The organism is Alteromonas sp. NFXS44 (assembly GCF_040148705.1).
GTDB lineage: Bacteria > Pseudomonadota > Gammaproteobacteria > Enterobacterales > Alteromonadaceae > Alteromonas.
Window position 1 is genome coordinate 173,015 of the sequence record NZ_JAGDEA010000011.1, and the last position, 57,671, is coordinate 230,685.

Sequence of the window (57,671 nt, forward strand, 5' to 3'; positions counted from 1 at the left end):
AACTCGGCCTGTTAAAGCTGTCTGTGGGTGACAGTGACGGCGAAGATTTACTGGAAACATCATCGCAACAAATCGTGAAAGATGCAGCGGAAGGTAACAGTACACAATCTAAGTTGTTCCTGGTCGCCATGAAAGCCACTAACGGGGATGAAGAAGAGGCCCGTTCAATTATTAATGAATGGATTGAAGCGGAACCGGACAATGCCGAAAACTATCTGATTTCTGCCCAATTTGAATCATATACCGGTAACACAGATGCACTTGAGGTCTTGTATACTAAAGTACGTACCCTTGAGCCTGCTAACATTGAAGCGGCAAAATATTTTGCAGAAAAAGCATTCAGAAATGGTGATGCAGAAGAAGCCCTGAAAGCCTACAGCCGGGTACTGAAAGAACAGCCGAATGATCAGATTGCTTTAACCGGCGCCTATGTGTCTGCTCAGGCACTCCCTGATAAAAAAGCGACCTTCAAAACGATTGACAATATTTTATCGCAAAATAGCAAAACCAGTGCTTTCAGCACATTGTTTGCGGCTTTCCTCAAACAGGACTACAAGGAAGTGGTATCACTGTCCCGCAGTTCTATTTTTGGTTTCGGTGAACAACCCAAGGTGGATTTTCTACTTTCCCAGTCTTATATGTCGATGGGTCAGCCCCTGGCTGCTCTGGATGTACTGCGAAACTCTATAAAATCGGGTTTTGCAACTATTCAGGTTTTTGAAGCCTATGCTGAAGCCATGATGCAGGCTGAAGGTGGCAAGGCCGCATTACGGGCAATTAAAAATATGCCTGAAGGTGTGGCTGAGGCGCCTCAGTTACAGTTACTGAAAAGCCATATTCTGGTGAATGAAAAGCGTTATGACGAAGCCATGGCTATTATTGCAGGTTTACCGCCGGAGTTTGCTAACAGCGCCAGAGCGATGGAGATAACAGGTAGGGCACAAGCGGGCAACGAAGACTTTTCAGCAGCTATTCCAGCCCTGCAGGAAGCGTTCGATAAACTCAAAACACCTAAGTCAGCGCAGCTACTTTATAAAGCATTAAAAAATAACGGTCAGGATGAAGAGGCACTCGCTGTCCTGAAAAAGGCTGCTGACATATCACAGGGCTATGATGAAGCCGATTTGTTCTATGTCAGTGAGCTGGCTAAAACAGATAAGCAGGCAGCAATCAGCTTCTATGAGCAACTTGTCAGTACCCAACCTAAGAACTGGCAGGCCATGAACAATATCGCCTGGTTACTCTATGAAGAGAAGCGATACAGTGATGCCTATCAATGGATAATGAAGGCACTGAACTTACGGCCCAGTAATAAATCACTTCTGGATACAAAAAAACGTATCGAAGAAGCGATCAAATCTAAGTAAATCATTGTATTAAATGCGCCGGCGGGTAAGCTTCGTGCCGGCGAACGTTATTTCTGTTGTTACAGTAAAGGTTTTAAAGTTAGTGTTTGAGAAAGTAAAAAGTGATCTGCGATATAAACAGGCAGTGTTTGCTGATGACGGTGCGCATTTATCTTTGCCCCGGTTACTGTTAACCGACGGTACCAGTGCAACTCTCCTGTTCAGAATGTCTCACCGCTGTCGCCACGGTATTTTAAGTCCTGCAGGTCTGTTGCTTCAAATGCTGAATAAGTGGATTAACGGCTGTGTCATTGGCGTGAAAGCTGAGTTTGGCCGTGGCCTTGTCATCATGCACCCCGTGGGTGTAGTCATTAACAGTAAAGTCAAAACCGGTGACCGTGTTGTTATCGAAAGTGGCGTAGTGATTGGCGATGAAAAAGGTCAGTCACCGGTTATCGGCAACGACGTATTCATCGGCACCGGAGCAAAAATTATCGGTGGGGTAACCATCGGCGATAATGTGAAAATTGGCGCTAATGCTGTAGTGGTTAAAGACATCCCTTCCGGCTGCACTGCGCTGGGCATTCCTGCGAAGCCCCGTTGATGAGTACAACTATGGAATTCATTTTCTGGCTAAGTATAGTCGCCATTCTTTACACCTACCTGATTTATCCTGTGATATTACTTGCTGTCAGCAGTTTTCATCAGGCAATTAAAGACACCCGTTTTGTGCTGAGTAAACAGGGCCGCAGAAAGCGCGAAGCCGATTTACCTGATGTCACTATCGTCATCGCTGCATTTAACGAAGAGAAGTGCATAAAGGCGCGTATTGAGAACCTTCTGGAACTGGATTACCCGACGGACAAGCTACAGATCCTCATAGGTTCAGACGGCAGCACAGACGGCACCAATGATATTTTGACATCATTCTCTGCTCCCTGTCTGGAAACCGTAGTATTTGAGCAGAACCGTGGAAAAATCAATGTTCTGAACGATTTGATGACACGGGTATCGACACCTGTCACAGTTTTCTCTGATGCGAATACGTTTTTTCAGTCCGATGCTGTCAGAAAGCTGGTCGCGGACTTCCGTGAGGAGCAAGTTGGCGGTGTATGCGGAGAACTGGAACTTGTAGATGCCTTTTCCGGAAAAAATAAAGACAGTTTGTACTGGCAATACGAGCAGGTACTCAAGTTTCACGAGTCCCGTATCAATGCCATGCTGGGAGCGAATGGCGCTATATATGCTATCCGTACAGCACTGTATGAGCCGTTACCGGAAAATACTATCATTGATGATTTCTGCGTGTTTATGGGTATTGCCAGACAGGGCTATAAACTGACCTATAACCCTGAAGCGCGGGCCACGGAAGAGATTGCGCCTAACCTTGAAGAAGAGGCCGGACGTCGCATCAGAATTGGCGCAGGCAATTACCAGGCGATGATGCGCCTGACCTGGGCACTGAACCCGTTAGCTGGCACCCGGTGCTTCAGTTATATCAGTCACAAAATCTTACGCTGGTTTGTGCCGCATTTTATGCTTGTCGCATTGGTAAGCGGTGCGCTGCTGGCATTCACAAGTCCTCTGTACGGTGTGCTGTTTGCCAGCCAGGTACTTTTTTATTTTACATATTATTATGGCCTGACATTAAATGATGATAAGAAAGGCAAGTTAGCCAGCATAATTAAACTGGTCACCTTTTTTGTTTCTATGAATATTTCCCTCGGCCAGGGCTTCATCCGATTTTTAACTTCTAAACAGTCTGCAACCTGGAAAAGTACGGCACGCTAATGATCACCTATATTGTTCTCGCTCTCATTGTTCTGATATTAATTGCTGCCGGTTTGGGTACCGCGCTGATTTATCAAAAAGATATGCAGACCTGGATCCTGGGATACTGGAAAAATGCATTCTTCTCTTCTAAGCCGGAAGTCAAAGGTACAACCCACGTGATGTTTTGTTTCGTAGACCACTACGAACCCCAATGGCTGAATAAGGATAACATTGAACTGGAGCGTGCCCGGGTTGACCGCTGGATGCAGGACTACCCTGTTATGGCGTCCAAATTTACCGATGCCGATGGTTATCACCCTAAACATTCTTTCTTCTTTCCGGAAGAAGAGTACCGGGAAGAGCATCTGGACAAGCTTTCTGACTTATGTGCCCGCGGGTTTGGTGAAATCGAAATTCACCTCCACCATGAAGATGATACCAGTGACAACCTGCGCACCGTGTTATCAAACTTCGCGCAAACGCTGCATGAGAAACATGGTGCACTGGCAACCGATCCGGTAACCGGCAAACCTGTCTATGCATTTATTCATGGAAACTGGGCGCTGGATAACTCTCATCCCCATGGTCACTGGTGTGGTGTGAATGATGAACTCATTGTACTGAAAGAAACCGGCTGTTATGTGGATATGACTTTCCCGTCGCCGGACGCTACACAGCCCGCATTAACCAACTGCTTCCACTACGCGAAAGACGATCCGGCTAAACCTAAGTCTTATAATTCCGGAAAGCTGATGAAGACCGGTGGTGAGGCCTGGGGCGATCTGCTTATAATGCAAGGCCCGATGGGCTTTAACAAAGAAGCCTTCAAGTTCGGTATTTTACCTAAAATTGAACGTGCGGATATCAGGGACAACTGTCGTCCGACTCTTGGCAGAGTAGATAACTGGGTAGATAAGCATATCCACGTTGAAGGCCGTCCTGAATGGATTTTCATTAAGATCCATACCCACGGAGCCCAGGACACAGACATGGGCGCCCTGCTGGGCGAACCGGTTGAAATAATGCACCGTCACCTGAATGAAAAGTATAATGACGGTGAAAAATATAAGCTGCACTATGTCAGCGCCCGTGAAATGTATAATATTGCTAAAGCGGCGGAAGCCGGGAAGCAAGGCGACCCGAACGACTACCGTGACTTTATATTGAAGAAGCCTGCATTTAAAAGGATTTAACGTGCTCGCGAAACGGATACAATCCAAGCTTGAGTCTATGATAGGTGTTTCAGCTTTTCGCTGGAAACACCTGCCGGACGGTGTATATGTACTTAACTTACACCGTATCGGCGATATGACGACCAGCAAACTCGATCCGAATGTATACTCCTGCTCCGCTGAGAACCTGCATAAACACCTGAGTTTTTTGCAGGAGTGTTTCACAATCATCAGCCTGGCGGAATTAAACCAGTTAATATCAACCAGTCCAAAACCGGACAAACGTTACTTACTGGTTACATTCGACGACGGCTACAAAGATAATTTTGAGCTGGCTTACCCTATTCTGAAGTCGCTGAATATTCCTGCCGTATTCTTTATTGCCACCGGACTCATTGAAAATAACGAACTCCCCTGGTGGGATAAAGTCGCGTATCTTATTCAGCGCTCACATATTCAGAAAATCAAACTACCCGGCTGGGAAGAGACGGTTGAGTTCAAAACTAACCCGCAAATCTTTATCCGGTTAATTCTGAATCAGATTAAGCGCTGCGCTGCCCCTATTGGCGAACAAATTAAAGAGCTGGAAGATTTTGTCGGTATGCCCTCCCCTTATCCGGATGCAGAGTTTATGTCCTGGGATGATGTCATTAAGTTAAGTAATAATGGTATGGATATCGGCGCCCATTCTCACAGTCATGACATACTCGCCAAACTCAGTGACGATCAGATGCTGTTTGAGCTCAGTCACTCCAAAGCAATTCTGGAAGAAAAACTAGGAAAACCGGTAAAAGCATTCAGTTATCCCGTTGGCAGCAAGAACACCTACAACGATTGCGTAATTGAGGCGCTTAAAGATAACGGATATGAAATCGCCTTCAACTTTCATCCCGGCGTCAATGTAAATCTGGCAAAGAACCGCTATGACCTCTGTCGTTTCCCCATTGAATATATGATGGATGACGAAGCACTTAAGAAAATGCTGACCTACGCAAAGCGGATATAGCCATGACAAACCCCAGAATCCTTCATTGCGTGAGCAGCCTTCAGGTCGGCGGCGCAGAAAAGTGCGCGGTTAATTTATTAACGTGTCAGCACGCTCTCGGTTATAAAGTGGCTGCACTGAGCTTTGGCAAACCGGCAGAGCCTTTTCAGTCAGTGCTGGAAAGCCGTGGGATCCGCGTAATTAATAATAATGAGAGCATTATCCGCCGGCTGGTCAGAACGGTCCGGATCCTGAAAGGATTCGATGTGATACATATTCACTCTCCGGCTGTGATCCGCGCCTTTATGCCTGTTTTCCCTTTTCTTATGGGTAAAAAAGTCTTGTACACCCATCACGGTGAAGACTCCCCGGATCAAAAGGGTATGCGCCTCAGTCACTGGCTTGCAGCGCTTTATATAAATAAAGACTTCGCTGTATCAGAGAAAGTTAAACTAAGCGTAAAACAGCGCTATAACTGGGAACCCGCCAGAACAGACGTTATTCCTAATGGTGTATTATTAAGCAAGGGCGACATTACCGCACCTGCTACACCGTTTAAGTTTGCTTGTGTTGCCCGGATGGTTCCCCTGAAGCAGATTGATAAAGTGGTCACCGCATTTGCACAGGCTGATATACCGCAATCTGAATTACATTTATTTGGTGACGGACCGGAAAGGCCGGCGGTGGAAGCTGCTGTGGCAAAACACAATTTACAACATCGTGTTGTTCTGCATGGAAATGTTCTGGATGAAGATGAGATATACCGGCATGTGGATTGTCTGGTGATCAATTCAACCACTGAAGGGCTTCCAATGGCCCTTATTGAAGCGCTGGCAAGAGGAAAGCCAGCCATTTCAACATCGGTAGGTGAAATACCGAATCTCGATAAACGCTATCATTTTTGCCTTTTCAGTAAAGACGACACAGCCGCTCTCAGCGAAGTCATGAAAACCATGGCCTCCAGTCCTGAACAATGGCAAATGCTCGCCAGAAACGGTAAACAACTCGTGGAAGAGTCCTATTCTATAGAACAGGTATCCCGAACTTATTTGAACACAGTCAGTTAATCCATGCAGAAAGAACACATTGTTTATTTTACCAATCTGTACCCACTCCCCTGGGAGCCGGCGCGGGCCGCTTACAATAAGCAAATCGTATCAGCGTTAAGAATGCACTGCGATGTGGATGTACTGACACCGGTGCCGGCTCCTGTGTGGTTCCGGCAGCTTTTGAAAGGTAAACTGAAAAACTCAGAAGCCACTCTGTTTCCTTTTTTCTTTCTGCCCGGCTTTGGACGGCGTACCTACGCATTGACCCTGTTCCTGTCCATGCTCTTATGTGTATATCCCCTTGTCAGACTGATAAGGGCAAAACATATCGTTGCCAGTTGGGCATATCCTGAAGGCGTCATCGCCAGCCTGTTCAAAAAATGGGGAAATCGTAAAGTCGCCATTCATTGCGTGGGCACAGATATCAATTATCACTTCCGGCACTCTGCCAGACAAAAACAGATGCTGCGTGCATTTGACCGTGCAGATGAAGTGATAACGGTCAGTCGCGATCTTGCCGGGAAAATCGTTCCTCTGGCTACGGCGTCTACCCGCTGCAACGTGGTTTACAACGGCGTCAGCTTCGATAAATTCACCTTGAGTGATGCCACAACCCACAGTAAGTCGTTCCTGTTTATAGGCAACCTGCTGACGACAAAAGGGGTGTATGAACTGGCCGGTGCCGCAACTCTCCTGAAAGCCAGAGGTCTTGATTTTACCCTTGATATTGTCGGTAAAGGGCCTGAGAGCGATAAGCTTAAAGCACAAATCAGCAGCAATAACCTTGATGATATCGTTACTTTTCATGGTGCTGTTCTGCACGACGATATTCCGGCTCTTCTGGCGAACGCGAGAGCCCTTGTATTGCCAAGTTACCGTGAAGGGGTGCCTAATGTCATCATGGAATCCCTGGCGGCAGGCGTGCCACCTGTTGCCACCGCAGTAGGCGGGATCCCTGAAATTGTCCGTGACGGAGAAAACGGCATCCTGGTGCAGGAGCTCAATGCTTCAACGCTGGCTGATGCTATGCAAAAAGCGCTGGAGAAAGACTGGGATAACGCTGCCTTGCGTCATTCTGTGTCAGAGTACACATGGGAAAATTGCGCGCAGGGCTTCCTCAGCGCGCTTTCAATACGGTGAGTTGGATTGTGTTAACGCAATCCGGCTTTACGGGCAACGCCGGAGGCGAATGCCAAAGCCTTTATTACCAGCTTCTGCCATCCTGATGCATAAGCAGTCATACTGTAAACGGGTTCAGAAAACTCTGTCAGCGACTGTTTATAGCTTTGTTTAACACCGCTGCTAAGAAAGTCATATCCCTTTATCCCCTGCCCTGCGGCATATTCTGCCATTAAATAATGAATAAGGGTGCCGGGCGATATATTCGGGCTGAATCCGCTATCAATACCGCCCTGATAGAAGTAAACAGAATTACCGGACTTCATGCCGTAAAATGCACTCACAGGCTTTCCGCCGACTTCGGCATAAGCCAGCAGTAAAGTACCCTGCTTCAGCAGTTGCACGGCCAGAGACTGATGAAAGCGGTTGAAATATACATCATCAAAAATGGTGTTGTGCTGCTCCCCTTCCCAGCGCAACCGGTGTAAATCTGTGAGCACAGAATAGAACGCATCCAGCGACGCCGGATCGCTGCATATATGCAACTGACCACCTAAGCGGGTAAACAGGTTATAGTAGCGCTTTGCCTTCTTTTTGAGCTTTGTTCCGGCTAAACCGTCATCTTCAAGGTTCATGAAGTAACGTTTCTGTGCCACTGTATTATCAACAAGGGACGGCGGATAAGCTTCGTCGGCTAACCGCAACAACAGAGCATCATGTTTTACGTTATTAAGCACCAGCCCTTTGCCGGTTGATTTTATGGCTTCGATAAGAATAGCCGTGACAGTATCAACATGCTCTCTGCATACCAGCACATCGTGATATTCACTGAAAACTTCGCTTTCCTCAGGCTCACCGGTGCCGGTAAATCGTAAACGGAAGGGCTCGCCTTTACGTTCATACAAGGGCAGAACAGCGATCATTTGACCATCGCTATGGAAAACACAAAGGAACTGTAACCGTGATATCAGGTGCCGGTAAGTGTCGAGCCAGGTGAGATTCCACGCAGGACTGAGGAAAATATGTGCATTCTCTGCCCGCTGATACAAATCCTGCCAGAGTGGCTTTACATTGAAAGCCTCCTCCGGTGTATCAATAACGCGCAGTTGCATAGCTGTCAGTATTTTTGATATTCAAATGCGTCTGCAATCAGCTGCCACTTCCGAGTCAGAGTATTGCAGTTACTGTCACAGACAGTATGGGCCCATAGCAGGCCGGAGCGGCGCTCCCCCCTGAGTGCATTTTCAATACGTAATTTTTTCATTTCACCTTCGGAAGCCACTTTGCCGCCGGGTGCAATAAAACTGTGGGCAAATAAATGCAGATGCCGTCCGTCACTGACCAGTTGAATAGTCCAGCTGCCATCGGTTATCCGGTTTATTTCCTGCCATTCTACAGGTGCTGACTTCACCTGATATTGTGTAGGCTTACCGTCAAGATCTGACCCGTCGAACAAAATACTCAGCGTATCAAATGCGTATCCCTGAGAACGCTGTTCTTTAACACACACTGCTCCTTTATACGGAAGAACCGGAGCAACCTCAGCATCAATAGCAGACAAACCTTTGCAAGTCTGGCCAAGCGGTGCGGGATCAGCATGTAAGGTCAGCTGTAAAGCCGCAGAGCTCAAAATCAGGAAACATACAGAGGTAACAACTACGGGTTTACGTAAAGCAAAACGCCCCGTACCCTGCTCAGGAGAATGCCTTTCTGCGGCGGGCTCCTTTTTCACCAGTTTTTCACCATACCAGAAGAGAAGAATGATAAACGGCGCGTAGATATACCAGCCAAAGTTATTATGGTCCCGCATCAGTTCACTTTGCATATCAGAAAAATGACCAATGAGTATCAGCGCAACGATTCGGATCCAGTTGGTTATCAGTGCACCGACAATAGCCAGCGTCATGAACTTAGCAATTGAAACTTTATTCCTCAGATTGAGAAACACAAATAAAGAACCGATAGCCAGAGACACAATGAAGTAACGCAAACCACTACAGCCACCGGCGATAACAAACGTTCCTTCGGGGATCAATACCGAAGTATTTTCCACATAAGTAGGAATACCGGTGAACCCCATGATTTTCATCACAGCAAACACGGAAAGATGTTGGAGCACGAACTGCAGTGCGCCCCACAACGGGTACATAAATAACAGGAAAGCTACTGTATAAGCCAGCCCTGCAGTGAACGGAACCAGTAACCAGAAACTGTTTGCCAGTAAGGCCAGCGACAATACCCACACCGCAAGGCTCAATTGCGCGGCAATGGAGAAGTAGTAAGCAATAAATAAGACAATAAAAGAAACGACAGCAGGCCAGAAAACGGCCTGGCGGGGTGTAAGCTCACCTTTGTTGGCGAGCACATACAATAAATAAAGAAAAATAAACGGGATCAGATACGCGTGGGAATAAGTACCATCGTCAAAGCCATGCCGCCACAAAGTGATCATGACCGGATAATTGACCACTGCCCACAATACTGTCAGCGCACTTAACGCAAAGAAAACAAATCTTGCCGGGTGTGACTGCAAGAAACCTGACATTCCCGCCTTTTCTTTCATGTTCTACATCCTGATATGAATACAACATCCCTGTTTCTTCACAAAACCGGCGTGTTATCTGCCTTTGCCGAACAACACAATTTCTACAGTTCTGATTAGGATAAGGATATCCAGCAGCAAACTTTGGTGTTTCACATAGTAAAGGTCGAATTTCAGTTTTTCCATAGAATCTTCGACGCTTGCACCATATGGATAGTTTAACTGCGCCCAGCCTGCCAGGCCCGGCTTAACGTTATGACGCTGATTATAATACGGTACTTCACGAACAAGTTTTTCAACAAATTCAGGACGTTCAGGGCGCGGACCGATGAAAGCCATCTCACCTTTAAACACATTGAACAGTTGCGGCAGCTCGTCAACCCGGTACTTACGGATGAAGTGACCAATCCGGGTCACCCGGTCGTCATTTTTACTGGCCCACTTCGCGCCATCTTTCTCGGCGTCAGGCCGCATACTTCTGAACTTAATAATTTTAAACAACTTACCATTCAGCCCTACACGTTCCTGCTTGTAGAACACCGAAGCGCCGGTCCGGCGGCCATCATCCAGCCAGATGATGGTGGCGGTAATTAACATGAATGGCCAGGTAAAGAAGAATACAAAGGAGGCAAGAAACGCGTTAAGCAGGTAATCAATAGCATCACGAAGGTAGTTCTGACTATGAAAGCCATTGGAGTAAATGACCCAGCTCGGATACATCAGGTTGACCACAATCTGGCCGGTCTCGCGCTCCATGAAGTCGAGCAGGTCTGTGACTTCTATACCACGCAAACGGCATTCGAAAAGCACATCAATGGGCAGTGTACCCCGGCGCTGATCGCAGGCGATGACAATCTCTTCTATTTCATTCTCGGCAATGAACTGCTGGAAGTTTTCGTCTACCTTCACATGAATAATTTTTTCTTTCTTAATACCATCTTCACGGTTATCACCGGGTATGGGAATGAATCCCATGAGATCGAATCCGATACGGTCAACATCCCGGCGCATACGCTTTTCAATAATAGAAGCCCGTTCACCGGCTCCTAATACCACAATGCGCACTTTGCCTAGTCCGAGTAAGCCAAGGCGATTTGTAAAATAGCGGAAAATCACCAGCGTAATAATGATGCTGGCAACAGCGGCCGGAAGAAAATAGGAGTGCATGGTGAGTTCGTCGAACAGCGCTCTGCTGACCACCTCTACCAGGAAATAACTTAAGCCGACACTGACAAATATGCGCCGGATGATACCGCGGAAAGTCTCTCTGAGCTTAGCTTCGTAAAGGCCCACAGACAGTGAGCAAACGAGTATGCAAACGGTCAGCATTCCCACATTCACAACCAGCTTTTCAATACTGACTGTTTCACTGACACCGATCTGAACCAAAATGAACTGCGTAATGTATGCCATATACGCCACGAGCAGAGCTTCGGTCACTACAAGTATATTTGATCGTTTACTCTGGTTGTGCTTATTTATCGCCACCCTTGGCCCCCTGATACTGCAACATCTTTGTTCATGATAAAGGTTATTATTGTAATAGACTACATAAGATGTTGGCATTATAGTGGTATTTGCCGTAGGGTAAATTACATTAAGGCAAAAAAATTAATCATATCGAGTGTAGGATGAACTCTCATGTACTGGTCTAAACACGTTTTAAGTTTGACGGTTGTCGGCGCAATGACAGCCCTTTCTGGATGCACAAGTCACTCATCGTTGCCGGAGGCAACGGCCCACCCATCAATGACAACCAATGTGAACGATTATCAGTATCTCATTGGCCCGGGCGATTCGCTCACCATTTTTGTTTGGCGTAACCCTGAAATTTCTGGTCAGTTTATCGTTCGTCCGGACGGTAAAGTGACAACTTCACTGGTTGAAGATGTTGATGTAGCCGGTAAAACGCCTTCTATGCTTGCCCGCGAGCTTGAAGAGCAACTCTCTACCTTTATTAACAACCCCCGTGTAACCGTTAGCGTTAATAACTTTGCCGGTCCGTTAAGCGAACAGGTTCGCGTTATCGGTGAAGCAACTAACCCGCGCGCGATCAGCTACACAGAAAACATGACACTACTGGATCTGATGATTGCAGTGGGTGGACTGACAGAATTTGCTGACGGCAATGATGCCAAGTTGGTTCGTGTTGTAGATGGCCGTCAGACAACGTATGACGTGAACATCGACGCGCTAATCCGTAATGGCGACATCACTAAGAATGTCGACATTCTGCCAGGCGACATCGTAATCATTCCAGAAGCCTGGTTCTAGTTGTAAAAAGTAGTTGGGACATTAAATGCAGGATTTACAGCGCACCCTTGGTCAGCTGAGTGACTATTTAAAGGGAATTTGGGTTAAAAAGCGTCTCATCATTGTGTGTACCTGGATACTCTGTCCAATAGGTTTCGCGTATGTAGCACTATTGCCGGATGTATACCGCTCCCAGGCGGTTGTGTTCGTTGATACCCGTTCAGTACTTCAGCCTTTGCTTAAAGGTCTGGCGATCCAATCCAACCCGGATCAGGAAATCCAGATGATGGCAAAGACACTACTGAGCCGCTCAAACGTTGAAACCATTGCCCGTGAAAGTGATTTAGATCTGACGACGACCACTGACCAGGATTTTGATAACATGGTTAATGGTCTGACTCAACAAATCCAGTTACGTTCAACCGGCAGAGACAATATTTTCACCATTTCTTATGAAAATAAGAATCCGGCCATGGCGCAAACCGTGGTGCAGGAAACACTGAACCTGTTCGTAGAAGGCGCGTTAGGTAACAACCGTCGTGATACCGATACAGCTAACCGTTTCCTCGATGAACAGATTGCAGAGTACGAATCCAGATTGTCAGAAGCCGAACAGCGACTGGCCGGATTTAAACGACAGTACAATAATATTCTTCCTTTACAGGGCACTTTCTACTCAACACTGCAGACATTGAGTAATGAGCTGGAAGCCACCCGCCTTCAGATTAAGCAGACGACACAACAGGTTGAATCCTTACAAAATCAGTTATCAAAGGCCAAAAGTGCCGGTGACAGCTTTGGTGTAACGAATCAAACTGATTCCGTGTTGCGTACCCGTTACGACGAACGGATCAAAGCGCTGGAAGAACGTCTGGATGATTTACAGCTACGCTTTACTGATCAACACCCCGACGTGATTGAATCAAAAGCGCTGCTGGCTAATCTGGAAGAAGCCCGTCAAAAAGAAATTGATGAGTTTCTTAACGCCGGTGACGGCGAAGGTGATGACGTTCCGATGAGCGACCTGAATCAGGAAATCAAACTTGAGATCAGCCGTCATCAAAGTTCTATCGCAGCATTAAATGTGAAAGAACAGGATTTACAACGCCGTATTGCTTCTCTTGAGTCTAAAATCGACCTGGTTCCGCAAATCGAAGCAGAATCAGCGGCACTAAACCGTGATTACGATATTACCAAGGGTAAATATGAAGAACTGCTGGCCCGCCGTGAATCTGCGGACCTGTCCAGACGTGCGGATGTATCTGCCGAGGAATTACAGTTCAGAATTATTGAGCCGCCGTTGAAACCTAACGAGCCTTCCGGCCCGTACCGCATCATCTATTACACGCTGGTTTTATTAGTAAGCTTTGGATTGGGTGTTGCTCTGGCATTCCTGCTCAGTCAGCTGTCACCATTGCTTATCCGTGCATCTCAGCTACAGCAGATTACTGATTACCCGGTATGGGGTACAGTCACGCATCTGAATATTGATAAGATTCGCAAGACTAACCGTATGCGAATGGCAATATTCCTGCTGTCGTCGGGTGTGCTGGTATTAATTTACGGTGTACTGGTTGGCGCAGAATTGCTTAACATCGATCTACTGCAGGGTGTTTTATAATGAGCAGTACTATTGAAAAGGCGCTTCAACGTCAGCGTGAAGCCCAGAAAAAACAAGCAGAACTCGCTGCTCAGCAGGCAACTGCTGAGCCTCAGACCACTGCACAACGTCCCGGCCAGGTTGCTGCCCGTTCGTCTGTCGCAAGTCAGCACGACGGCGCACCCACACAGCTGGAGCCGTTCACACTTGATATCGAAAGGCTTGAACAAAATGGCCACATTTCGATTAATGGTGTTCGTAAACAAATAAACGAAGAGTACCGGGAAATAAAACGTAAGCTGATTAACAATGCTTTCGGCCCGATCTCTTCAACGCTGAATAACAGCAATATCATCATGGTGACCAGTGGTCGTCCGTCAGAAGGTAAAACTTTTACCGCCTGTAACCTTGCGATGAGTATCGCTGCAGAACAGGATAAAACCGTTCTGCTGGTAGATGCCGATGTGCTCAAGCCTAACGTATTAAATACGCTGGGACTCAAACGCCGCAAAGGACTGATGGAATATCTCACCGGTGAAGTAGAAGACATCTCAGATGTACTCTACCCTACCAACCTGGATAAACTTAAAATCATCCCGGCGGGTAAATCTCACCATCTGACTACCGAATTACTGGCCAGCCAGAAAATGGCTGAAACTGTGAATGAATTTGCTAACCGCTATCCTGACCGTATCGTTATTTTTGATACACCTCCCTTAATTGGTATCACTGAAACAGCGGTACTGGCTAATTTTGCCGGACAAGCTGTTGTGGTAGTCGAGGAAGGTAAATCAAAGCTTAATGACGTACGTCATGCGGTAGAACGATTAAACCCGGACATGGCAATCGGCTTTGTGGTTAACAAGTCGGTCCATAACGATCCGGAAGGAACCGGTTACTATGGATACTACTACGCAGAAAGGCAAGATTCTTAGTATGCGCAATGCACAGCGTTCAAACAAAAAATGGTTACCGGCTTTAACGCCGGTAGCTTTGTTGCTTATGACGCATTTGTCGCACGCTCAGGGGCTTAATGCGTCTGCTTCTGTAGAAGGTTCTACCATTCTTCAAAATCGTCACTCTGATGTTCGTAATGAAGAATTAGTGACTTTCACTGTGAAGCCTGAAGGTATTTTAAGATACGATTCCCGCACCTTCTCCGGTACGGTTATTGGCAGTGTCACTCACCTTGAACGTGACTCTGAAGATGTTGCCCGTAAAGATACCTTCTCAGAATTTTCTTATAACGCAAACTGGCAGGCGATAGACCACATTCTGAGCTTCCGCGCGTCAGGAAACCAGAGCTACATTGATGGCTCCGGTGGTGATTTCCTGATTTCTGATTATTTTTTAAATGCGGAATCGCTGGCGAAAGTAGAAACTCAGAATTATGGCGCCTACCTGACCATTCCTGAAGGTGACTGGATAGCCGGCGGTGGTTCGCTGGTCTATGCAAAAACCAATGCTGAAGAATCCGAGTTTCGTCCTAATATCGGGCTGAATAACGACTCTGCAGCAGGTTCCCTTTACCTGATGAATGGTGACAATGCTCAAAATTACTTCTGGAACCTGAACAGCACATACACCAAGCTGGAACGTTCAGAAGAGTCGGGCAACGGTGACTATATCGGCAAATACGCCACCGGTGCACTGGATAGCATGCTTTATAACGATTGGGGTATCCGGGTCACCGCCAGCTACGATGCCAATGAGCTTGTAGCCCGTACCGATGAATTCTCTAATGAACGGGAATTTAAAAGTTACGGTGTGGGTATTACCTACCGTGAAGCTGCCGGCCGTTATATCTCTGTGACTGCGAACAAAGTAGACTCAGACGTAGAACGGGATGACGGCGATGTCTTTGTGGGCGTTGACGCCGCATGGGCACTGACACCGCGCACCAGTGTTCAGGCTTCAATCGGACGCCGGTTCTATGGCCGTTCAGCCAGTGCCGGTATTACCTACAATACCCGCAAGATCCGTGGTGCTGTTAATTATTCTGAGCAAGTCACATCATTCAGTCAGTTGATTGCCACGCCGCAGTCTCTGGGCGTGTTTGTTTGCCCTACCGGAGATTTCACGGCAGATGCCTGTTTCCAACCCTCTTCACTGGATTACACGCTGGGAGACGATGAGCAATTCCTGCAGTTTATTACGACGGGGCTTGAGTTATCTAATGCGATTTTCCTGAGAAAAGCTGCAAACGGTGAATTTGGTATCCAGGGTCGTCGCGGTACCATCGTACTTAATCTGCAATACGCAGATGACGAATACCTCGACTTTGATCAACAACGTAAAACCTACTCTGCTAACCTTAGCAGCAGCTATCAGTTAAGCCGTCACTCGAGCTTACTGGGCAACCTGCGCTACGGTGTCACTGAACAAATGAATAACGGTACCGACCGTGACAGCGAACAGTGGTTCGCGTCTGTTGGCCTACGCCGTACATTCAGCCGTTACTTCAGTGGTGATGTGGAAACTGGTTACGTCACACGTTCAGGCTCTCTGGCTACCAGCGCTTATGGTGCTGACTACAACGAACGCCGCATCAGTGTGACTATCCGCTACGACTTTGAATAAAGTCCATGCCGGTTAAATTCAAATAAAAACGCCGCTTCACAGCGGCGTTTTTTTGTTTGTCTTTCACGTTTGTGTGAAGAAGAAAACGGGGCTCCTCAGGATCCTCAGTCTTCATCTTCCTCTTTAAGCCGGGCATACGTCTGGTATTTTTTCTTCAGCATTTTATCAATGTACTGAGTCAATTTTACCTTGTGCGCGATAGCGTCATCCAGTGCATCTACCAGCTCAGCCAGCATGGCCTTATAATACTCAGCATCCTGCACTTCTTTGCCTTTTGGCGTCACCAGCTTCTGATGAGGACCTTTCTTTTTCAGACTGGCAACCACTTCAGATAAATCCATATCTTCGTCGATATCGTCAGACTCATCGTCCATCACCGGCGCATCCGGCACAAACATTTCATCTTTAACTTCGTCGATGACAGTATTTACCGCTTCTTCGTCAAGCGTTTCCAGTTCCTCAAGGAATCCGAACAACAGTATACGGTCCATCAGGGTGTTAATTTTGCGTGGTACACCGCGGGTAAACTGATGGATACGGGAAAAGGCTTCGTCTGAAAATAAAGACTCACCATTCCAGCCCGCATGGTGCATGCGGTACTCGATGTAACGTTTTGTTTCTTCTTCCATCAACGGTGCCAGGTGGCAGGAGGCCACGATACGTTGACGGAACTGCTCCATATTCGGTGCGCGCAGAATTGGCTGAAGCTCTTCCTGACCAAGCAGGAAGCTTTGCAGTAACGGTTTTCCGAACTGCTGGAAATTCGACAGCATACGCAGCTCTTCGATGGTTTCCAGCGGCAGATTTTGCGCTTCATCCACCAGTAACAGCGCACGACGACCCTGCTTGCTTAAATCAAACAGAAACGTTTCCAGCTCTTTAAGAATATCGGCTTTGGTGAGGCCGGCCACATTGATACCGAACTTAGATGCAACCATCTTCACCAGTTCATCCGGTGTCAGTTTTGGTGTCACAATTTGTGCAGCAACAATATCGTCTTCAATTTCAGCCAGCAGACTGTTTGCGATAGTGGTTTTACCCGTACCGATGTCTCCGGTGATAACGATAAATCCTTCCGCCTGGGACAACCCGTATTGCAGGTATGACATCGCCCGCTTGTGCCATTTACTGGCGAAGAAAAAAGCCGGATCCGGCGTTAGCTGGAACGGCTTGGAATCAAGTCCATAAAAACTTTCGTACATGTATTATACCGCTGATACTGAAAACCACTTCTTGTGTGCATCAAGGGTATCGTAAAGCAGAGTTAACCGCCATGCCTTAACCGGACAAATTGGCGAATAAAAGAGCTTATTGTTGCCCGCTGACGATCTGGCTGATGATTCCGGTGGTAGATACACCTTCTTCAAAGTGCAATACCCGCACCTCGCCGCCGTTTTCCATGACTTCTTTGCCGCCGGCAATCTCTTCCACTTTGTAGTCGCCACCTTTCACCAGGATATCCGGTAGCAGGCCGGCTATCAGGCGCTGCGGCGTATCTTCACTGAACGGCACGACCCAGTCTACCGCTGCGAGCCCGGCAAGCACAGCCATACGCCGGCTTACATTGTTAACAGGGCGTCCGGGCCCTTTAAGACGGCTGACAGAAGCATCATCATTTACTGCCACAATCAGACGATCACCTAATTTTGCAGCGGCTTGCAGATAGCTCACATGACCTGCATGCAGAATATCGAAACAACCGTTCGTCATGACAATTCTCTCACCACGGTGACGGGATTGCTTCATCGCCAGTCGCAATTGCTCTTCAGTCATCACACCACCATCAAGATGGCTGGCCTGCTCTCCCAGCGCCACCGCAAGTTCTGTAGTCGATACGGTTGATGTACCTGATTTACCAACCACAATACTGGCAGCCAGATTCGCCAGCACACAGGCATCAGCCATACTGCTGCCTGCCGCCATTGATACGGCAAGTACAGATACCACCGTGTCGCCGGCACCGGTAACGTCATACACTTCTTTGGCTTTTGCCGGCAGATGAAACGGACTGTCGCCCTTTTTAAACAAGGTCATGCCCTGCTCTGAACGGGTCAGCAACACAGACTCCAGAGACAAGCTGTCTCTTAAGGACTCAACCTGAGCAGCTAAGACTTCTTCACTGTCTGCTTTGCCTTCCACCGCTTCAAGTTCTGCACGGTTAGGTGTAATTAACGTGGCGCCTGCATAGCGGCTGAAATCATTACCTTTAGGGTCGATTATGACCTGCTTACCGGCTTCTTTTGCAGCCTGAATAAATGCCTGAGCATCAGTCAGACAGCCTTTTGCATAGTCTGATAATACGACCAGGTCGTGCTCAGGAAGCGCATCATAAAATGCCTGAGTCAGTGCTGCTTTGTCAGCTTCTGCAAAGCTCTTTTCGAAATCCAGTCTTAACAGCTGCTGATTCCGGCTCATCACCCGTAATTTCGTAATGGTATCGTAACCTTCACAGCGCACCAGCTTATGGGAAATACCATGCAATGACAGACGCTGTTCGAGTATACCGGCATTATCATCATTGCCGCACAAGCCCAGCAGCGTCACCTTTGCCCCCAGTGTTGCAGCATTAATTGCCACATTAGCTGCCCCGCCCGGCCGGTCTTCTGTGCTGTTTACGTTAACCACAGGCACCGGCGCTTCCGGCGAAATACGAGCGGTTCCGCCAGTCCAGTAGCGGTCAAGCATGATATCGCCGGCAATCAAAATACGGGTTGTGCTAAAGTCTGGTAGAATCATGTTTTTTCTGACTATCTTCAAAGTTGCAGCAGAGTATACCAGCCATCAAAGTAAAAGAGCAGACACAGGCATCGTCATGGTATGTGTATATGGTGGAAAACCGCCTGGGACAATTCTATACCGGTGTCACAACAGACCCGGCCAGACGGATCCGTCAGCACAGAGGAGAAATTCAAGGTGGCGCAAAGGCGCTTAAAGGCAAAGCGCCACTGGTGTTCCGGATGGTGGTATCTGCCACAGACAAATCTGCGGCGATGAAAGCGGAATACTGGCTTAAGCAGCTCAGTAAAAGGCAGAAAACCGCCCTGCTTGACGGTAAAAAAGCACTTCCCGGCGACTTCCCGGACCGCACTTCGCAATTCAAAACGTGCTGAGCTTAATCCAGAAACGCCAGCACACCGTTCACAATGAGTGCAATCCCGATACTGAGCGTTAACTCAAGACAGGCCACGCCGATATTATGCTGCTGATCCACTTCCTGGCGGTAGTTCAGGCCAAACAGCAATAACTTCTTACTAATGGTGACCAGCACCAGTAATGCGAGGGACAGTACCACACCGGTGGCCAGCCAGCCGGTGATATTACTGACATAGCCTGACGGGTGATAAGTCAGCAGGTGGCTTGCCGACGACACAATCATGGCGATACCTAACAGGTTGCCCGCATGTTCCACCGCCAGTGCCAGTTGTCCTTTTCGCAGCGCCCCCTGAAATGAGTCGTTCTGATTATCCCGTGCATACCGGATTTCATACACCCTGGTCATCATCAGCAATAAGGCCAGCACCACAGTAAAGCCGGTCACAATGGCGATAATCGCGTTCATATCGCTGCCATCCACCCACAACATCATGCTGCGCAAAATAATGGCGCTGGCTATCAGACTGGCAGCATCTACAAGGGCAACGCTGACACTACGCTCTCCGATTAAGTCCATGGTATCCAGCTTATTCAGCACAATTTTGTCATGGGCATAACGGCCGAATTTAACCAGTAATACCCCGGTTAAACCAAAAATCAGCATCCCTTTTGTTGCTTCCAGATATCCCTGCCCCACATGACGACCCACTACTGAGCCAACAACGATACACAGTGACAACATGCCGCCGGCCATGCTGATCCCGAAAGCGAAGTTATCCTGCACTCCCAGCTCTTCTACTACAGAGCGCTTGCGGAACGCACCGGACAACCATTTCATGACCATTAACAGCAATAAAGCCAGACCAAAATCTATCAGCAGATAAACCCATAAATCGTGGGGCAGCGGGTTCAGCTTTACCAGTGCATCCATGAAATATTAACTCCGTATTCAACGTTAAACAGGACTGGAGACCCTGTGCATCTTGTGCCAGACTCGGTGCACATTCACTCTGACGAAAACATGTATTATGCCTACGAAGGAAGTAAAAAACAGGATTATCACTGAAAAGGGAACAGCTTGCTGGCAGGCTCTGAATGAACGGCATTCTCTGGGTGAGCAAATTCAGTTACATCAGGCAGAGGTCATAGCGGCAACGGGCTGCAGTGAGTTTATCTTTCGTCAGTGTATGCAGGATGTGGAAAACCTTGAATTTTGCCTGTCAGACGCTCCGGTTCCGGTAACCGCTGAAGCTTTCAGTGACAGCCTGAAGCCACTTTTAAACGACCTTGATGAAGCCGGAATGATGCGCGTTTTACGCCGCTTCCGTAATCAATACATGGCCAGAATCGCCTGGCGGGATCTGCTGAACCGGCAATCCATAGAAACGTCCTTACAACAGGTATCCGCGCTGGCGGACGCGTTGATCCTTTGTGCTTATGACGCGCTTTACAGCATTCATTGTAGTAGTTTCGGCACACCTGAAGGGAGCGAAGGCCCGCAGCCCATGCTGATTTTAGGTATGGGAAAACTCGGCGGCAGAGAACTGAATTTTTCGTCAGATATCGATTTAATCTTCGTTTATCCGGAAAAAGGCGAAACCTCAGGCGGACGAAGAACTATGGAGCATCAGCAATTTTTCATTAAGCTTGCTCAGAAGCTCATTAATGTTCTCAATAAAATCACGCCGGACGGTCAGGTCTTCCGGGTAGACATGCGCCTCAGACCATTCGGTGACAGCGGACCGCTGGTTATGCACATGGCCGCGTTTGAAGATTACTATCAGGAGCAGGGACGGCACTGGGAACGCTTCGCCATGATTAAGGCCCGCGTGCTGAATCCCCCATCACCCTACCGCACTGAGGTTGAAAGTATTCTTAAACCTTTTACTTTCCGCCGGTATCTGGATTTCACGACAATAGAGTCACTGCGGGAAATGAAGGGGTTGATTGCCAGCGAACAGCGCCGCAGACAACTTACCGGCAACATAAAACTGGGTGCCGGCGGTATCAGGGAAATTGAATTCTTTGCCCAGAGCTTCCAGCTGATTCACGGAGGCCGCGAGCCGGACCTGCAGGTTAAAGGGTTACACGAAACACTCTCTGCTATCGCCGCATTAGCACTGGCCGGAAAAGATGATATAGAAACCCTGTACAGTCATTATCTTTTCCTGCGGAAAACCGAACATACCCTGCAGCAAATTAATGATGAGCAAACTCAGCTCCTTCCGGCTGATGAATTCCGCCGGACAGTACTCGCAGAAGTGACAGGCTTTTCCTCATACGATGATTTTCTTCAGGAACTGGAAAAGGTGTGTCATGGCGTTCATACCCGTTTCCGCGAGCTTATCGACAGCAGTGAAGACAATCATGACGCAGATGACTCTGTGTTTCTGCGCTGCAGGGACGCCTGGGATCTTGAACTGACAGAAGACGAATTTTGTGCACTGACCACACCACGGTTTGACGGAGAAGACGGCCGCACTATTTTTTCAATCCTCAGCAATTTTAAAGAAAAACTGACTCATACCCGGCTGGGACAGCGTGGCAGGGATACGCTGAACAAACTGATGCCGGAAGTCCTGTATGTTCTGTCGGAAGAAGCGCCGGAAAAAATGATAACCGTGCTACAGCGGGTGCTGAACGTGATCAGTGCGATTACCGGGCGTACCACTTACCTGGATTTGTTGCTGGAGAATCCCGATGTACTGCGCCAGTTAATGAAACTGTGTGACCGCAGTAACTGGATTGCTGAACAAATTCAACGATTCCCTCTTCTGCTGGACGAACTGCTGACGCCACTTTATCTGCAACAGCAAAAAACGGGATACCGGCAAAGCCTGGATACTTACCGTGACGAATTGCGCCAGAGCCTGCTGCGTGTTGAGCCTGAAGACGTAGAGCTGCTGATGGATACATGGCGTCAGTTTAAGCTTTGTCAGCAGTTGCGCATTGCCGCCAGTGATATCAGCGGATCTCTGCCGGTAGCCAGTGTCAGTGACAAGTTAACGGCTCTGGCAGAAGTCGTACTGGAGAGTGTTCTCAACAGCGCCTGGCAGCACACCACAGAGCGTTACGGCCCGCCGTCTCACCTGCAGGAAGGAGAAACCGGTTTTGCTATTGTGGGCTACGGCAAGCTTGGCGGGTTTGAACTGGGCTACGGCTCCGATCTTGATTTAGTGTTTTTACATAACGCCCCGCAGGACAGCCACACTACCGGCAAGAGAACGCTGGATGCCACTCAGTTTTATATTAAGCTGGCTCAGCGCATCATGCACCTGCTGAACACTAAAACCCTTTCCGGACAACTGTACGAAACCGATCTGCGACTACGTCCGTCAGGCAATGCCGGCCTGTTAAGCTGCCATCTTAACGGATTCAGAAAATATCAGCAGGAGGACGCCTGGACCTGGGAACATCAGGCACTGGTAAGAGCCAGAGCCATTACCGGCGATGCGGCGGTGATTGAGTCTTTCGAAGATATCCGCAGAACGATTCTCGCCAAACCCAGAGACACAGGCTCTCTGGCAAAAGACGTCACTGAGATGCGGGTAAAAATGCGGGAGCACCTGCTTAAAGATAATGCGGAAGGACTCGACCTTAAACAATGCAGCGGCGGGATCACGGATATAGAGTTTATGGCTCAGTTCTGGGTACTGGGCTATGCCACACAGCATCCGGGGCTGATGGACTTTCCTGATAATCTTCGCATCATTGAACAAACCGGCAAAGCGGGATTAATCACTGAGGATACCGCCAGTCAGCTTCAGGAAGCGTATCTGGATTTGCGTGACAGATATCACCAGTTAACGCTGGCGGACCACAGGTATGCAGGAAAAGAGGATTTAAGTGATATCAGAGCCGGTGTACAGAAAATCTGGCAGGAAGTCTTTGCCTGAAGCTTTCTGCGGGCGCCCTTTGCAGGCCAGGGGCATCTCCGGCTCTGAACTGACATGTTAGTTTACAACGTTGCAGTTTTTCTTCAGAAAGGGCGTCACTTCTTCAGTTACCACCAGAGAACGTTGTTGCGGGCACACATACGTGCCTACTCCGCTTTCAAAGTTTGAATCAATGGCACTGGCAATGTCTGACAATGAACCGACAATGGTGTTATCAATCTGAAAGTGATACTTGATGACAAAGTCCTGGTCCAGATCCCAGATAACCTGCATCCCTTCCTGCTGGGCATACCGTGTAATGGCTTCACGTAAGGTATTGCCGGGCTTGAAGCTCCGGTTCTTGTGTTCACCGACCCAGCGATTATTAGCCGGTTTCAGTTCGCTGGACATACCGGACAACTGACTGTCCAGGCTGCCGCCCTCGTTGTTCAGTTCCACCACAAAGTCGCTTTCCTGATCTTCGATAGGATCGCTGGCCGTCATCCGGTATTCACGGTAAAACTCACTGAGCCCCTGTGAAATGGACTTTTCCTCTTCAGGTTTTTGCGGAGCTGATGATTTGTTTTGCTCGTAGAGCATAACCACAATACCGGCAACCACCAGCGAGGCAAGCGCCACGCCAATGTGTTTTGCCCAGAAGGCAGCATCTGATTGTCTTTGTTTAGTGGCCATACAACACATCCGGACAGCGCATGTTATTCCTGTTTCAGTATAGACGGAAAATGGACTTCACGGCTACTTAGTAAGGAAAAAATCATACTAAACAACTAACTAGCCATCAGTCGTAAAGCGATGGAGCATCCGGATCAGGACGTGTTTTAAATCGCTTGTGCGCCCACAAATAGCTTTCAGGCTGTTCAGCGATAATTTTTTCAATGTGCTGGTTCAGCAATGTCAGAGCAGGCACATCTTCCAGTTCACGCAATGCTTCCAGAGGCGGATAAAATTTCACTTTATAACCATCCCGCGTGTACTGCGAAGTGATGATCAGCGGCACACTGTCAGTTCTTCTGACGAACATCAGGGTTGCCGTGGTGGTTGCCGTATCTTTCACTCCGCCAAAGGGAACAAAAATACTTTGCGCCCTGCCGTAATCCTGATCAGGAAGATATAAACACAGTTCTTTTTCAGCCATTGCTGCGAGCAGGGCTTTAGCATTACGTTTGTGGATCATATATTTATTTGAGCGTGCACGGCCATGATACTGAAGATAATCCATCAGCGGGTTATCATGCTTACGATAAAACGCAATGGCAGGATGGGTATAACCCAATCCACGACAGGCAAACTCCAGGTTCATGTTGTGAAGCGCCATACCAAATACGCCCCTTCCCTGAGCCAGCGCCGCTTCGACATGCTCGTAACCTTCAACGGTAAAGTGTTTCTTAATCCGCCACGCCGGCCACCACCAGCCCATTCCGGTTTCGAACAGCGCCATGCCAGTACAACGAATATTTTCTTCCAGCAACCTTGAGTGCTCACCGGCTGACAATTCAGGGTACATAAGTGCCAGGTTCCGTCTGGCTACATTGACCCGCTTGGGTAACAGCCGGGCGATAAGTTTTCCTGTTCCGGCACCAAGCATGCGGATCACAGGAAACGGAAGCCACAATAAGAGATAAAGCACGCCGGCACCCAGCCAGACGCCCCAATATTTAGGGCCGAGATAGGAAAATTTGAAAACAGGGGGTTTTATAGCAGCAGACAAAAATAAACCATCCGGATAATTATTTGCTGCTTATTGTACTCATTTGTCGCCTGCCAGCATACCGGCAGGCGAAAGAAAGCAGGAAAACTCCGATGAGTCTGCTTAAACGGTCAGAACGGGCTAATACTGCTTATCGATTTCTTTCAGTTTTTTCTCAAACTGATCGTAAGCATCCTGAGACGGATAATCAAAATGGTACTGATTGTGAAAGCCGAATTGCAACTTCACCTTAGCATCTTCAATGAACAAGGTATAACCATCATGGTCAGTGAATGCCACAATGCCGTTAAGTAAATATTTATCGTCTTTCTTCTCGCCGCTCTGGCGAATTTTATCGAACACCTGAAGCAGAAATTTACTTTCCAGTTCATTTTTCATCGGAGAGATACTCCATCAGCAACTGTCATACTATTCATACGGTAACAGCCGCCGATGGATTACTTTTACTTACAGCGAAGGGACTAATTAAAGTTGTAGCGAAAACCGAGGTTCAGCACGGTGGCAGCGAAATCGTCCTGTCCACGAACGTATAATGCTTCCATTCGCAGCATGCTGTTCAGACCGACGTGATAGTCAAAGCCCAGTCCGGCCATGCCAGCAATAATGCCATCATCGTAAGCACAAAAGCCTTCAGGGATTGAATCAATATCACTGACCTGGCAACTGCCTGTTTCAATGCTTTGCAAACCCTGAACGTCAACATTCATGACGCCCAGTTTGTAGTATAACTCGCCGGTACGCCCGCCCGCTTTACCCAGCACCGCCAGATAAAGGCCCTGGGCTTTCAGCGCATCGGTATTGCCTTCTTCATCCAGTAAATTCTGGTAGCCGGCTTCTACATACCATTTACTGCTGAACTGGTGACCCAACGCAAGACTGTACGCCACGCCTTTATTTTCAGTGTCGCCAAATTCTGCATCGGTATAACCCACCGTCGCCAGACCGTACATTCTTTCGGTGGCCTGCGCGTTGAAACTAAGCCCTGCAAGACTTAACACCGGTAACAGCAAGGCGGTGACTATTCCTTTTTTCATACTCTGCAATTCCTTTCCTTAGAAATAATATTCCAGCGCTACCTGTACGTGGTCGTCACGGCGCATGTAGTAAAACGTGTCGTCGGTTTGATCGGAAGAAAAGAAGTAAGCGTCCATCTTCCAGCGCCAGTTGTCAGTCATACGGCTTGAAGCTTCAACAAAAGCACTGTAGGTATCGCTTTCATCCAAATCCTGAATGAAGCCGGATAAGATTTCTGTACCGTCGATATCATTCCAGACCCAGCGTAATCCCAGCATCAGGTCGTTCTGACCGGTGGCGAAGAAATTATCTTCACGCTCATCGTACTGATATTCCATCAGCACACCCAGATCATAAGAGGTACCGAAAACACCCACTGAGGTGCGCTCAAAGCCTGCCACTGCGGCGGCAAAATCTTCACTTTGCCCTGCGCGGTAAATACCTTCAAACTTAAGTAACCAGGCGCCCTGCACTTTCAGCAAATCCACGCCGTATTGTTCAATTTGGGCATAGTAAGGCTGAATAAACGGTGTGCTGTTTCCATCGGTTGCCTGCAGCAACTCAGGTTCACGGGTTGTACCATCGAAATAAGACAGGCCAATTTCCCAGTCCCCCAGAGAACGTTGCCATCTCAGTGCAAAATCCACATGGTTCTGTTCATCATCAGATTCATACAACGCCGAATTTTCACGAATTTCAACAGGCGGACGTAAGCGGCCGTCTTCACCCGGGAAGGTACGTTCACGAAAATATGGCAAGACAAAACCGGACAATGTTCCCCAGTCACCAAACACGTTGAGATTAATCATCGGCTGACCAAGCTTATCTTCGCCGTCGATGTTTTCTACCATGTCAGTCTGATTAATGATGTCGACCAGGTGAATGGATTCCGTTTGTCCCCAGAATACCTTGCTTACACCGACACGGGTTTCCCAGTTATCCGCTGCGTGCATCCACATTAATTCACGTAAATCAAAGTGTGTACGTTGCTCATCTTCCTGGTCCAGACGGGCAAACGGCTTAAACAGAATACTGTCGATGCCGTCGTTCCATTCCGTGTACATTTCAGGTTCTAAAAACACGGAAGCCTGAGAGCGGGGTTGCCCGGGATACGCTGCATCCTGAAGAAAGTAGCGGGTTTCCACACCGGCTGAGCCACTAATGTCAATATCTGACATGTCAGCCATTGCACCGGCAGAAAATCCCAGTGCGGCGGCAACAAGTGACAAACGTCTGACGGGGTTAGCGCGCCCGGCGTAAACTGTTACTGTCAAAGTCCGATTCCTCTAATTCTGTGCCAAATTCCAGTTTGTGTGTAACCAGTTCGGTAGATTTTTGTGTTTGCAGATTGTACATAAAACTACGCAGAGGTCGCCAGAACTCCCCCTCAAATAGTTTGTAATCTTCAAATTCGAGTACTTTAAGGGCTTCACCCTTGCGGTCGAAAAATTCAACCTTACGGGGCCGGTAATGTTCTTTATCAATCCATAAAATTTGTTTCGAATAGCCCGAATATTCGTCCATAGGGGTCTGTTCGAGTACGTAGACATCGTCCCCCTGATACTTGTCTTCACGGAGTAAGTCGTAAGAGAACTTAGGGATTTCAAAGGACGTCATGTCTTCAAAGGCATATTCGCTGCCCAGAAACGGTCCGGATTTGTTGCTGGTTGAAATCCGGCGGACACGCTTCACAGCCGGCAGAAAAATCCACTGCTCGTCCGGTGCATCAACATGACTGAAGCTTAAAAATGCGGTGCCGCTTAAATCCCGCGGTGAATCAAATATTGTCAGCGCCTTATCACCGTCGGTAGGCACTTCCAGCGTTTTCACCCGCATTTCCCGCTGGGCTTCCTGCCCCTGGGCATTGCGCAGGGTCATGGTAATACTGGCAACTGTATTTTCCCAGCCACGGTTAACATCTTTTCTCGCTGTCGCAATACGAAGGCCTTCTTTCTCAGAGGCTTCATCTGCAATAACCGGAGTCGTCAGCACCACACTCAGTGCCAGTGACGCTAAAGAGAGCTTGCGTAATTGTCTCATGTAGCTTCCCTCGTTGTTTTGTTTTTATCTTTATCCAGCCACATCAGGAATGAGGGCAGGAAGAGTAAATCAATAAATAATGCTGCAATGAAGATAATGTTTGTCATTAACCCCATGTCTGAGTTCAGGCGGAAATCAGACAACAGCAGTACACCAAAGCCGGCAGCCAGCACCACTGTTGTGGTGATCATGGCCCGGCCTACGGTGCGGAATGCGTATTCCACGGAATCCCGCACGTTCATATTATCTTTTCTTGCAGCCTGGTATTTCAGCAGGAAATGCACAGAGTCGTCGACGATAATCCCCATGGTCATACTCAGTTCTACTGACAGCGCCATATTGATTTCGCCGGACATCATGCCCCATATTCCAAAGCCCACACCAGCCGGCATTAAGTTAGCCATCAGGCTGACTATTCCCAGCCGCCAGGACCGCAGTGCAAGAGTGATCAACAGTGAAATCACCACCAGCGCAGCTACTGAGCCCCACACCATGCTTTCCATGTTTCTGGCACCGATGTGCGCGAACATTAAAGCGGGGCTGGCCGCTTCCAGACGCAATTCTGGTGCCAGTTTACCAAACCACCGTTTGGTCCGCGCCTCAAATTCGGTGAACTCCTCACTTCCGAGGTTTTCCAGCACGGCAATAATGCGAACACCGGACTTGTCGATATCTATCTGGTTATTCAGATCGAGACCATATGGCAAGGACATTTCGTACAATAACAGGTACTGTGCAGCGAGGTCTTTAGATTCCGGTAAGGTGAAATATGCCGGATCATCATCATGCATATTCATGTTGAGGCGCTTGATGATGTCAGCAAAACTCAGCACATGTTTGACCTCCGGCTGCGTGCGCAACCATTTGGCCAGTGCATCCACCTCTTTCATCACCGCCGGGTCATTGATGCCATAGGGCTCACCGGTATAAACAGCAAAGTCGATATTCGACATGCCGCCCATATATTTCTTTTGGATTTCAACGGACTGACGAAACGGTGATGATAAATCGAAGTATTCCACAGCCACATCGTTCAGGCGGTTATTCAGGCAGAACAGCAGCGACACAGTGAGAACAATGACCGAATAAGGCAGAATTCGGCGGTGATTGCTGATAACCCATCCACCCAGTTTTTTAACCTGTGTGTCGTCGCCATTTTGCTCTTTAACGCGGGGGGCTGGCAGTAAAGTGAGCATAGCCGGCAGCACGGTCAAAGACAAAATACAGGCCAGTACAACCCCGACGGCGGTTAAATTTCCAAGGTGAGATAAAATAGGCACTTCCGCAAAATTCAGCATTAAAAAGCCAATTGCTGTGGTACCGCTGGTAAGTAAAACCGCCTTGAGGTTTAGCACAATACTTTCAGCCAGTGCCTGCTCCTTCGCCAGACCCTGCTGAATTTTTTGCCGGTAAGTCACAATAATGTGTAGGCAATCAGCGACAGCAAGCGTTGTGACCATGGTCGGCACATTGACCGTAGAGGGGCTCAGAAAAATTCCCCACCAGCCGGCAATTCCCATCGTCATCACAATCGTGCCGCCAACAACCACGAGCACTACTGCTGATGCTGCTTTTGAGCGTGTTAACAATGCAATCATCACCGCAATGATGATAAACATAAGCGGGATCAGAGTAGACGCATCATCCTGCGCTGTCAGCGCGAATGCGTCATTCATTGTCACAATCCCGGACAGATAAATTTTGTGGTCCGGGTAGGCGGTTTCATATTTCTCTTTTAACTCTCTGGCGAACGCCCCGATCTTCATTATCTTGGGAGTCTGGTCGCCTTCGGGTAGCTGAATTGTGACATTGATTACCGCCATCTCTTCGTTGTCGGAGATAAGCCGCCCGCGTAAATTTTGGATGGGTTCAATAACTTCCCTCACCCATCTGATATGGGCCTCATCCGTTTGCCCTTTGCGGATAAGATCCTGCACCACCAGCCCTTCCTCATCGGCGAAGGTATACTGATAATTCGACAGTGACTCCACCCGGTTAGACATGGGGATATGCCAGGCATCCTCTGTGAGGGCATGGATAAGTTCGAAGGTTTCCGGCTGATAGACGTTTTCACTGTCCGGCAAAATGAGGAAGGTAACATTTTCGCTTTTGCTGAAAACATTCTGCATTTCTTCATAAGCCAGCTTCTGAGGATCATCAGGCTCAAAGAAAACTTTATAGTCTCCGCGGAAATAAAGATTACCGGCTCCGAAACCGGTGATGACGCACGCCAGCAGAAACAGTGCAATGACTGTTTTCGGTTTTTCCATGCACCACCGCGCCCAGGCCGGGAGTGTTTGCATAAAATGTCATGTCCTTTTATCTGTTCTGTTTCACAGTGTATCTGCTAAAAGCACAGAGTGTAAGTATTTGCCCTTATACGCAGGATTTCCAAAAAGAAATTTAATGTTAAAAAAAACAGCCGAAAAACAAGCAGGTAAATAAACCCGCGTACTGGCTCAGGTATCTCATTTAACAGACTGCTTACATAACATTTGATCTTTGGAAAATGTCATGTAGTATTAAAAGAATACAACTGGTCAGATGAGCGGATGAGTAATATGAGTATTCGAAAAAGCCTGAAAAAAGTTCTTCCACCTATTTCTGTGACAGAGCAGGAAGCATTGGACGCCGGTGATATCTGGTTAGAAGCCTCTATCTATCAGGGCAAACCAGACATGCAAGCCCTGCGTGCCATTCCACAGGCGAAATTAAGTGCCGATGAACAGGCATTTATTGACGGCCCTGTGCAGGAATTGCTGGGATTAATCGATGATTTTGAGCTGGCGAACGGGAAGCACATTCCGGATGAGATTTTAGCGTTCCTGAAGAAACACCGTTTCTTCTCAATGATCATTCCAAAGAAATTTGGTGGTCTGGAATTCAGTCCTTACGCCAACTCAACCATCGTTGCAACTATCGCTGCGAAAAGTGGTGCTATTGCCGTAACCGTTATGGTGCCTAACTCGTTAGGTCCGGGCGAACTGCTTATGCACTATGGTACAAAAGAGCAGCAGGACTACTATCTTCCCCGCCTTGCAGTGGGTGATGACATTCCCTGTTTTGCACTGACCAGCCCTGAAGCCGGTTCTGATGCAGGTGGCATTCCTGATGCAGCTATCGTCACGAAGGGTGAATGGGAAGGTAAAGAAGTTATTGGTCTGAAAGTAAGCTGGGACAAGCGTTATATCACGCTTGCGCCAATCGCTACCGTACTGGGCCTCGCATTTAAAGTTTTCGACCCTGATCAATTGCTGGGTGAAAAACTTGAGCTGGGTATTACCTGTGCCCTGCTGCCAAAATCTCACCCCGGCGTAGAGCTGGGTAACCGTCACGATCCCATGGGACAACGTTTCTATAACGGTACGACCCGTGGTAATGACGTATTTATTCCTATGGATTTCATTATCGGCGGTCAGAAAAACATTGGCCGCGGCTGGCAGATGCTGGTGAGCTGCTTAGGGGCAGGTCGTGGTATTTCACTACCGGCCATGGGCGTTGCAACAGGTCAGGCGGCACTGAAAGCGTCTGCAGAATACAGCTTTGTGCGTGAACAATTCGGACTGCCAATTGGCCGCTTCGAAGGTATTCAGGGCAAACTGGCAGATATTGCCGGTAAAACGTTCCTGCTGGAGTCTATGCGCGTTCTGACAACAGAAGGTTTGGGTTTAGGCCTGAAGCCGTCAGTAGTGACTGCGATTGCCAAATACCACATGACCGAGCTTGGTCGTGACGTGATGAACTCGGCAATGGATATCCTGGCGGGTAAAGCCATTCAGCGCGGACCGCAAAATACGTTATCCGGTGGCTACAGTTCATTACCGATTGCCATTACGGTGGAAGGTGCCAACATTCTGACCCGTAACCTGATGATCTTCGGCCAGGGTGCAATGCGTTGCCACCCATACCTGAAAGAGATGGTGGATCTTATTCACAGTGACGACCACTCTGCAGACGGCGAATTCAATAAAGTATTGAAGAAAACGGTCAGTTTCAGTGTCAAAAATGCGTTCCGCAGCTTAGGTAAGAGCTACATGCCCTTCCTGCGCGGTGCAGAGTCTGCACTGCCGGAAGTGACTAAGTACGAGAAGCGTCTTAATGCATTGTCAGCAAAACTGGCTCCTATGGCCGATTTATCGCTGGCGGTACTGGGCGGTGATCTGAAAAAGGCAGAATTGCTGTCAGCCCGTCTGGGTGATGTAATGAGTTATCTGTACGGCGCCATGGCAGCCATCCGCTTCTATGAGCAACGTGTAGAAGACCGTAAACTGGCACAGCCTTACTTCGAATACGCTATGGAGTGGACGCTGCAACAGGCTGAACAGGCACTGGTTGATTTCATCGGTAACTTCCCGAATACAGCAACCCGTGGTCTGATGCGCCTGCTGACCTGTACGTATACAAATTCAGTCAGCGGGATCAGCGATAAGCTGTCCTGTGAACTGGCTCTGGCATCCATGCAGGATAACAGCATCAAAGCACAACTGACGCACCTGGTTCGTCCTGTTGCCGGTGACGGTAACGACATCAACGAGCAGGCGTTTAAAGCGAAACATGCTGTAGCCCATCTGTTAGGTAAAGTACAGAAGGCGCTGCGTAAGGAACCGGTCATCCCTTTCCTGTCGTTTGAAAACGCACTGAATAAGTTACAGGAGCGCGGTGTTGTAACGGCTCAGGAAGCTGAAATGCTTCACGATTACAATGAGAAGCGTAAGCTGGCTGTCCGGGTTGACGAGTTCAACTTTGACCTGGAGCCGTTATCTCAGGAAAAAAGCGATTCTTCAGCGAAGAAAGACGCTGCCTGATATCCTGAATACTGCTCTACAGCATTGATTTAAAAGGTGACTACGGTCACCTTTTTTTATTGCTTTTTGCCGGTTTTGCACTATACCTTTTAGCAGGAACTTTTCCGGTTTACCCGGGCGGTACGCTTCTCCGTCATCTCCCGGTGAATACACATAAAATGTGACAGGGCCGTCCAGCTGACAGGATTAAGTAGTGCGCCCCATATTCCACCACTCCACACTGAATGATGCCGCGTTAAGGGATGTTGTGCACCTGCTGCACTCTAATGCCTTTAACGGCATGATTATCTCTGTCGCTGCCATCAGTGCGCTGGCATTCGGGTTCGATACACCGGAAACCCATTCAGTCAAACGACTCTTCTGGCTGATCATGGTGTCTGTTTTACTGCTTCGCTTTCTTGATGCCATATTCTGGATGAAAGTACTCAGGCAGAAAGACAAATCTCCCCGTCCCGCATTTTTCCGGTTCGCCATCGGTGTCACACTGACAGCCATCATCTGGGGGCTCTATTGCGTTACCCTGTACCCGCTGATGGATATTATGGAGCTGGCTACCACTGTTGTTGTGCTGTCAGCCCTGGCGGGCGGTGCAGCGGCAGTGCTCGGTGCCAGCCGGCCGCTGGTATGGACTTACTGCACGCTGTTGCTGATCCCGGTTTCCGTAATGGCATTGACAGATCCGCGTAAAGAATTATTCATGCTGGGCCTGCTTGGTTTCGGCTTCTGCATCATCATGCTGGATACCTCCCGCAAAACCAATGCCTTTTATCTGGAGACCATCAGCTTACGGGAAAAGAATCAGGCGCTGGTGGAACAAATGGCAGAAGAGCGCAATGAAGTGGTAAGAGTAAATGAAGCTCTGCGTCTGAGTAACCAGAAACTGGATAATATGAATGCGACACTGGAAGCCGAAGTACATTCCCGCACAGAAGATATTGTGCGCCTTTCTAACCGCGACCCCCTCACCGGCCTGATGAACCGGGCGGCGTTCTTAAATACCCTGCGGGATAAATTGAAACAGGCCGCCTTCAGGGGAGAAAAGCTGGCTATCCTGTTTACTGATCTCGACGGCTTTAAACAGGTGAACGACAGTCTCGGCCACCAAACCGGTGACCGGGTGCTGGTCTCTGTCGCCTCAAGATTCCGGCAATTTGCACCGGACGATTCTTTATCACGGTGGGGAGGCGACGAATTCATTATTGTTGCTACGTTCAGCAATCTCAGCAAAATAGTGCAACTGGCAAAAAATATCCGCGCCAGTATTGCTCAGGGCATGGCTATAGACAGAAATATCATCAATCTTGATGCCACGACAGGTATTGCTATTTTTCCGGATCATGGCGACAACGAACAGCTTTTGATCCAGCGTGCCGACATCACCATGTATCATGAGAAACGTCGCGGCGTGAACCATACCGGCATTTTCAGTGACAACGTGTATGATGCGGTATGCAGAGAAATGCAGTTACGGGACGGACTTCGTTCTGCCATCATTAATGACCAGTTGCACCTTGCTTATCAACCTATTGTAGATGCCGGTACCGGCCGTGTGTGGTCTTACGAAGCGCTGCTGCGGTGGCAATTTAACGGGCACCCCGTCTCTCCCGCAGACTTTATTCCTGTCGCTGAACGTTCGGGCCTTATCAACGATATCGGATTATGGGTGCTGTCAAAAGCGTGCGAAACCGCAGCAGGCTGGAAAGACCCTGACGTTGCCGTTTCGGTGAACGTATCAGTGATTCAGCTTATGGAAGATAACTTCATCCTCAAACTCGACGAAGTACTCAGTCATACGGGCCTTGCGCCTTCCAGGTTGCATCTGGAAATTACAGAATCTGTATTCGCAGACAATAAACAAAAGCTTGCGGCGCAGGTGAATGCCATAAAAAATCGCCGGGTAGCCGTTTCCATAGACGATTTCGGTACCGGCTTTTCATCGCTGAGTCAGCTTCAGCTCCTGCATTTTGATCACATTAAAATTGACCGGTCGTTTATTCATAACCTCGACTCAGCAGGCGGCCCGATTATACGTGCGACCCTACTGATTGCCGGCGAGTTCGGCTGTAAAACCGTTGCCGAAGGGGTAGAAACAGCAGAACAGGCTACAAGGCTTAAGGCGATGGGTGTAGACTACCTGCAAGGATTTTACTTCGCCAGGCCTGAGCGTGCAGAGGCACTGACCAGCCGGCTTGAAACAGAACAATAATAATCACATGGCTCAACTTTACTTTTACTACTCTGCAATGAATGCAGGGAAATCTACCTCACTGCTCCAGTCTGCTTACAACTACCGTGAACGGGGTATGCATGTACTGATTTTCACAGCGGCAATCGATGACCGCTATGATGTGGGTAAGGTCACCTCAAGAATTGGTTTGCAGGCCGACGCCAGTTTATACGGTAACGAAGATAACTTGTTCCGGCAGGTATTTAAGGCTCACCGTGCCCAGCCGCTGGACTGCGTATTTATTGATGAAGCGCAGTTTCTGACTAAGGCGCAGGTAAGACAACTGGTAGAAATTGTCGACGAACTGGATATTCCCGTGCTGGCCTACGGACTCCGGACAGATTTTCTCGGTGAAACCTTCGAAGGCAGCCATTATCTGCTGGCCTGGGCTGATAAATTTACCGAGCTGAAAACAGTCTGTCACTGCGGTCGCAAAGCCACATTTGTGGTGCGGATGGATGAACAGGGCCAGCCTGTCACCGGCGGTAATCAGGTTGAGATTGGCGGTAACGACCGTTATGAATCTATGTGCCGCAAACACTTCAAACAGCTGGTGTGGGATCAACCGTCGGCGTAGCTTCCCTTCAGCGGCTCCCTGCAGCGCCGGGTCGTTGATCCGCCACCCTGTGCCACTGAACCTCTGGCAGTTGACAAGCCCCTCAATATTCTCAACAGTGGTGTAAAAAGATAAAGGAGTACACCACTTGCGCAGGCTTTTTCTCACCGGCTTATGTGCCACCCTCATTGCAGCTCAGGCTGCGGCTGATACGCAACCGGTAAACCGGTTGCCATCTGATTTGAAAACATTGCCGGATACCATTGACCGGGCTTTGTCAGAATTTTACACCCCGGGCATGAGCGTGGGCATTGTGAAAAATGGCAAGATTGTGTACCTCGCCGGACATGGTCTCAGAGATAAAGAGCAAGGGCTGCCAGTGACACCTGACACCTGGTTCAGACTGGCTTCTGTCAGCAAAGCATTTACAGCCACTACCGTGGCACAACTGGTAGACGAAGAAAAACTTAACTGGCACACAAAAGTCGAAGACGTGCTGCCCGGCTTCAGGATGGCCGACCCCTTTGCCAGCCGCGAAATGGATATCACCGATCTGTTAACCCACCGCAGCGGTTTGGGTTCAGGTGCCGGAGACAGCATGTTATGGCCGGAGCCCTCTGGGTTCAGCCGGAGGGATATCGTGCATAACCTGCGCTTTCTGACGCCTCAATACAGTTTTCGCAGTGAATACGCCTATTCCAATGTGATGTATATCACAGCCGGGGAAATAGTGGCTCATCTGACGGAAGACAGCTGGGAATCCCGCTTACAAAACCGTGTATTTGCTCCCCTTGGTATGGACTGCTTTGGTGGTGATGTGCCGGGCTATGTGCTCGAAAACCGCGCCATCAGTTACGGCCACAATGATGAGAGAGGCATCTATCCCATTCCCCGTAACCAGCTGGCAGAAAAAGGCATTGTCTCTGCTGCAGCCGGCGGCATCAGCTGTAATGCTACGGGTATGCTGAAGTGGGTTCAGATGTGGCTGGATGAAGGTAAAAGTGCCGGCGGTGAAACCATTCTCTCAGAAGATGCATACAACACCATGCTGACGCCGCAAACCTTGTTGTCTGTTGATGACACTGACGAAGAATGGGACCACATGCATTTTAAGGCATATGGCCTCGGCTGGCGGCTTATGGATATTTTCGGCCATAAGGTAATCTCTCATACCGGCACCTTATCCGGTTATCAGACGTATGTGGCTTTCGTACCGGATCAACAACTGGGTGTGGTGGCACTGAATAACGGCTCCAACTACGGTGCCCGCGGCGCTGTCATGCAAACCATCCTCAAAGCTTACCTGCCTGAAAGTGATAAAAGAAACTGGATAGATGAATACCGGGCTTATCAGGATGAGCAGGAAGAGAAATATCTGGCCAGACACACGACTCCCTCTGGCAGTGGTGAAGTGCTGTTACCGCAAAACACCTACGCCGGACAATTCAGCGACGAATGGTTTGGCCTGATGACCGTTTACCCTGAAGGCGACACCCTGCGGATAAAATCTGACAAAATGCCCACACTCACCGGCAGACTGGAGCCCTTTGACGATCATACATTTGTGATCCGCTGGGACAACCAGAACGCAGCCAGTGACGCCTTTATCCGTTATCAGGTGAATGTAAAGCGGGAAGTCACCGGCTTCACCCTCTACCCGTTTACAGAAAGTGAAATAACCAACCATGAATGGCGGGATATGGTTTTCAAGGTTGATAAGAAATAGCCCGGCCAGGATGCAGAATCATCAGGAAAGCGATTAGAGCGATTAGTATTTAAGATTTTAATCGCTTTATAAAATCACATAATCTGTACCCAACTTAACAAGGAGCAGATTATGGCTAAGATGATTCAAAAACTGGTAAGCAAAAACAAAACACAATCCACCCCGGCAATGACCTGTAATTATCAGAATAATTACTATGGCGACCAGATATGTGTGTCTTGCACACCTCTCAAAGATAAACAGGCGTAAAGGTAACTTTAAGGTCACTCCCCTGTCTGCAGATACCGGCAACACCGGAAATAAAAAAGCCCGCACCGGAAACCGGTGCGGGCAATGCTATTTCACAGGGAGAGTGAATCAGTCGAACAGGTACTTCAGAGATACCACAGTAGTGCGGCCGTTTAGCGGGCGGGCACGAATGTAGCTGCCTACCGCTGCAGAGCCTTCTTCAGATTCTGTGATAACAAACTCATCAGTAGCGTTGTTTACATTCAGAGAAACTGAGAACTGGTCATTAACCCAGTAAGTGGCAAATACATTCACCAGGTTATAAGCATCCTGTTTCAGGTCATTATTGTCCTGAACATAGTACTCGGTAGAGCCCTGCAGAGATGCACCCACCGACCAGAAATCAGTGACGTATTCCGGTGTAATTGTCCAGATCCAGTCAGCCTGACGACGGGGTGTGTTGCCCACCAGCGTTGCATCATTCGCGTCTTTGCTGATTTCAGCATCTGTCCATGTGAGGTTACCGGACAGCACGAAGTTATCAGTTGCATTCCAGCGTCCTTCAAATTCCAGACCTGTTGCTTCATATTCGCGCATGAACGTCAGACCGCTGGTCACTTCAGCCTGAGTATCTTCCGTCACTGTGTCGAACAGCGTAGCGTTCAGCATCAGATCACGGGTGCCGTACTTATAACCAATTTCAAGTTGCTTGGTTGTATCGAAGCCTGATGTTGTGTTGGTCAGACTGCCATCAGTATTCAGTGTGCCGCCAATTTGCAGCAGACGGTCTGCCAGCGCACGGCCACCTTTCGAGTAGCGGGCGAACAGGGTTTGCGTTTCGCTCGGTAAATAAGAACCACCCAGTGACCAGGAAGTGTTATTGGCACTGTAGTCAACAATTTGCGATGACGCACCGGCGCGGTTCAGGTTATTCACACCGCCGCTGATGAAGCCGCTGTTCTGCGCAGACGCATCTTCAATCTGTTCAATAACACCGTTTCCGTTAATGTCGTAATCAGCATTGCCGCCACAGCAATCGCTGATCAGTTCACCCGATGCATCAACACTGTCGTAACGCACTGAAGCATCAATAAGAATGTTGTCTGACAGTTCAAAGCCTACGTTCATGTAGGGTGCAGTTGTCACATAGTTCAGATCCCACTCATACGACAGGAAGCTGGCTGACAGCAGGCCGTTGGATACCAGTTCAGTACCATCAGCATCTGTAATATTCAGCAACTGCGAGTTGTCACCGTCCAGCGTCTGGATAAAGGTTTGCCAGCTTGCCCAGCTCGTCGCAATATCCTGATTTGAATAGTAATAACCTACTGTCAGTGATACGCCGTTATCAAACTCTTTACGCAGGCTCAGATCGTTAATCATGTTACCCAGGTCATTGAGACGGGCATCAAACTGTAAGTTAGTAAATGCTTCGCCGGTATACACTTCACCTGCACCCGGACCATTCGCCAGAGTAACTGTGGTGCTGTCGCAGTTCAGCGCATTACCTTCACCATCGAGCGCGCCGGAACACAGTGCCGCAGCAAAGTTTGATACATCGCCCGGCCCGGCAGGGAAACCGTCAGTGAAAGGTGCAATGAATCCACCGGAAACATCCGAAATACGGAATTTGTTTAACAGGAACAGATTGTCCGCGACTTCCAGGTCTACTTCCACGCCGAATGAATTAACTTCTGATGAAATACCATCGCGTATGTCACGGTTTTCCGGGTTGCCGTAGCTGTCAAAAGTAGAAATATTCGTGTTATACACCGAGTTCAGGGCCTGTGAACTGGCATCAAAACCGGGAACAGGACCGTACTCACCGTTACCTTTAACCAGTACCGGAGATGGCAGATAAGTGGAGACTTTATCGTCCAGGTTTTTGTAGAAGAAACGGATGTGACCGTTATCCAGCAGCCTGGTGATATTAAACTTCACCTGGCCGCCTTTATCACCGTGATAACCGGTGTCACGGGTACCTTCACCGCCGCGGGCAAAACCGGCAATGTGATAATACAGGTCGTCGCTGATTTCACCACCGTAACGGAAGTCCAGGCGCATTTCATCGTAATCCACACCAAAAGATGTACCGATAGCACCACCCCCGGTTTCACCGGTGTTGCTGATCATATTGATAACACCGCCCGGCGAGTTACTGGCAAACGTTGACGCTGAACCGCCACGGACCGCTTCTACATTAGCCACTGACCAGTCATAACGGATGAAGTTATCAGCATTACCAAAGTTGATATCACCGTATTCCAGTACCGGTAAGCCATCTTCATGAATTTGCAGAAATTTGGAACCGCCGGTAGCCAGAGGGATACCACGGATAGTGATGTTCGCGTTACCGCCACCACCTGAAGACTCAGCACGGATCCCCGGAATAGCACGGAACACTTCAGCAGTAGAGCGTGGCGCAAGTTTTACGATATCGTCTTCGTTAAAGGAACTGACCGACACGCTGGCTTCCTGCATGGTGGCACCACCAGGGGTTGCAGTCACAACGATTTGTTCGTATTTGGCTTTATCCTGGGATTCAGCGTCAGTATTGTCCTGAGCAAAAACGGGACTGGCTATGACTGCGCTGACAGCCAACGCTAATCTACTGAATGCATAACGCTTGTTCATGTTTTCTCCGGGAGAGTGTTTGAGTGTTTACAGGCTAACAATCCGGTCACTTTTCTAACGGGCAGCTTATTCCCACCTTCTTTACAACCGAACTTAATCGTTTAAGAATTTAATCTAAAAACTTTCCAGTGTAAATACAATGTGAAGAATTTATATAACAAAGACAATAGACGACACGATATAATCAATATAAATCATTGATTTATGATTGATAAAATTTTATTAACGTGTTTTAAAATATACCCAAAGGGATAACAATTTAATCTTATTTGATTAAGATAAGTACAAAGAGACAGGCAATTATGAAGACAGGTACCGCTTGAATTGTCCGGCCAGACTGACGCCGGCCGGTGCAGCAGATGAAAAGGTGCAACAAAAAAAGCAATTTACAAAGAGAAAGAGACGGCATTCTGAAGCGATGCCGGAAGCGATATTAAATAGTACCGCCGTTAAGAAGTTCGAAATCGAGTATTACAGAGTCAGCCTGCTCACCTTCCAGTAGCAGCTTTGCGGCAGTTTCCCCCTTTTCGATGCTCGACTGGCAAACCGTGGTGAGAACAGGACGGGTACGGCGGGCTTCGTCAATACCGTCAAAGCCGGTAATTTTCAGTTCCTGCGGCACTTTAATGCCCTTGCTGAGCGCACATTGCAACAACTCCAGTGCAATCATGTCACTCATGCACAGTACGGTTTGCGGGCGGGGTGAAATACTCAGCACTTCATTGGCGGCCTGACGGGCAAAATTTCCCCCGCTCTCCGGAATATGCCAAATCCATTCATTATTAATGTCGCAATTTTTGCGTTTCATCGCCCTGAAATATCCATCAAGCCGGCGATGAGAAATTGCACTGTCTGAGTCCAGCAGCGGACTGTCGTATACCCTGCAGGTCACGGGTGAGTCGATAAGTTTCAGTCCCAGAATAGCGGCACGTCCACCTTCTTCCAGTGCTTCCATCGCAATCTGAAAAGCGGCATTCTCGTTATCGATGTTCACTGAGGGGCAGCCTTCAAGGTTGAAGTCTACCGTGACCACCGGTTTACTTAATTGCCGTAGTTCTTCACCTAATTTCGGGTTTTGGGGCGCACCATAGCAGATAAAGCCGTCAACGAAATCGGCCACATCGGTAATAGTTTGTGCATTACCGGCATACAAGAGTAAATGCTTTTGTGCATCCTGCAGCACAGAAGAAACGCCACGGATGAAGGTAGATGCAACAGGGTCACTGACCATGTATTCAATGTTATCGGCAAGCACCAGCGCCACAATATTAGACTGACCTTTACGGAGGATCTGCGCTGCTTTATTCGGCCCGCTGTAACCTATTTCTTTACAGGCAGCCAGAATGGCATCACGCCTGGCGGCAGAAAGCTGGTCCGGGCGGTTAAAGGCATTAGAGATGGTTGCGGTAGAAACGCCCAGCTTTTCAGCCACATCTTTTAAAGTCAGTTTTACTTTCTTCATTGTTACGGCAAAGGTCACTGTACTGAATGCCGGCAGGCATTATTAAACGGGTGCAATCTTAATCGATTAACATTTTTTTAAAATTTTAGCACAGTGATGGTAACCGGTACGACTTTATTTTCAATTTTTACCGCCGTCGTACCGGTGAAGTAGTAATTTAACAGGAAAACTAGCTGTAAACGGGCCTTGCTGCGGTAAGTTCAGCCACTTTCTGTTTAATGGCCGCAGCCGTGTCTGCGCAGTCCGGCGCACTAAGCAAATCACACATCCATCCGGCCAGTTGCTGACAATCTGCTTTAGTGAAGCCCCGTGAAGTGACTGCCGGAGTGCCGATGCGAATACCACTGGTGACAAATGGAGACTGGGGATCATCAGGCACCGTGTTCTTATTAACGGTTATATTCACACTGTTCAGCAACGCATCGGCTGCTTTACCGGTCATGCCCTTGCTGATCAGGCTCAACAGAAACATGTGGTTGTCAGTGCCGCCGGATACCACATCAAAGCCACGCTCAATAAAGACTTCTGCCATCGCTCTGGCGTTGTCTACCACCTGTTGCTGATACACCTTATAGACGTCAGACATGGCTTCTTTTAACGCCACCGCTTTGGCTGCAATGACATGCATAAGCGGACCGCCCTGAATACCCGGAAAAATCAGTGAATTGAATTTCTTTTCCAGTTCGGGGGCAGACTGACAAAGGATTAATCCTCCCCGAGGCCCGCGCAGTGTTTTGTGGGTGGTGGTGGTAACCACATGTGCCGCTTTCACAGGGTTGGGATACACACCGGCGGCCACAAGGCCGGCAACATGAGCCATATCCACCATCAACCACGCACCAACACTGTCGGCGATATCTCTGAAACGCTGCCAGTCAACGATGCGGGAATACGCCGAGAAGCCGGCAACAATCACTTTTGGCTTATGGGTTTTTGCCAGCTCTGCAACCTGTTCATAGTCAATTTCACCGGATTCCGGGTTAATACCGTATTGCACAGCGTTGTACAATTTACCGGAGAAATTCGGCTTTGCACCGTGTGTCAGGTGACCACCGTGATCGAGGCTGAGACCTAAAATGGTATCGCCCGGAGAGAGCAACGCCATGTAAACCGCCGCATTTGCCTGCGAGCCTGAGTGAGGCTGAACATTGGCGTAATCTGCACCGAATAAGGCTTTAGCGCGGTCGATAGCAAGTTGTTCGGCAACATCCACTTCTTCACAGCCGCCATAATAACGTTTCCCCGGATACCCCTCAGCGTACTTGTTGGTTAACTGACTTCCCTGTGCCGCCATTACCGCCCGGCTGGTGTAATTTTCAGATGCGATCAGTTCGATATGATCTTCCTGACGCAGCGTCTCTTTTGCGATTACCGCAGCGATTTCAGGATCCACATTATTCAGCGATTCATTCAGCAGCTTCATGATAACTCCATTGTGTTTTGATTTTCTTTATGCTAAATCTGGTATCGCAATAAATAAAATTAATAAAAACAATAGAGCCATAAGTTTCCAAAATAGGGTTGCCTGCCTATTTTTATTTTGGAGTGTAGCCATGAAAAATTTGTCCGTGGATTTCTTACGTTCATTTGTGACGATTGCGCAGACGGGTAGCTACACTTTATGTGCGGAACGTTTAAAACGCACACAACCAGCTATCAGCCTGCAAATCAAAAAACTTGAAGAAATGGTGGGGGAAAAGCTGTTTTCCCGCGAAGGCAACCGTCTTACTCTGACGCTGGCAGGCAGCAAGCTGCTGGAATTCGGTATGAAAATACTCATGCTGAATGACCAGGCGATGGCTGAATTTGGTCGTCCTCAGGTCAGCGGGAATATCAAACTGGGGATCCCCAGTGAATTTTCCACGACCCTGATGCCTAAGATCATTCGACGCTTTACCCAGTCTTATCCGGAAGTTTCTCTGGAAGTACACTGTGCGCTGAGTAAAGATTTATTGTGTGAACCACTGAAAAACCAGTTCGATTTAATCCTGTCCCTGCAGGAGATACCCGACCCCGACCAGGATGGTTACATCGTGACAGACCAGCTGGTGTGGGTTGGCAGTCAGCGCTTTGTTAACAGCATTCCTGAAAAGCTGCCTATTATCGCCGCCCCGGCCCCCTGTATTTACCGAAAACGTGCAACCAACCTGTTAGGAAAGCACCGTAAGCAGTGGCAAATTGTGTACACCATCGGCGATCTCAACGGTATTCAGACCGCCATCAATGAAGGATTGGGCATTACCGTACTGGCGAGAAGTACTGTACCGAACGGCTTGCATATTTTGTCCCCGTCCCCGGCGCTGCCTGAGCTGGGTCATATCGGGGTGTGTCTGGTCAATCCGCAGAAAGTGCGCTCTGAAGCCATAGAACTGCTGGCCAAAACCATGGTGACAGAGCTGTCTGCCTGCTGAAGAGACTCAAAGAAGTCTCCCGTCCCGACAATGTTATCAGAGCATTATTGCCGCAACTGCATGTTAATAAAAGAAATATCAAAATCTGCCGGAATTTCCGGTATCATTCAGAAATCCGATAAGAAGTAAGGTAGTAAAGACAAGGCATGGTGTCAGCTCAGGTACCCATTGCCCTGTCTGCCTTGAATTGCTGAGAGTAACATCAGGCAATTTCGCAGTAGTAGTTGAAAGGAAAGCGGTGAGCGCACAAAGCCAGAACCCCGACAGTATTTACACAAAGCAAGTAAAACAACTCATCAACATGATTTACCCTCAGGAAACCGGCTTCGGCTCCGTTTTCGAAGATGCCAGTGATTACTTTTCTCATACTCCAATCCTTGAAAAGCAAGTTGAAGATTTAAAAACGCAACTCAGTAAAATTGAAGGAAATAAAAAAAGAAAAGTTCTGGCAGAGCAACTTGCACGGCAAATAAAGAATCATAAAGAAAAGCTCAAAGAAGAAAGGCTTGCACGTTTAAAAAGGTTGAACGACGTAAGCACAAAAATCATCGAACTTTGTGAAGGTGACAACTGGCAGGAAACACAGCAGTCCAGCGCGAAGCTGCTTGGAACGCTGATGTTACTTACGCGGGGCCCGTCGGGTACTTTTGCCCGCCTTCATATGCGTCTTAAGCCTTTGTATAAGGCCGTACTGACATTACGCTTAGCCGACAGACTTTTGGCACACGACACTATCGCTGATAAATATCTGTCGAAGTATCGCGAATCCGCATCACGCTTTCGTGGAAACCGTTATTGGCGTGATAAATGGAAAATTGAGCTGGGACGTCCCCTGATCCTGGCCGCACTTTTGCAGGATATCGGCTTACAGAGTCCCGCCGCGCAAACCATCCTCAAAGGTGAGAATGGTGATCTGAATGAATTCCGGTTATTAGAAGACGCACAGCGAAAAGCGCTGTTGAAGCTTAACTACCATTATACACTCAGATACATTTCAGAAGGCTTAGGGCTACCTGATTATGTGGGAAATGATAAGGAAGAAAGAGACCGGTTCGTCCAGACCCATAAAGACGCCGGCGAATTTCTGTATCAATTAGTGAAAGACGCGTTTGTTTCCAAAACAGGTCTGGGTGAGATAGTTAAAATTCCACAAATTTATGTTTCTATCGTGCTTTCAACCAAATCAGACTATTCGCGCAAAAGCTTGCCGAAAGGTTATATGCTGATTGAGCAACTTGCGAAAAAAGATGGCTTAAATAAACAGTTAGCTCAGGATTTCATTGAGCTTGTAGGTTACTTCCCGCAAGGTTTCGGTGTTACCTATATTCCGGTCAATGAAAAAGGTCAGGAAAAAGATCAATATGAATGCGCCATCGTGATTGGGCTCAATCCCCCTAATCCGGCAGAACCTCTGTGCAAAGTGGTAACAAGAAATCAGAAGTACATTTCAAGCGGTGCGCAAGAAATCATTCCTAAGGGAAGAAACCTGTACTTTCCCGCCAACCGGAAAAAGTTAATGCGTATGGGGAAAGACAGGTTGAGTGAAATAATGAGTCAGTTGTCAGGCAACTTTATCCCTGATGCCATCGACGATTTGGTGCCCGGTCTCTGGGAGCCCTTCAACTTTTTCAGCTTTAAAAAGCATCAGAATTTATGGGCGAAAAACAAATAGTATATAAGGCTAACTTAAGGCAACCAGGTACTTCAAAGTGGCAGAGCTAACATGGTGACAGAGCTGTCTGCCTGCTGAGGAGACTCAAAGGAGTCTCCCGCTCTCATACAACCCGTAGAACATAGCAGCATTGCCCATCAGTAATCCTGCATAGAGTCCGAACCGTCCGCAGAATAACCCGACGGATTTTTGCCTTGTCTGCCCGGCAGATAGTTGATCGGCCAGAATCATATTTTGCATCTTGACGGTTTGTACAATGATGATGCCCATCATCACCTGGTACATCAGAACCGGCCCCGCCCAACCCGTTGTAAACTCATAGGCCGCTGTCCACAGCGCACCGGCAATCAGCGTCGCTGTAACGGTTCTGTTCCGCTCTTTTTTCAGTGCGGCTTTGCGCTCTTCATGCTGCATATAACGCAGGGGAATACTGGTGCTCATGTATACGGTTAATGCGCCGGCGGCAGCGGCCATCATGGCACCACTGAACAGCCATTTCACAGCCCCCCAGAACCCGCCTTTAGCGACAGAACCGGTTGCTGCATGAGCCGGTGTGCTGAACCCGGCACCAAATAAAACAGCACTGCTGATTGTCAGAGCCGGCGCAGTTGAAAGGATCAGCGATCCGTACTTTTCCATCAGTTTTTCACGCAGAGATAAACGGGCACGGTGAAGCTGCTGCCGTACGGCATCATCAGAAATATTCAGCAAGCGTGCTACCTGAGCACCGGATTGCTCTTCCCGGTAATACAACAAAACTACCTCCCGGGCCTCTTCAGGCAACTCATCTACCACTTTGCTTAATACCAAAGCCTGTTGATCACGGCTAAACGCCTGAACAGGTTCATCACTGTCGTTACAGAACTGTTCAAACAGCTTGTCGGCTTCCTCGCTGTCAGCCCGTGAGGATACCTTGTTATCCCGCAAATAGTTGAAAGCGGTATAGCGGGTAACCTGACGTACCCAGGGCAGAAAACTGGCAGGATTTTTTAATGTGCCCAATTTTTGCCAGCATTGAATATACACCTGCTGGGTGACTTCTTCACTGGCGTCAAGATCTTTCACCACTGCCAGTGCAATACTGCTGATGGTATTTCGTGTCGCCTCAATTAAACGGGTAAATGCGGATGTATCACCAGTCATGGCTAAACGGACATCCTTCTCAATAATCTGTGCACTCATAATGCTCCCTCCGCAACGCGTGAAACGAAACTGATTAACCTTACCGGCTTGCGGGGCGTCGTGAAAGTGTCTGCAGCCATTTTATCTTCTAGCATAATTATTCCCTGTTAACTGTCATAGTCAGGATATATCTGACATGTTCAGTACAAAGAAACCGCGGGAGGGTATTTTGTGACAAAAAAAGTAAAAAAAAGGGCAACCAGATGGTTGCCCGAAACGCTCAACAGAGCACGTACACATGAAATGCCCCCGCTGCGGGGGCCGTCTTACCGCTTTAACTAAAGTGGTGGACCCGGTTATCTTTCCGCTGCATCGCTTTGTTTATCCTGCCGCAATGGCCGGCGGCAGCGGAAAAGTTAAAAAAATCATCAGCAGGATCAATCCGACAAGAAACCTGACTACCCTTGCCTCTTTTTCAAGGGCAAAGCAATGAGGGCATCCGGTCCGGTTCTTGTCAGACATCACTGCATTTCCTTCTTATTTACTCGTCCCGCACCATGGGATACGACACGCCCAGCTGTTCCAGATAGGTGTCGTACTTTTCAGGATCGTAGTAGAACTTACGCATTTCACCGCGATACTGCTTCATGATATTTTCGTTGAGATTAATTTGCGGCTCATCGCCGTCACGGAGTAAAGACTGATACTTCACGTCTTTGGTCTGCACGTTATCGAAATAGTCCTGCATCTGTGGCAACAGTGCCGGATCAGTGAATAAATCGACCATCGTCATAGCATGTGCTTTCGCGCCGGCAATAATGCCTTTATGGGCAATAGGCGTTGCCATCGATACCGCATTCGCCCAGTTGTGGCCAGGCAGATTTGGAATGTTCGACGGATACAGCATAAAGATTGTCGGCACAGTCCAGGCGATATCCCCCACATCATCAGAACCACCGCCAGTGAGTTTTTCCAGCGGAGGCGGCTCAAAAATAGGCATCACTTTTTCCGGCAGGCCGGTAACTTCTGAACCAATTTCTTTTTGCAGCGCTTTCGCTAACGTCTGATCATCTTCCGACCATTCAGGCATGCCTATTTTCTTGATATTCTCATAGGCTGCCAGCGCCAGCGGCTTGTTGAAATGGCCCGGCCATGCAGTGCCCATTACCACAGAGTCCCAACTGGTGTTGGTCATCAGTGCCGCACCTTCCGCCATTTTATCGCCGACTTCCCACAGTGCTTTGATATGGGGGTAGTCCATTTCACGGAAGTAATACCATGCGGTTGCTTTGGGTGGCACCACGTTCGGCTGGTCACCACCATCCACAATCACCGAGTGCGTACGCTGGGCAATCCGCAAGTGCTCGCGGCGGTAGTTCATGCCAACACTCATCAGTTCAACCGCATCCAGCGCACTGCGTCCGCGCCAGGGGGAGCCCGCACTGTGAGCAGATTCACCGTAAAAATTATATTTAACTGACACCAGCCCGGAAAAAAACGGATTACCGTAGAAAGTACCGAAGCCGCTGCCCACATGGGAATACAACACAGCATCCACATCATCAAAATAACCGTCGCGAACATAGTACGCTTTGGTAGCCAGTTGCTCTTCAGCAACGCCCGGCCAGAGTACGATGGTGCCTTCAATGTTGTTTTTGATCATGTAATCTTTCATCGCCAGCGCGGCGATAATATTCACAACCTGACCGGAGTTATGACCTTCACCGTGTCCTGGCGCACCTTCCACAATTGGGTCGTGATAAGCCACACCGGGCTTCTGTGAAGCTTTGGGTATACCGTCAAGATCGGTGCCCAGCGCTATCACCGGTTTACCTGACCCCCATTTGGCATACCAGGCAGTAGGAATACCGGAAATGCCCTGCTCTACGTCAAAACCCTGCTCTGTCAGAAATTTAGTCAGATACGCCGAAGTTTCCGTTTCCTGAAAACCCAGCTCGCCAAAGCTGAAAATCATATCGTTCATGACCTGCGCCAGCTTGGCCTGTTCATCAACAGCACTCACCAGTTCTGTTTTCGCAGCATCCCGCTGCGCTTCTGTCAGCGTGGTGGCAGAGGCGGTCATCATCATGCCTGCAGATAACAGTGCCGCTGTCAGTGCATTACGGTAAAAACGTTTCATAAACACTCCTGAAAAAATCTGGCAGGCGGCAATACCGCCTGCATTCGGTATGACAGTTACTCGCGCACAGTGGGATAAGAAATACCCAGCTGTTCAAGGTATGTGTCGTATTTTTCAGGGTCGTAATAAAACTCAGACATATCGCCTTTAAACTCCGCCATAATACCTTTGTTCAGGTGCACTGCCGGTTGATCCTGTTCGCGCAGCAACGGCGTGTAAGAAGCGTCTTTGGTCTGCACGTTCTCGTAGTAATCACGGGCAGCATCCATCAGCGATTCATCGGTAAGCAGGTCAAATAGGGTCAGCGCCTGAGCTTTCGCACCTGCAACTACCCCTTTATGAGCAATTGGCGTTGCCATCGCTACAGCGTTAGACCAGTTGTGACCGGGCAAGTTAGGAATGTTTGCCGGGTAGCGCAGTGTAATGGTGGGCACTTGCCAGGAGATATCACCGATATCATCTGAGCCGCCTCCCATGTTTTTCTTGAGATCAGGTGGATCAGTGAGCTCATTAATTTCGGTATTCAGTCCTTCCGGCTCCACACCAATCTCTTTTTGCAACGCTTTGGCCAGCTCAATATCATCAGCCGACCACTCTGGCATACCTACCAGTTTGATATTCTCATAAGCGTCTTCAGCAATGGCTTTATTCATGTGCTGCGGCCAGGCAGAACCCAGAACAACAGAGTCCCAGGTAGTGTTTGACATCAATGACGCCCCTTCTGCCATTTTGTCACCGATTTCCCACAGGGATTTAATATGCGGATAGTCGGTTTCACGGAAGAAATACCAGCGACTCGCTTTTGATGGTACAACGTTCGGCTGGTCGCCGCCGTCAACCACGATAGAGTGCGTACGCTGTGACAGACGTAAGTGCTCACGGCGATAGCTCATACCCACTTCCATTAACTCCACAGCATCAAGCGCACTGCGGCCACGCCAGGGGGAACCGGCACTGTGAGCGGATTCACCGTAGAAGTTGTACTGAACAGAAATCAGGCCATTACCACGGCCGCCACCCCAGCTCGTGCCAAAACCGTTAGACACGTGTGAGAACAATACGGCGTCGACATCTTTAAAGTAGCCGTCACGAACATAATAGGCTTTAGTACCCAACTGCTCTTCCGCTACACCCGGCCATACCTTAATGGTGCCTTTCAGGCCATGTTCTTCCATGAACTCTTTCACGGCCAGAATCGCAATGATATTTACCACCTGACCTGAGTTATGCCCTTCACCGTGGCCAGGCGCACCTTCGATAACTGGATCGTGGTAAGCCACACCGGGTTTCTGCGACGCTTTAGGAATACCGTCAATGTCTGATCCCAGTGCAATGACCGGTTCACCTTCACCCCAGGTTGCCATCCAGGCGGTAGGGATGCCGGAAATCCCCTGCTCTACAGTAAAACCATTTTCCTTCAGCAGGTCGGTTAAATACTTTGAGGTCTGGAATTCCTGAAAGCCAAGCTCACCAAAGCTGAAAATCATATCGTTCATGATTTGCGCCTGTTTGGCTTTACCGTCAATGGCTTTAATTAACGCTTTTTTCGCATCCATGCGCTCATTCTGCGACATGCCGGTGGCAGCATCTGCTGCCAGCGACAATCCCGCCAGAGAAAGTCCGATTAGCGCACTTGTCATGCTTCTTTTAAACATTCTGTTTTCCTTTTTCATTGCGGGCATTGATTACATGTTCACACGGAAGCCAATTTTGAATTCGCGGCCAAGTACGTCATATAAAGAACGGTTTGTTGCCAGATAGCCCGGACGGTTCTCAGAACCCTGATAAGCCGGATAAGTAACAACCGCAGGATCGGTATTGAACAGATTCTTAATTTGCAGATACAGCTCAAAGTCACCGGTGTTGTCAAAGCTGAATGTTTTTGATGCGTAGGCATCGAAGAACACTTTGCTGGCTACGGTATTGTCATTAATGGTGTAGTAAGGCGCGCTGCTTACCGGACAATCGGTTGAACACTCGATGTATGCATTGCTTAACGTGCCTTCACTGATGCCACGGGCAGTTAAATCAAAACGCATGTCGTCCAGGTCGTAAGTGACAGAAGCACGGAACTTCCAGTCCGGCGTTGAGCCTGCGTTTGAGCCGGCTTCATCAATGGCGGTAGTACCGTCATCGGTGATGGCTTCAAGGTAATTGGTGGCCAGGAAGCGCAGTTTTACGTCCCCGGGAATACCACTGTACAGATCGCCCATAGCGAAGCGGTAAGTCACATCGTAGTCCACACCTTTAGCAGACATAGAGTTCAGGTTGTCATACAGCAGGTTAATGGTTTGCAGCGTACCGGACTCGTCATAAATCATGTTGTCGCAGTACTTCTGAACGCCGTACTCAACACAGTATTCAGCGGTAGTATCTGCTGTGACATAGCCGATAACGCCGTCAACTTCCACTTCGTAGTAGTCGATGGTTGCTGAGAATCCTTCCAGGAAACCCGGGCGTAACACCACACCTAAACCAAATGAATCCGCCTCTTCCGGAGACACATTGGGGTTCCCCTGAAGGTTCTGCACCATTGGCACAGAAGCGCCGTTGATGGTGACCGAGTTAGAGCGTGCCGTACCTGCGGCATAAAGCTCAGACAAGTTTGGTGCACGAATATCTTTTGACTTGGTGATACGGAAAGTCGCATCGTCAATTGGCGACCAGGTGAAGCCGGTTTTCCAGGTGGTCACACCGCCGGAGGTACTGTAATCGGTATAACGTACAGCGCCGTTGAAATCTAAGTCTTCAATAACCGGCACCAGGGCTTCCAGGTAAGCTTCTTTTACATTGTAAGAACCTTCGGTCACTTTATAGTTACCGTACTTCCAGCCTGATGAATATTCCTCATCGACCGAGCCATCCATTTCTTCTTTACGGTACTCAGCACCGAAAGCCAGAGAAATGGGGCCCGCCCAACCGTCGATATCGGATGTACTGAAGTTAATTGCCGCAACGTCCTGGATAAACTCCTGTTTACGACGCGGCTGGCCCAGTACATAAGCCAGTGCTTCTTCGCTTGCAACGCCAACACCCATCCGGTTCAGCGGTACACAGCCATTTGTAGGATCAGTCAGAGTAGAACGACAAACAATATTACCGGTATCCGGGTCAACCACAGCATCTGTCGCCAGAGATAAACGGGAAGTATTGTAGGTTGGTGTCATGTGTTCGTCGGTATTGGTTTTACCGTGCTGGTAGTACACATCCCACAGGAAGTACTTGTCAGACAGTGCAAATTCACCTTTTGCTCCGCCCACAATTCGGGTGGTATCACGCTTGTTATTCGAACCTGATGCCGGCATATCCACGTTACTGGTATTCAAAGAGAAACTGTCCAGTCCCAGGGTAGCCATTTGAGTAGCCACAGACTCAGGCAGATACGCATTGTCCGCGTAAATGGTTACACCTTTCGTGGTGGGATTAATGTAGTAACTTAAGCCTTCATACTCGGCATAAGAACCTTGCAGGAACACTTCGGTTTCACCGAACATCCAGCTTAACCGTCCAAACAGGTTTTTCCTGTCGAGGTCTGCTGCCAGAGAGTTTGTGCCGAGCATACCCGACGTGGTGTATTCCCAGTCGCCGCCCTGCATCCATTGTCCGGATGTTGCGCCGGTTGCCAGTTGACCTGCCACACCGTCAACACCGAAGTATGTGCCGGCCAGCGGGCCTGACGCAATTAAACCGCCCGGGGTGTAGTTAGAAATACCGATACCGCTGCCGGTATAGAAATACGGCGCGCCTTCAGATGTGTCCGGATTGATCATCGCCACGTTGCCCTGCTCGGCATAATCACGGGTGGTGTAGTGGATACCGTTAGCACGGAAGACCTCACCACTGAGTAACAGGTGGCCATCGCCGTTGCCCAGTTCAGAACCGTAAGTCAGTACGATTTTGCTGTTTTCACGGTCGCCGTAAGTCGTTTCGCCGTATTCCACCTGCGATTTAAAACCGGTGTACTCTTTATCAAGAATGAAGTTCACCACCCCGGAGATGGCATCAGAACCGTAAACAGAAGAGGCACCGCCGGTAACGATTTCTACGCGCTTGATCAGCGACTGAGGGAATGTGTTTGTGTCGACCTGACCGGTTGACGCTGATACCACAGAACGCTGACCATCAAATAATACCAGTGTACGGCCTGTTCCCAGTGCCCGCAGGTTTAATGCGGCAATACCGGAAGCACCGTTACTCAGTGAACCGGAACTGGTTGAGGCTGTGGAACTGCCTGATACCGACGGCATGGTGTTGACAAAGTCAGCCACACTGTTTGGTGCGAAGGTATTAATATCTTCTTCAGACATTGACGCAACCGGTGTAGGGGTATCGTAACCGTCACGGGAAACCCGTGAACCGGTCACCTGAATGGACTCAACTTTTTGTTCTTCTGCTGCCGGTACAGACGTTTCGCTTTCCTGTGCGAAGGCCTGGGATGACAAACTGCTCGCAATCGCTACCGCCAGATAGAGTTTTCGGGTGGGGAATGGGGTGTTCACCTTCATATGTGTATCTCCTGTTTAAGCTGTGCTTGCTTTCAACTGCTGATTATTTGAGGTGCGTCCGACTACAGAACTGGCGCGGTTTATTTTTCAGCTTTACTCAGTAAATGTGCTTGTTGCAGGAGAGGTATTGCACATGCCGTACCTAAAACATTGATTTAAGTAATTTTTATCAGAGAATAATTATTCGCATGGAATTTTTAACAAGGGAATAAAGATTTATATTCGTAAATTCAGCGCGTTACGAACATAAGAAAGACTTATTTACAAACGATCAACATATAAGTTTTATAAATATTGTCACTTATGCAGAAATTAAAAATGTTTATGCACATTAAAATGCATAAAAAATTCTTATGTGCAAATTAGCTTACTTTATACTAAAGAATAATTCGCACTCATTTGATGCACCGTTAATGAAATTGCACAGGAGGCAAAGATATACTGATACAGTGTAACATCTGGCCAATTTTAGGATGTATATCTCAATAAACATTAAGTATAGGGATAAAATTAACAACCCTGGCGTTAATGCTGCGTTGAAATACAGAATTAAAAGGAGGAAATACTGACACCTTTGATCGTATAACCCGTCAATTTGTGTCAGTAACATGGTACTGGAAGGTAAATAAAGCATCCGCACTGTGCATAGTTATTCAAATTAATGATTCTTTTGCACCATTTTGGAATTCGTAGATAAGAGAGAAATCAGCTCAGGTAAGTCCTTTTAAGCAATTTGTTACCGCGTGCCGAAAATTTTATCGCCGGCATCCCCCAGTCCGGGCAGGATGTACCCCTTCTCATTCAGCCGCTCATCTATGGATGCCGTATAAATATCAACATCCGGGTGCACTTTCTGTACAGCTTCAATCCCTTCAGGAGCAGCAACCAGAAATAACCCCATGATGTGCTCACACCCTTTCTGTTTCAGCAAATCGATAGTCGCGATGAGCGTGCCCCCGGTGGCCAGCATGGGGTCGACAATCAGCGCGGTCCTGGCATCAATATCTTTTACGACCTTGTCGAAATATGGTACCGGCTCAAGGGTTTGCTCGTCCCGGTATAACCCCACCACGCTGATACGGGCATTCGGGATTAACTGTAGTACCCCGTCCAGCATACCCAGACCAGCGCGCAGAATAGGGACAATAGTGATTTTCTTTCCTTTGATCTGTTCAACATTGAGTTTCTCACCGGTCCACCCTTCAATTTGTGCTGTTTCTGTGGGCAAGTCACGTGTGGCCTCGTAGGTCAGCAGATTGCCTACTTCACTGGCTAATTCACGAAAATCTTTACTCGAGACCGACGCTTCTCTCATCAGACCGATTTTATGCTGGATTAACGGGTGCTTGATTTCATGAACAGCCATGACGTGCTCCTGAGTAAGATTATGATGGATAAAAGGCATCATGCGTGTCCCTTGAGAACACGCATAACAGTTAGCCGGATAATGGCACTAACTGGCTGGTTTTTGAATGATAAAAATAATGTCGTTGTAATGCCAGGCCAACTTATTGCCTGACAGTCTACTGATCACTTGTGCCACTACACGAACAATCTTATCTTTTTTGGCCCGCTTTCGCAGGTAATTATTCTTCCCCATTTCTTTGCATAGCGTGAGCTGGTGCTTTGCGCAGAAAGCCTTGATACCGGAGCGGGACAACTGAGGGTCGTAAACAATAGGATAAGGGATGTGACCGGGCTTACCGGCATGCTTTTTACCTTTTATATATCTGTAATAGGCAACATGGAGCCAGTGCGGAGTATGGCGGGCAAGAAAACCGTACACCGTGTCACGGTCCGGCACTTTAATCACGACAACGCCTCCCGGTTTCAGCCACAGGGCGAAGTTCTCCAGTACTTTATCGATATTCTCGATATGTTCGAGCACGTAAGAAGTATAAATAACGTCGAAATGTGCTGCAGGTAAAGACAAGGCGCGCAAATCGCCGGTGATGATATTCTGCAAATCGCCGTGAATTTGCTGCCTCAGAGCCAGTGCAGCCTCATCAATATCAACGCCGGTGATATGACGGGGGATCCCTTCCAGCTTAAGAGGCCATTTTTGCCCGCAGCCGGCTTCCAGTATTTTAAGTTCACCGGTATTGCCTGCGACTTCACGAATATGCGCCTCAATAACAGCGGTTTCTTCCCTGGTGTTTTTTACGAGCTTAATGCTATCCATTGCGATCCTGAGGGGGTAGATGATTTCATCCAAAACTGAGTGAACCGGGCCGGGTAAACGGTCACCTGAATGTTTACCTGTTTACACTGCTACGGAGTTCCAGATTACACAGTTCAATAAAAATTTAAATACGCGCTACCCTGCTATCTGCGACTTTCAGCGAAATATCACCAAAAACGCAAATATAGCGACAGCCTATACCCTTTTAAAAAATACCAATTTTACTTTGGCCTGTCTTCCGCCTCAGAATCGCAACAACCTGTTAACAACGAATTCTGCTCAATTGCCTATGTCTGCTTATATTTTGCCACTATGCTTTCTTATCCTCTCACTGCCTGCCGTGGCGGTACAAAAACTTATACCGCAAAACCCGGCTTACCGTGTGATCGTCGATAATGACTTTGCCGGCGACCCGGATGGTCTGGCAGCCCTCGCCCATCAGTTACTGGCGCCGAAAACAACCGTACCACTGATCACCGTAACCGGCACGGATCCAAACCTGGCCCGCCTGACTCACGGTAATAAGGATACCGCTGTGATTGGCAAAAGCCGTGCAGAACATTTACTCACGCTACTGAAAACAGAAGGCCCTTCCGTGGCAGCCGGCCACGATTATATTCAGCGGGAGAAACACAACAAACCGTCGGATGCAGCCAAAGCCATCGTGGCTGAGGCCATGAAAGATAGTCCCCTGCCTTTGCTGTTTACCTGTGGAGGACCGCTGACAAATCTGGCTGAAGCACTGAAACTGGCGCCGGCAATTGCAGAGAAGATGACGGTTATCTGGATAGGCGGCGCTGACTACCCAGACGGTGGTCCCGAATATAACCTCAGCACAGATCTGGCAGCAGCAAAATATGTACTGGAGCAGTCCGGCGTACCGGTATGGCAGATACCGGTTTCAACGTACCGTCAGATGCAATACTCCGTAGCAGAAATGCAGGCAGATTTTCTGCCCGTCTCACCGGTCAGCAGATGGCTATACAGTTTGTACACAGATTTGCCGGCGTTCGTACAGTTAGGAGGCACACTGACCATGGGCGATCATCCGCTGGTGTTATTGTCGGCCCTGAGCACAGAAAGCAGCCACTTTGAAGCGCTTCCGGCCAGAACCATTTCTGCAGACGGTCATTACGGCGATGAGATTGCAGGAAGACAAATCCGGGTATTCAGCGGGGTCGATGCCAAACTCACGTTCGCCGATTTTATTGCCAGGTTAAAGATAGCAGCAACGGACAATTAGCTTCACCGGAGACTTTCGCAAGTTAGTCGTTAAAGCTTTGCATTTCTGTTCCTCTGTTGGGTAGCTTAGGCAGATTACGCTGTGGCACACATCCACGTCGCCACAGCGCATCTGCACACACAACAAGAAAAGAAGGGAACTATGAAAAAGGGCTTTGAGAAACACGCTATTTTGCTCGGTCTGTCTTTATTTGCAACCCAGTCCATGGCAGCACTTTCAGATAAAGAGCAGCAACTCGCTGACTACATCGATAAAACTAATCCCGCAGCCCTGAAGTTGCTTGAAGATATCGTCAATATTAACAGCGGCACGATGAATTTTGCCGGTGTGAAAAAAGTGGCAGATGTTCTTATTCCTGAATTCAAAGCACTGGGTTTTGATGCCCGTTTTGAAGACGGTTCGGCATTTGGCCGTGCCGGACATCTGGTTGCAGAACTGAATGGCGGGACGGGCCCAAAAATGCTGCTTATCGGACATCTGGATACGGTGTTCGAGCCGGACAGCCCGTTTCAGACATTCGAAAAAATCAGCGACACACAGGCACGGGGCCCCGGCATTGCTGATATGAAAGGCGGCGATGTGGTTATT

Annotated in this window: 45 protein-coding genes (2 of these 45 running past the window's edge); 23 read left to right on the forward strand and 22 right to left on the reverse strand. The window is 48.5% G+C overall.

Annotation, left to right across the window (positions count from 1 at the left end):
* From J3369_RS14570 to J3369_RS14600, 7 genes are all read left to right on the forward strand, one after another.
* Window positions 1-1,367 carry the 3' portion of a tetratricopeptide repeat protein gene (locus J3369_RS14570; protein ID WP_349588137.1) on the forward strand. It extends 1,243 nt beyond the left edge of the window, so 1,367 of the gene's 2,610 nt are visible here — the last part of the coding sequence; the start codon falls outside the window, past its left edge; it ends in the stop codon at window positions 1,365-1,367.
* 82 nt (window positions 1,368-1,449) lie between these two features.
* Window positions 1,450-1,950: a serine O-acetyltransferase gene (locus J3369_RS14575; protein WP_232373377.1), complete on the forward strand. Its 501-nt coding sequence runs from the start codon at window positions 1,450-1,452 to the stop codon at window positions 1,948-1,950.
* 11 nt (window positions 1,951-1,961) lie between these two features.
* Complete coding sequence (locus J3369_RS14580; protein WP_303573005.1) at window positions 1,962-3,137, forward strand: glycosyltransferase family 2 protein; 1,176 nt, start codon at window positions 1,962-1,964, stop codon at window positions 3,135-3,137.
* Window positions 3,137-4,312, forward strand: a complete 1,176-nt coding sequence (locus J3369_RS14585) for a hypothetical protein (protein ID WP_349588141.1) — start codon at window positions 3,137-3,139, stop codon at window positions 4,310-4,312. Before J3369_RS14580 ends, J3369_RS14585 begins: the two co-directional genes overlap by 1 nt.
* A 1-nt stretch (window position 4,313) precedes the next feature.
* Window positions 4,314-5,297 carry a polysaccharide deacetylase family protein gene (locus J3369_RS14590; protein WP_349588144.1) on the forward strand — a complete coding sequence of 328 codons (984 nt, stop codon included), beginning with the start codon at window positions 4,314-4,316 and terminating at the stop codon, window positions 5,295-5,297.
* 2 nt (window positions 5,298-5,299) lie between these two features.
* On the forward strand, window positions 5,300-6,343 hold the full coding sequence (locus J3369_RS14595; RefSeq protein WP_349588146.1) for a glycosyltransferase family 4 protein: 1,044 nt from the start codon (window positions 5,300-5,302) through the stop codon (window positions 6,341-6,343).
* A gap of 3 nt (window positions 6,344-6,346) precedes the next feature.
* Window positions 6,347-7,465: a glycosyltransferase gene (locus J3369_RS14600; RefSeq protein WP_349588148.1), complete on the forward strand. Its 1,119-nt coding sequence runs from the start codon at window positions 6,347-6,349 to the stop codon at window positions 7,463-7,465.
* 11 nt (window positions 7,466-7,476) lie between these two features.
* On the opposite strand, the gene J3369_RS14605 is transcribed toward J3369_RS14600, so the two are convergent.
* Genes J3369_RS14605 through J3369_RS14615 form a run of 3 tightly spaced genes read right to left on the reverse strand, consistent with a single transcriptional unit; the run spans window position 7,477 to window position 11,474 of the window.
* On the reverse strand, window positions 7,477-8,556 hold the full coding sequence (locus tag J3369_RS14605) for a GNAT family N-acetyltransferase (protein ID WP_349588151.1): 1,080 nt from the start codon (window positions 8,554-8,556) through the stop codon (window positions 7,477-7,479).
* A gap of 5 nt (window positions 8,557-8,561) precedes the next feature.
* Window positions 8,562-10,007 (reverse strand): exosortase, encoded by a 1,446-nt coding sequence (gene xrt, locus J3369_RS14610; protein WP_349588154.1) that lies wholly within the window; start codon window positions 10,005-10,007, stop codon window positions 8,562-8,564.
* A 54-nt stretch (window positions 10,008-10,061) separates the two neighbouring features.
* A complete protein-coding gene (locus tag J3369_RS14615) occupies window positions 10,062-11,474 on the reverse strand; it encodes a TIGR03013 family XrtA/PEP-CTERM system glycosyltransferase (RefSeq protein WP_349588157.1) in 1,413 nt (470 codons plus the stop codon).
* Between the two features lie 198 nt (window positions 11,475-11,672).
* Here J3369_RS14615 and J3369_RS14620 point away from each other — a divergent pair, with 198 nt between their 5' ends.
* Genes J3369_RS14620 through J3369_RS14635 form a run of 4 tightly spaced genes read left to right on the forward strand, consistent with a single transcriptional unit; the run spans window position 11,673 to window position 16,419 of the window.
* Window positions 11,673-12,260, forward strand: a complete 588-nt coding sequence (locus J3369_RS14620; protein ID WP_442858431.1) for an XrtA/PEP-CTERM system exopolysaccharide export protein — start codon at window positions 11,673-11,675, stop codon at window positions 12,258-12,260.
* Between the two features lie 25 nt (window positions 12,261-12,285).
* Complete coding sequence (locus tag J3369_RS14625) at window positions 12,286-13,860, forward strand: XrtA system polysaccharide chain length determinant (protein WP_349588159.1); 1,575 nt, start codon at window positions 12,286-12,288, stop codon at window positions 13,858-13,860.
* Complete coding sequence (locus tag J3369_RS14630) at window positions 13,860-14,774, forward strand: XrtA-associated tyrosine autokinase (RefSeq protein ID WP_303572996.1); 915 nt, start codon at window positions 13,860-13,862, stop codon at window positions 14,772-14,774. The genes J3369_RS14625 and J3369_RS14630 overlap by 1 nt, the downstream gene beginning before the upstream one ends.
* A complete protein-coding gene (locus J3369_RS14635) occupies window positions 14,740-16,419 on the forward strand; it encodes a TIGR03016 family PEP-CTERM system-associated outer membrane protein (protein ID WP_349588162.1) in 1,680 nt (559 codons plus the stop codon). Before J3369_RS14630 ends, J3369_RS14635 begins: the two co-directional genes overlap by 35 nt.
* A gap of 104 nt (window positions 16,420-16,523) precedes the next feature.
* On the opposite strand, the gene J3369_RS14640 is transcribed toward J3369_RS14635, so the two are convergent.
* Window positions 16,524-17,621 (reverse strand): XrtA/PEP-CTERM system-associated ATPase, encoded by a 1,098-nt coding sequence (locus J3369_RS14640; RefSeq protein ID WP_119502062.1) that lies wholly within the window; start codon window positions 17,619-17,621, stop codon window positions 16,524-16,526.
* Between the two features lie 106 nt (window positions 17,622-17,727).
* Entirely contained in the window at window positions 17,728-19,155 is a 1,428-nt protein-coding gene (hldE, locus tag J3369_RS14645; protein ID WP_349588165.1) for a bifunctional D-glycero-beta-D-manno-heptose-7-phosphate kinase/D-glycero-beta-D-manno-heptose 1-phosphate adenylyltransferase HldE, read from the reverse strand.
* A gap of 23 nt (window positions 19,156-19,178) precedes the next feature.
* On the opposite strand from hldE, the gene J3369_RS14650 reads away from it, so the two are divergent.
* On the forward strand, window positions 19,179-19,529 hold the full coding sequence (locus tag J3369_RS14650; protein WP_303572992.1) for a GIY-YIG nuclease family protein: 351 nt from the start codon (window positions 19,179-19,181) through the stop codon (window positions 19,527-19,529).
* Between the two features lie 2 nt (window positions 19,530-19,531).
* On the opposite strand, the gene J3369_RS14655 is transcribed toward J3369_RS14650, so the two are convergent.
* Entirely contained in the window at window positions 19,532-20,443 is a 912-nt protein-coding gene (locus tag J3369_RS14655) for a DUF350 domain-containing protein (protein ID WP_119502065.1), read from the reverse strand.
* A gap of 97 nt (window positions 20,444-20,540) precedes the next feature.
* Between J3369_RS14655 and glnE the strand changes: the two genes are divergently transcribed.
* Window positions 20,541-23,408 (forward strand): bifunctional [glutamate--ammonia ligase]-adenylyl-L-tyrosine phosphorylase/[glutamate--ammonia-ligase] adenylyltransferase, encoded by a 2,868-nt coding sequence (glnE, locus tag J3369_RS14660; protein ID WP_349588168.1) that lies wholly within the window; start codon window positions 20,541-20,543, stop codon window positions 23,406-23,408.
* A gap of 57 nt (window positions 23,409-23,465) precedes the next feature.
* Here the strand turns inward: glnE and J3369_RS14665 are convergent, their stop codons facing one another.
* The 7 genes from J3369_RS14665 to J3369_RS14695 form a co-directional block, all read right to left on the reverse strand.
* Window positions 23,466-24,080: a TcpQ domain-containing protein gene (locus J3369_RS14665; RefSeq protein ID WP_349588171.1), complete on the reverse strand. Its 615-nt coding sequence runs from the start codon at window positions 24,078-24,080 to the stop codon at window positions 23,466-23,468.
* Window positions 24,081-24,186: 106 nt separating this feature from the next.
* Window positions 24,187-25,116 (reverse strand): LpxL/LpxP family Kdo(2)-lipid IV(A) lauroyl/palmitoleoyl acyltransferase, encoded by a 930-nt coding sequence (gene lpxL, locus J3369_RS14670; protein ID WP_349588174.1) that lies wholly within the window; start codon window positions 25,114-25,116, stop codon window positions 24,187-24,189.
* A 120-nt stretch (window positions 25,117-25,236) separates the two neighbouring features.
* Entirely contained in the window at window positions 25,237-25,494 is a 258-nt protein-coding gene (locus J3369_RS14675; protein WP_303572988.1) for a DUF3081 domain-containing protein, read from the reverse strand.
* An 83-nt stretch (window positions 25,495-25,577) separates the two neighbouring features.
* Window positions 25,578-26,150 (reverse strand): outer membrane beta-barrel protein, encoded by a 573-nt coding sequence (locus tag J3369_RS14680; protein WP_349588177.1) that lies wholly within the window; start codon window positions 26,148-26,150, stop codon window positions 25,578-25,580.
* 18 nt (window positions 26,151-26,168) lie between these two features.
* On the reverse strand, window positions 26,169-27,404 hold the full coding sequence (locus J3369_RS14685; RefSeq protein WP_349588180.1) for a hypothetical protein: 1,236 nt from the start codon (window positions 27,402-27,404) through the stop codon (window positions 26,169-26,171).
* Window positions 27,373-28,170 (reverse strand): outer membrane lipoprotein-sorting protein, encoded by a 798-nt coding sequence (locus tag J3369_RS14690; RefSeq protein WP_303572986.1) that lies wholly within the window; start codon window positions 28,168-28,170, stop codon window positions 27,373-27,375. Before J3369_RS14690 ends, J3369_RS14685 begins: the two co-directional genes overlap by 32 nt.
* Window positions 28,167-30,440, reverse strand: coding sequence for an efflux RND transporter permease subunit (locus J3369_RS14695; RefSeq protein WP_349588184.1), 2,274 nt, complete (start codon window positions 30,438-30,440; stop codon window positions 28,167-28,169). The genes J3369_RS14690 and J3369_RS14695 overlap by 4 nt, the downstream gene beginning before the upstream one ends.
* Before the next feature lie 291 nt (window positions 30,441-30,731).
* Between J3369_RS14695 and J3369_RS14700 the strand changes: the two genes are divergently transcribed.
* From J3369_RS14700 to J3369_RS14720, 5 genes are all read left to right on the forward strand, one after another.
* Window positions 30,732-32,975 (forward strand): acyl-CoA dehydrogenase, encoded by a 2,244-nt coding sequence (locus J3369_RS14700; protein WP_349588187.1) that lies wholly within the window; start codon window positions 30,732-30,734, stop codon window positions 32,973-32,975.
* 193 nt (window positions 32,976-33,168) lie between these two features.
* Window positions 33,169-35,181, forward strand: coding sequence for a putative bifunctional diguanylate cyclase/phosphodiesterase (locus J3369_RS14705; protein ID WP_349588189.1), 2,013 nt, complete (start codon window positions 33,169-33,171; stop codon window positions 35,179-35,181).
* Window positions 35,182-35,188: 7 nt separating this feature from the next.
* A complete protein-coding gene (locus tag J3369_RS14710; RefSeq protein WP_119502075.1) occupies window positions 35,189-35,779 on the forward strand; it encodes a thymidine kinase in 591 nt (196 codons plus the stop codon).
* Window positions 35,780-35,906: 127 nt separating this feature from the next.
* Window positions 35,907-37,484 (forward strand): serine hydrolase, encoded by a 1,578-nt coding sequence (locus tag J3369_RS14715; RefSeq protein WP_349588192.1) that lies wholly within the window; start codon window positions 35,907-35,909, stop codon window positions 37,482-37,484.
* A 111-nt stretch (window positions 37,485-37,595) separates the two neighbouring features.
* Complete coding sequence (locus J3369_RS14720) at window positions 37,596-37,733, forward strand: hypothetical protein (protein WP_349588195.1); 138 nt, start codon at window positions 37,596-37,598, stop codon at window positions 37,731-37,733.
* A 108-nt stretch (window positions 37,734-37,841) separates the two neighbouring features.
* On the opposite strand, the gene J3369_RS14725 is transcribed toward J3369_RS14720, so the two are convergent.
* The 3 genes from J3369_RS14725 to glyA form a co-directional block, all read right to left on the reverse strand.
* Window positions 37,842-40,346: a TonB-dependent receptor domain-containing protein gene (locus J3369_RS14725; RefSeq protein WP_349588198.1), complete on the reverse strand. Its 2,505-nt coding sequence runs from the start codon at window positions 40,344-40,346 to the stop codon at window positions 37,842-37,844.
* A gap of 433 nt (window positions 40,347-40,779) precedes the next feature.
* Window positions 40,780-41,808, reverse strand: coding sequence for a LacI family DNA-binding transcriptional regulator (locus tag J3369_RS14730; RefSeq protein WP_349589166.1), 1,029 nt, complete (start codon window positions 41,806-41,808; stop codon window positions 40,780-40,782).
* A 169-nt stretch (window positions 41,809-41,977) separates the two neighbouring features.
* Window positions 41,978-43,225: a serine hydroxymethyltransferase gene (glyA, locus tag J3369_RS14735; protein WP_502877472.1), complete on the reverse strand. Its 1,248-nt coding sequence runs from the start codon at window positions 43,223-43,225 to the stop codon at window positions 41,978-41,980.
* A gap of 136 nt (window positions 43,226-43,361) precedes the next feature.
* On the opposite strand from glyA, the gene J3369_RS14740 reads away from it, so the two are divergent.
* Together J3369_RS14740 and J3369_RS14745 are read left to right on the forward strand one after the other, a co-directional pair.
* Complete coding sequence (locus tag J3369_RS14740; protein ID WP_119502079.1) at window positions 43,362-44,219, forward strand: LysR family transcriptional regulator; 858 nt, start codon at window positions 43,362-43,364, stop codon at window positions 44,217-44,219.
* A 238-nt stretch (window positions 44,220-44,457) separates the two neighbouring features.
* The gene (locus J3369_RS14745; RefSeq protein WP_349588203.1) at window positions 44,458-45,891 is read left to right on the forward strand and encodes a hypothetical protein; all 1,434 of its coding nucleotides are present in this window, start codon (window positions 44,458-44,460) and stop codon (window positions 45,889-45,891) included.
* Window positions 45,892-45,975: 84 nt separating this feature from the next.
* Here J3369_RS14745 and J3369_RS14750 read toward each other — a convergent pair whose 3' ends face one another.
* Complete coding sequence (locus J3369_RS14750; RefSeq protein WP_349588206.1) at window positions 45,976-47,073, reverse strand: RNA polymerase sigma factor; 1,098 nt, start codon at window positions 47,071-47,073, stop codon at window positions 45,976-45,978.
* A 238-nt stretch (window positions 47,074-47,311) separates the two neighbouring features.
* On the opposite strand from J3369_RS14750, the gene J3369_RS14755 reads away from it, so the two are divergent.
* Window positions 47,312-47,506, forward strand: a complete 195-nt coding sequence (locus J3369_RS14755; RefSeq protein ID WP_349588209.1) for a hypothetical protein — start codon at window positions 47,312-47,314, stop codon at window positions 47,504-47,506.
* 48 nt (window positions 47,507-47,554) lie between these two features.
* On the opposite strand, the gene J3369_RS14760 is transcribed toward J3369_RS14755, so the two are convergent.
* From J3369_RS14760 to J3369_RS14780, 5 genes are all read right to left on the reverse strand, one after another.
* Window positions 47,555-49,153, reverse strand: a complete 1,599-nt coding sequence (locus J3369_RS14760; protein ID WP_349588212.1) for a peptidase dimerization domain-containing protein — start codon at window positions 49,151-49,153, stop codon at window positions 47,555-47,557.
* 56 nt (window positions 49,154-49,209) lie between these two features.
* Entirely contained in the window at window positions 49,210-50,808 is a 1,599-nt protein-coding gene (locus J3369_RS14765; protein WP_349588215.1) for a M20/M25/M40 family metallo-hydrolase, read from the reverse strand.
* A 30-nt stretch (window positions 50,809-50,838) separates the two neighbouring features.
* Window positions 50,839-53,658: a TonB-dependent receptor plug domain-containing protein gene (locus J3369_RS14770; protein WP_349588217.1), complete on the reverse strand. Its 2,820-nt coding sequence runs from the start codon at window positions 53,656-53,658 to the stop codon at window positions 50,839-50,841.
* Window positions 53,659-54,394: 736 nt separating this feature from the next.
* Window positions 54,395-55,024 (reverse strand): uracil phosphoribosyltransferase, encoded by a 630-nt coding sequence (gene upp, locus J3369_RS14775; RefSeq protein ID WP_349588219.1) that lies wholly within the window; start codon window positions 55,022-55,024, stop codon window positions 54,395-54,397.
* Between the two features lie 87 nt (window positions 55,025-55,111).
* Window positions 55,112-55,840 (reverse strand): class I SAM-dependent methyltransferase, encoded by a 729-nt coding sequence (locus J3369_RS14780; RefSeq protein WP_349588222.1) that lies wholly within the window; start codon window positions 55,838-55,840, stop codon window positions 55,112-55,114.
* Window positions 55,841-56,129: 289 nt separating this feature from the next.
* On the opposite strand from J3369_RS14780, the gene J3369_RS14785 reads away from it, so the two are divergent.
* Together J3369_RS14785 and J3369_RS14790 are read left to right on the forward strand one after the other, a co-directional pair.
* Window positions 56,130-57,083: a nucleoside hydrolase gene (locus J3369_RS14785; protein ID WP_349588224.1), complete on the forward strand. Its 954-nt coding sequence runs from the start codon at window positions 56,130-56,132 to the stop codon at window positions 57,081-57,083.
* Window positions 57,084-57,224: 141 nt separating this feature from the next.
* Window positions 57,225-57,671 carry the start of a M20/M25/M40 family metallo-hydrolase gene (locus J3369_RS14790; RefSeq protein ID WP_349588226.1) on the forward strand. 858 nt of this gene lie beyond the right edge of the window, so the window shows 447 of its 1,305 coding nt (coding positions 1-447); the start codon lies at window positions 57,225-57,227; its stop codon lies beyond the right edge, outside the window.

Coding starts and splice junctions, on each gene's coding strand:
- J3369_RS14580 (WP_303573005.1), top strand. CDS start 1,962: ATGGAATTCATTTTCTGGCTAAGTATAGTCGCCATTCTTTACACCTAC.
- J3369_RS14585 (WP_349588141.1), top strand. CDS start 3,137: ATGATCACCTATATTGTTCTCGCTCTCATTGTTCTGATATTAATTGCT.
- J3369_RS14595 (WP_349588146.1), top strand. CDS start 5,300: ATGACAAACCCCAGAATCCTTCATTGCGTGAGCAGCCTTCAGGTCGGC.
- J3369_RS14600 (WP_349588148.1), top strand. CDS start 6,347: ATGCAGAAAGAACACATTGTTTATTTTACCAATCTGTACCCACTCCCC.
- J3369_RS14605 (WP_349588151.1), bottom strand. CDS start 8,556: ATGCAACTGCGCGTTATTGATACACCGGAGGAGGCTTTCAATGTAAAG.
- xrt (WP_349588154.1), bottom strand. CDS start 10,007: ATGAAAGAAAAGGCGGGAATGTCAGGTTTCTTGCAGTCACACCCGGCA.
- J3369_RS14620 (WP_442858431.1), top strand. CDS start 11,673: ATGACAGCCCTTTCTGGATGCACAAGTCACTCATCGTTGCCGGAGGCA.
- J3369_RS14625 (WP_349588159.1), top strand. CDS start 12,286: ATGCAGGATTTACAGCGCACCCTTGGTCAGCTGAGTGACTATTTAAAG.
- J3369_RS14630 (WP_303572996.1), top strand. CDS start 13,860: ATGAGCAGTACTATTGAAAAGGCGCTTCAACGTCAGCGTGAAGCCCAG.
- J3369_RS14635 (WP_349588162.1), top strand. CDS start 14,740: ATGGATACTACTACGCAGAAAGGCAAGATTCTTAGTATGCGCAATGCA.
- J3369_RS14640 (WP_119502062.1), bottom strand. CDS start 17,621: ATGTACGAAAGTTTTTATGGACTTGATTCCAAGCCGTTCCAGCTAACG.
- hldE (WP_349588165.1), bottom strand. CDS start 19,155: ATGATTCTACCAGACTTTAGCACAACCCGTATTTTGATTGCCGGCGAT.
- J3369_RS14655 (WP_119502065.1), bottom strand. CDS start 20,443: ATGGATGCACTGGTAAAGCTGAACCCGCTGCCCCACGATTTATGGGTT.
- glnE (WP_349588168.1), top strand. CDS start 20,541: ATGCCTACGAAGGAAGTAAAAAACAGGATTATCACTGAAAAGGGAACA.
- J3369_RS14665 (WP_349588171.1), bottom strand. CDS start 24,080: ATGGCCACTAAACAAAGACAATCAGATGCTGCCTTCTGGGCAAAACAC.
- J3369_RS14675 (WP_303572988.1), bottom strand. CDS start 25,494: ATGAAAAATGAACTGGAAAGTAAATTTCTGCTTCAGGTGTTCGATAAA.
- J3369_RS14680 (WP_349588177.1), bottom strand. CDS start 26,150: ATGAAAAAAGGAATAGTCACCGCCTTGCTGTTACCGGTGTTAAGTCTT.
- J3369_RS14690 (WP_303572986.1), bottom strand. CDS start 28,170: ATGAGACAATTACGCAAGCTCTCTTTAGCGTCACTGGCACTGAGTGTG.
- J3369_RS14695 (WP_349588184.1), bottom strand. CDS start 30,440: ATGGAAAAACCGAAAACAGTCATTGCACTGTTTCTGCTGGCGTGCGTC.
- J3369_RS14700 (WP_349588187.1), top strand. CDS start 30,732: ATGAGTATTCGAAAAAGCCTGAAAAAAGTTCTTCCACCTATTTCTGTG.
- J3369_RS14710 (WP_119502075.1), top strand. CDS start 35,189: ATGGCTCAACTTTACTTTTACTACTCTGCAATGAATGCAGGGAAATCT.
- J3369_RS14720 (WP_349588195.1), top strand. CDS start 37,596: ATGGCTAAGATGATTCAAAAACTGGTAAGCAAAAACAAAACACAATCC.
- J3369_RS14725 (WP_349588198.1), bottom strand. CDS start 40,346: ATGAACAAGCGTTATGCATTCAGTAGATTAGCGTTGGCTGTCAGCGCA.
- J3369_RS14730 (WP_349589166.1), bottom strand. CDS start 41,808: ATGAAGAAAGTAAAACTGACTTTAAAAGATGTGGCTGAAAAGCTGGGC.
- J3369_RS14740 (WP_119502079.1), top strand. CDS start 43,362: ATGAAAAATTTGTCCGTGGATTTCTTACGTTCATTTGTGACGATTGCG.
- J3369_RS14750 (WP_349588206.1), bottom strand. CDS start 47,073: ATGAGTGCACAGATTATTGAGAAGGATGTCCGTTTAGCCATGACTGGT.
- J3369_RS14755 (WP_349588209.1), top strand. CDS start 47,312: ATGAAATGCCCCCGCTGCGGGGGCCGTCTTACCGCTTTAACTAAAGTG.
- J3369_RS14760 (WP_349588212.1), bottom strand. CDS start 49,153: ATGAAACGTTTTTACCGTAATGCACTGACAGCGGCACTGTTATCTGCA.
- J3369_RS14765 (WP_349588215.1), bottom strand. CDS start 50,808: ATGTTTAAAAGAAGCATGACAAGTGCGCTAATCGGACTTTCTCTGGCG.
- J3369_RS14770 (WP_349588217.1), bottom strand. CDS start 53,658: ATGAAGGTGAACACCCCATTCCCCACCCGAAAACTCTATCTGGCGGTA.
- upp (WP_349588219.1), bottom strand. CDS start 55,024: ATGGCTGTTCATGAAATCAAGCACCCGTTAATCCAGCATAAAATCGGT.
- J3369_RS14780 (WP_349588222.1), bottom strand. CDS start 55,840: ATGGATAGCATTAAGCTCGTAAAAAACACCAGGGAAGAAACCGCTGTT.
- J3369_RS14785 (WP_349588224.1), top strand. CDS start 56,130: ATGTCTGCTTATATTTTGCCACTATGCTTTCTTATCCTCTCACTGCCT.